This window comes from Streptomyces dangxiongensis (assembly GCF_003675325.1).
Taxonomy (GTDB): domain Bacteria; phylum Actinomycetota; class Actinomycetes; order Streptomycetales; family Streptomycetaceae; genus Streptomyces; species Streptomyces dangxiongensis.
In genome coordinates this window covers 1,604,780-1,661,923 of record NZ_CP033073.1, presented here as the reverse complement: position 1 = coordinate 1,661,923, position 57,144 = coordinate 1,604,780, and the positions used below count along the sequence as shown (strand labels likewise).

The 57,144-nt window shown below is 71.7% G+C and carries 49 protein-coding genes and 5 pseudogenes (1 of these 54 running past the window's edge); 28 read left to right on the top strand and 26 right to left on the bottom strand.

Going from position 1 to position 57,144, the window contains the following annotated elements; translation table 11 throughout:
* Nucleotides 1-50: 50 nt before the first annotated feature.
* A pseudogene (locus D9753_RS07360) lies at nt 51-340 on the top strand (ribosome small subunit-dependent GTPase A); the annotation flags it as partial.
* 17 nt (nt 341-357) lie between these two features.
* Here the strand turns inward: D9753_RS07360 and D9753_RS07355 are convergent.
* On the bottom strand, nt 358-780 hold the full coding sequence (locus D9753_RS07355; RefSeq protein WP_121786269.1) for a hypothetical protein: 423 nt from the start codon (nt 778-780) through the stop codon (nt 358-360).
* A 227-nt stretch (nt 781-1,007) separates the two neighbouring features.
* On the bottom strand, nt 1,008-2,171 hold the full coding sequence (locus tag D9753_RS07350; protein ID WP_121786268.1) for an NAD-dependent formate dehydrogenase: 1,164 nt from the start codon (nt 2,169-2,171) through the stop codon (nt 1,008-1,010).
* Nucleotides 2,172-2,342: 171 nt separating this feature from the next.
* Here D9753_RS07350 and D9753_RS07345 point away from each other — a divergent pair, with 171 nt between their 5' ends.
* The 8 genes from D9753_RS07345 to D9753_RS07305 all read left to right on the top strand — a co-directional run bounded on the left by D9753_RS07345 (nt 2,343) and on the right by D9753_RS07305 (nt 11,135).
* The gene (locus tag D9753_RS07345; RefSeq protein WP_240468072.1) at nt 2,343-2,819 is read left to right on the top strand and encodes a fluoride efflux transporter FluC; all 477 of its coding nucleotides are present in this window, start codon (nt 2,343-2,345) and stop codon (nt 2,817-2,819) included.
* Between the two features lie 5 nt (nt 2,820-2,824).
* Nucleotides 2,825-3,184, top strand: a complete 360-nt coding sequence (gene crcB / locus D9753_RS07340) for a fluoride efflux transporter CrcB (protein ID WP_240468437.1) — start codon at nt 2,825-2,827, stop codon at nt 3,182-3,184.
* Nucleotides 3,185-3,638: 454 nt separating this feature from the next.
* On the top strand, nt 3,639-4,277 hold the full coding sequence (locus D9753_RS07330) for an AmiS/UreI family transporter (protein WP_121786265.1): 639 nt from the start codon (nt 3,639-3,641) through the stop codon (nt 4,275-4,277).
* Between the two features lie 24 nt (nt 4,278-4,301).
* Complete coding sequence (fmdA, locus tag D9753_RS07325) at nt 4,302-5,552, top strand: formamidase (protein ID WP_121786264.1); 1,251 nt, start codon at nt 4,302-4,304, stop codon at nt 5,550-5,552.
* A 398-nt stretch (nt 5,553-5,950) separates the two neighbouring features.
* On the top strand, nt 5,951-7,117 hold the full coding sequence (gene rsgA, locus D9753_RS07320; RefSeq protein ID WP_121786263.1) for a ribosome small subunit-dependent GTPase A: 1,167 nt from the start codon (nt 5,951-5,953) through the stop codon (nt 7,115-7,117).
* 67 nt (nt 7,118-7,184) lie between these two features.
* Nucleotides 7,185-8,013, top strand: a protein-coding gene (locus tag D9753_RS07315) for an IS5 family transposase (protein WP_394346803.1) whose coding sequence is annotated in 2 segments (ribosomal slippage) — nt 7,185-7,525 and nt 7,524-8,013 — 831 coding nt in all. Because the reading frame shifts where the segments join, the coding sequence is not laid out codon by codon here.
* A gap of 204 nt (nt 8,014-8,217) precedes the next feature.
* Nucleotides 8,218-9,612 carry a DNA-3-methyladenine glycosylase 2 family protein gene (locus D9753_RS07310; RefSeq protein WP_205614372.1) on the top strand — a complete coding sequence of 465 codons (1,395 nt, stop codon included), beginning with the start codon at nt 8,218-8,220 and terminating at the stop codon, nt 9,610-9,612.
* Nucleotides 9,613-9,953: 341 nt separating this feature from the next.
* Complete coding sequence (locus D9753_RS07305; protein WP_121786261.1) at nt 9,954-11,135, top strand: GDSL-type esterase/lipase family protein; 1,182 nt, start codon at nt 9,954-9,956, stop codon at nt 11,133-11,135.
* A gap of 16 nt (nt 11,136-11,151) precedes the next feature.
* On the opposite strand, the gene D9753_RS07300 is transcribed toward D9753_RS07305, so the two are convergent.
* A complete protein-coding gene (locus D9753_RS07300; RefSeq protein ID WP_121786260.1) occupies nt 11,152-12,117 on the bottom strand; it encodes a helix-turn-helix transcriptional regulator in 966 nt (321 codons plus the stop codon).
* Between the two features lie 331 nt (nt 12,118-12,448).
* Between D9753_RS07300 and D9753_RS07295 the strand changes: the two are divergent.
* The 3 genes and pseudogenes from D9753_RS07295 (at nt 12,449) to D9753_RS07280 (ending at nt 16,577) form a co-directional block, all read left to right on the top strand.
* Nucleotides 12,449-13,988: pseudogene (locus tag D9753_RS07295) on the top strand (protein phosphatase 2C domain-containing protein).
* A gap of 66 nt (nt 13,989-14,054) precedes the next feature.
* The gene (locus tag D9753_RS07290) at nt 14,055-15,797 is read left to right on the top strand and encodes a pyruvate dehydrogenase (protein ID WP_121786259.1); all 1,743 of its coding nucleotides are present in this window, start codon (nt 14,055-14,057) and stop codon (nt 15,795-15,797) included.
* 324 nt (nt 15,798-16,121) lie between these two features.
* On the top strand, nt 16,122-16,577 hold the full coding sequence (locus D9753_RS07280; RefSeq protein WP_121786258.1) for an ATP-binding protein: 456 nt from the start codon (nt 16,122-16,124) through the stop codon (nt 16,575-16,577).
* 91 nt (nt 16,578-16,668) lie between these two features.
* Here the strand turns inward: D9753_RS07280 and D9753_RS07275 are convergent, their stop codons facing one another.
* Nucleotides 16,669-17,709: a DUF2637 domain-containing protein gene (locus tag D9753_RS07275; protein WP_121786257.1), complete on the bottom strand. Its 1,041-nt coding sequence runs from the start codon at nt 17,707-17,709 to the stop codon at nt 16,669-16,671.
* 316 nt (nt 17,710-18,025) lie between these two features.
* On the bottom strand, nt 18,026-18,868 hold the full coding sequence (locus D9753_RS07270) for a (2Fe-2S)-binding protein (protein ID WP_121786256.1): 843 nt from the start codon (nt 18,866-18,868) through the stop codon (nt 18,026-18,028).
* Nucleotides 18,869-19,044: 176 nt separating this feature from the next.
* On the opposite strand from D9753_RS07270, the gene D9753_RS07265 reads away from it, so the two are divergent.
* Complete coding sequence (locus D9753_RS07265) at nt 19,045-19,824, top strand: GntR family transcriptional regulator (RefSeq protein ID WP_121786255.1); 780 nt, start codon at nt 19,045-19,047, stop codon at nt 19,822-19,824.
* Between the two features lie 162 nt (nt 19,825-19,986).
* On the opposite strand, the gene D9753_RS07260 is transcribed toward D9753_RS07265, so the two are convergent.
* A complete protein-coding gene (locus D9753_RS07260) occupies nt 19,987-20,751 on the bottom strand; it encodes a hypothetical protein (protein ID WP_163010645.1) in 765 nt (254 codons plus the stop codon).
* Nucleotides 20,752-20,918: 167 nt separating this feature from the next.
* Complete coding sequence (locus D9753_RS07255; RefSeq protein WP_121786254.1) at nt 20,919-22,592, bottom strand: PucR family transcriptional regulator; 1,674 nt, start codon at nt 22,590-22,592, stop codon at nt 20,919-20,921.
* Between the two features lie 354 nt (nt 22,593-22,946).
* Between D9753_RS07255 and D9753_RS07245 the strand changes: the two genes are divergently transcribed.
* From D9753_RS07245 to D9753_RS07225, 5 genes are all read left to right on the top strand, one after another.
* Nucleotides 22,947-23,840, top strand: a complete 894-nt coding sequence (locus D9753_RS07245; protein WP_121786252.1) for an FAD binding domain-containing protein — start codon at nt 22,947-22,949, stop codon at nt 23,838-23,840.
* Nucleotides 23,840-24,430: a (2Fe-2S)-binding protein gene (locus D9753_RS07240; protein ID WP_121786251.1), complete on the top strand. Its 591-nt coding sequence runs from the start codon at nt 23,840-23,842 to the stop codon at nt 24,428-24,430. Before D9753_RS07245 ends, D9753_RS07240 begins: the two co-directional genes overlap by 1 nt.
* A gap of 2 nt (nt 24,431-24,432) precedes the next feature.
* Nucleotides 24,433-26,814 carry a xanthine dehydrogenase family protein molybdopterin-binding subunit gene (locus D9753_RS07235; protein WP_121786250.1) on the top strand — a complete coding sequence of 794 codons (2,382 nt, stop codon included), beginning with the start codon at nt 24,433-24,435 and terminating at the stop codon, nt 26,812-26,814.
* Between the two features lie 155 nt (nt 26,815-26,969).
* Entirely contained in the window at nt 26,970-28,427 is a 1,458-nt protein-coding gene (locus D9753_RS07230) for an NCS2 family permease (RefSeq protein WP_121786249.1), read from the top strand.
* A 49-nt stretch (nt 28,428-28,476) separates the two neighbouring features.
* Entirely contained in the window at nt 28,477-29,628 is a 1,152-nt protein-coding gene (locus D9753_RS07225) for an XdhC family protein (protein ID WP_121786248.1), read from the top strand.
* A 120-nt stretch (nt 29,629-29,748) separates the two neighbouring features.
* Here D9753_RS07225 and D9753_RS07220 read toward each other — a convergent pair whose 3' ends face one another.
* Nucleotides 29,749-30,189: an SRPBCC family protein gene (locus D9753_RS07220; RefSeq protein WP_121786247.1), complete on the bottom strand. Its 441-nt coding sequence runs from the start codon at nt 30,187-30,189 to the stop codon at nt 29,749-29,751.
* Nucleotides 30,190-30,298: 109 nt separating this feature from the next.
* Nucleotides 30,299-31,066, bottom strand: coding sequence for a polysaccharide deacetylase family protein (locus D9753_RS07215; protein ID WP_240468436.1), 768 nt, complete (start codon nt 31,064-31,066; stop codon nt 30,299-30,301).
* A gap of 218 nt (nt 31,067-31,284) precedes the next feature.
* Here D9753_RS07215 and D9753_RS07210 point away from each other — a divergent pair, with 218 nt between their 5' ends.
* The 5 genes and pseudogenes from D9753_RS07210 (at nt 31,285) to D9753_RS07195 (ending at nt 38,231) form a co-directional block, all read left to right on the top strand.
* Nucleotides 31,285-32,976, top strand: a complete 1,692-nt coding sequence (locus D9753_RS07210; RefSeq protein ID WP_121786245.1) for a trypsin-like peptidase domain-containing protein — start codon at nt 31,285-31,287, stop codon at nt 32,974-32,976.
* 35 nt (nt 32,977-33,011) lie between these two features.
* Nucleotides 33,012-33,296 (top strand): annotated as a pseudogene (locus D9753_RS37745) (serine/threonine-protein kinase); the annotation flags it as partial.
* Nucleotides 33,242-35,221, top strand: coding sequence for a tetratricopeptide repeat protein (locus D9753_RS07205; RefSeq protein WP_240468435.1), 1,980 nt, complete (start codon nt 33,242-33,244; stop codon nt 35,219-35,221). The pseudogene D9753_RS37745 and the gene D9753_RS07205, both read left to right, overlap by 55 nt.
* Nucleotides 35,222-35,250: 29 nt before the next feature.
* A complete protein-coding gene (locus D9753_RS38650) occupies nt 35,251-37,155 on the top strand; it encodes a VWA domain-containing protein (protein ID WP_276209424.1) in 1,905 nt (634 codons plus the stop codon).
* Nucleotides 37,152-38,231 (top strand): hypothetical protein, encoded by a 1,080-nt coding sequence (locus tag D9753_RS07195; RefSeq protein ID WP_121786244.1) that lies wholly within the window; start codon nt 37,152-37,154, stop codon nt 38,229-38,231. Before D9753_RS38650 ends, D9753_RS07195 begins: the two co-directional genes overlap by 4 nt.
* Here D9753_RS07195 and D9753_RS37735 read toward each other — a convergent pair.
* Complete coding sequence (locus D9753_RS37735) at nt 38,218-38,562, bottom strand: hypothetical protein (protein WP_240468529.1); 345 nt, start codon at nt 38,560-38,562, stop codon at nt 38,218-38,220. The genes D9753_RS07195 and D9753_RS37735 overlap by 14 nt on opposite strands.
* On the opposite strand from D9753_RS37735, the pseudogene D9753_RS37730 reads away from it, so the two are divergent.
* Together D9753_RS37730 and D9753_RS37725 are read left to right on the top strand one after the other, a co-directional pair.
* Nucleotides 38,444-38,881 (top strand): annotated as a pseudogene (locus D9753_RS37730) (extracellular solute-binding protein); the annotation flags it as partial. The gene D9753_RS37735 and the pseudogene D9753_RS37730 overlap by 119 nt on opposite strands.
* 280 nt (nt 38,882-39,161) lie before the next feature.
* On the top strand, nt 39,162-39,542 hold the full coding sequence (locus D9753_RS37725; RefSeq protein ID WP_240468528.1) for a hypothetical protein: 381 nt from the start codon (nt 39,162-39,164) through the stop codon (nt 39,540-39,542).
* Nucleotides 39,543-39,558: 16 nt separating this feature from the next.
* On the opposite strand, the pseudogene D9753_RS07185 reads toward D9753_RS37725, so the two are convergent.
* The 7 genes and pseudogenes from D9753_RS07185 to D9753_RS07160 all read right to left on the bottom strand — a co-directional run.
* A pseudogene (locus tag D9753_RS07185) lies at nt 39,559-39,744 on the bottom strand (CorA family divalent cation transporter); the annotation flags it as partial.
* 313 nt (nt 39,745-40,057) lie between these two features.
* On the bottom strand, nt 40,058-41,665 hold the full coding sequence (locus D9753_RS07180) for a TerD family protein (RefSeq protein ID WP_240468071.1): 1,608 nt from the start codon (nt 41,663-41,665) through the stop codon (nt 40,058-40,060).
* A 443-nt stretch (nt 41,666-42,108) separates the two neighbouring features.
* Nucleotides 42,109-42,291, bottom strand: a complete 183-nt coding sequence (locus D9753_RS36425) for a hypothetical protein (RefSeq protein WP_163010644.1) — start codon at nt 42,289-42,291, stop codon at nt 42,109-42,111.
* A 46-nt stretch (nt 42,292-42,337) separates the two neighbouring features.
* Nucleotides 42,338-42,670 carry a winged helix-turn-helix transcriptional regulator gene (locus tag D9753_RS07175; protein WP_121786242.1) on the bottom strand — a complete coding sequence of 111 codons (333 nt, stop codon included), beginning with the start codon at nt 42,668-42,670 and terminating at the stop codon, nt 42,338-42,340.
* 28 nt (nt 42,671-42,698) lie between these two features.
* Nucleotides 42,699-44,915 carry an ATP-binding protein gene (locus D9753_RS07170; RefSeq protein WP_121786241.1) on the bottom strand — a complete coding sequence of 739 codons (2,217 nt, stop codon included), beginning with the start codon at nt 44,913-44,915 and terminating at the stop codon, nt 42,699-42,701.
* 44 nt (nt 44,916-44,959) lie between these two features.
* A complete protein-coding gene (locus D9753_RS07165; protein ID WP_121786240.1) occupies nt 44,960-46,084 on the bottom strand; it encodes a hypothetical protein in 1,125 nt (374 codons plus the stop codon).
* 123 nt (nt 46,085-46,207) lie between these two features.
* The gene (locus D9753_RS07160) at nt 46,208-47,338 is read right to left on the bottom strand and encodes a DNA methyltransferase (protein WP_205614080.1); all 1,131 of its coding nucleotides are present in this window, start codon (nt 47,336-47,338) and stop codon (nt 46,208-46,210) included.
* A gap of 30 nt (nt 47,339-47,368) precedes the next feature.
* On the opposite strand from D9753_RS07160, the gene D9753_RS07155 reads away from it, so the two are divergent.
* Nucleotides 47,369-47,671, top strand: a complete 303-nt coding sequence (locus D9753_RS07155; RefSeq protein WP_205614079.1) for a helix-turn-helix domain-containing protein — start codon at nt 47,369-47,371, stop codon at nt 47,669-47,671.
* Between the two features lie 190 nt (nt 47,672-47,861).
* On the opposite strand, the gene D9753_RS07150 is transcribed toward D9753_RS07155, so the two are convergent.
* On the bottom strand, nt 47,862-48,092 hold the full coding sequence (locus D9753_RS07150; protein ID WP_121786238.1) for a transposase: 231 nt from the start codon (nt 48,090-48,092) through the stop codon (nt 47,862-47,864).
* Between the two features lie 61 nt (nt 48,093-48,153).
* On the bottom strand, nt 48,154-49,188 hold the full coding sequence (locus D9753_RS07145; protein WP_121786237.1) for a serine hydrolase domain-containing protein: 1,035 nt from the start codon (nt 49,186-49,188) through the stop codon (nt 48,154-48,156).
* A 237-nt stretch (nt 49,189-49,425) separates the two neighbouring features.
* On the opposite strand from D9753_RS07145, the gene D9753_RS07140 reads away from it, so the two are divergent.
* The gene (locus D9753_RS07140) at nt 49,426-50,412 is read left to right on the top strand and encodes a phosphotransferase (RefSeq protein WP_240468070.1); all 987 of its coding nucleotides are present in this window, start codon (nt 49,426-49,428) and stop codon (nt 50,410-50,412) included.
* Here the strand turns inward: D9753_RS07140 and D9753_RS07135 are convergent.
* The 7 genes from D9753_RS07135 to D9753_RS07105 form a co-directional block, all read right to left on the bottom strand.
* Entirely contained in the window at nt 50,409-51,494 is a 1,086-nt protein-coding gene (locus D9753_RS07135; protein WP_121786236.1) for a glycosyltransferase, read from the bottom strand. The genes D9753_RS07140 and D9753_RS07135 overlap by 4 nt on opposite strands.
* On the bottom strand, nt 51,491-52,105 hold the full coding sequence (locus D9753_RS37720) for a hypothetical protein (RefSeq protein WP_240468069.1): 615 nt from the start codon (nt 52,103-52,105) through the stop codon (nt 51,491-51,493). The genes D9753_RS07135 and D9753_RS37720 overlap by 4 nt, the downstream gene beginning before the upstream one ends.
* A complete protein-coding gene (locus tag D9753_RS07125; RefSeq protein WP_205614077.1) occupies nt 52,102-52,998 on the bottom strand; it encodes a PIG-L deacetylase family protein in 897 nt (298 codons plus the stop codon). The genes D9753_RS37720 and D9753_RS07125 overlap by 4 nt, the downstream gene beginning before the upstream one ends.
* Nucleotides 52,995-53,726 (bottom strand): glycosyltransferase, encoded by a 732-nt coding sequence (locus D9753_RS07120; protein WP_121786234.1) that lies wholly within the window; start codon nt 53,724-53,726, stop codon nt 52,995-52,997. Before D9753_RS07120 ends, D9753_RS07125 begins: the two co-directional genes overlap by 4 nt.
* Nucleotides 53,723-54,631, bottom strand: a complete 909-nt coding sequence (locus tag D9753_RS07115; protein WP_163010643.1) for an aminoglycoside phosphotransferase family protein — start codon at nt 54,629-54,631, stop codon at nt 53,723-53,725. Before D9753_RS07115 ends, D9753_RS07120 begins: the two co-directional genes overlap by 4 nt.
* On the bottom strand, nt 54,628-55,485 hold the full coding sequence (locus D9753_RS07110) for a glycosyltransferase family 8 protein (protein ID WP_121786232.1): 858 nt from the start codon (nt 55,483-55,485) through the stop codon (nt 54,628-54,630). Before D9753_RS07110 ends, D9753_RS07115 begins: the two co-directional genes overlap by 4 nt.
* A 194-nt stretch (nt 55,486-55,679) precedes the next feature.
* Complete coding sequence (locus D9753_RS07105; protein ID WP_121786231.1) at nt 55,680-56,072, bottom strand: hypothetical protein; 393 nt, start codon at nt 56,070-56,072, stop codon at nt 55,680-55,682.
* A gap of 505 nt (nt 56,073-56,577) precedes the next feature.
* Between D9753_RS07105 and D9753_RS07100 the strand changes: the two genes are divergently transcribed.
* Nucleotides 56,578-57,144, top strand: partial view of a hypothetical protein gene (locus tag D9753_RS07100; RefSeq protein WP_163010642.1) — the 5' portion only. It continues 429 nt past the right edge of the window; 567 of the gene's 996 nt are visible here — the first part of the coding sequence; its start codon is at nt 56,578-56,580; the stop codon falls past the right edge of the window.

Below are 57,144 nucleotides of genomic sequence, written 5' to 3'. Positions count from 1 at the left end.
GACCGCGCATCCGACGCGCCCGCCCGGGGCCACCCTGTGAAGGGTCTAACTTGACTTCCACCTCCGCCACCCTCGCCCGCTACGGCTGGGACGAGGACCGGGCCGACGCGTTCGCCCCCCACGCGGCCGACGGGCTCCCGCCCGGCCGGGTCGTGTGCACCGGCGACTGGGTTGCCGTCGACCCCTACGGCAATCCCCGCTACGTCCGCGCGTATCCGCCGCGCCGCACCGCCTTCGTCCGCTCCACCCCCTCCAAGCGGTCCGAGGGGCAGCTCCTCGCCGCCAACGTGGACCACGTCGTCGCCGCCGTGTCCCGGCCGTGGAACTCGACCTCGGCCGCGGGAGGCCCGGGGCTCGTCAGAGCCTCCCGCCGATCTCACAGGCCCGGCACGGCGGCCGTCCGCAGGTGCACTGCATGATGGCGTCGAGAACCTCGCGGTCGTGGTAGAGGCACTCGTCCTTGCACGTGTGGCGCGGGATGAATCCTGCCGCGATCTCGCCGGGCCACGGCTCATGGCCGTCCCGGCAGCGGACGAACCGATCGGGGTCGGTGGAGTGCAGGTCGTGCATGCTCGACCGCGCCTCCTCCTCCAACTCCCGCACTCGCTCCACCAGAGCCTTGAGCTCGGCAGCGATGCCGGAGTACCGGTCGGCGCCGGTCCTTACGTGCGCGGCCCGCAGTGCCATCGCTGCGTTGCCCAGAAACCTGCCGGCATCCTGAAGGTCGGTCACGTGGTGCATCTGAATGCCGGTCACGCCCCGGACCCACACTGCATCCATACTCACTGATCCACCTTCCCGGCGTACGCCTGGTCTTCTTGCGAGAGATTACGCGCGGCGCCGGTATCTCCGCGTAATGAGGAACAATCTATTTACGGACGCTAAAGGCCTCGCCTGTGCCCGTCCAGTAAATCGTGCGTGAATCGGCTCACAGCCGGGGTGGTGGATCTTCTATTGAATCTTCGGCTGATTTCTTGTCCGCCGGATGTCACTTCCGCCCGTGGCGGTCATCCGGCGACCGTGTAGGAGCTCGCTCCCGTCCCGGCCAGCCCGCCACCTTCGACGATCAGGTACTCCGGGCGGATGGGGTGCCCGTCGAGCCAGCACTCCAGGATCTCCCGCGTACCGGCCGCGTAGCGTGCCTGCGCCGAGAGGGTCGACCCGGACACGTGCGGCGTCATCGCCTCGTACGGCATGGTGCGCCAGGGATGGTCGGGCGGTGGCGGCTGCGGGTACCAGACGTCACCGGCGTAACCGGCCAGTTGGCCGCTGTTGAGGGCCCGCACCACGGCGTCCCGGCTGACGATGAGCGCCCGTGCGGTGTTGACGATGTACGAACCGCGCTTCATGGCCCCGATCAGCTCGTCGTCGAAGAGGTTCTTCGTCTGTGGATGCAGCGGAGTGTGGATCGACAGCACATCGACGGAGGAGGCCAGCGAACGGGCGTCGGGATGCCAGGTCAGCTCCAGTTCCTCCTCCACCTCCTTGGACAGCCGGTGCACGTCGCAGTAGTGCAGCGTGACGTCGAACGGCTTGAGGCGGCGCAGTACCGCCTGGCCGATACGGCCGGAGCCGAGGACGCCGACGTCCATGCCTTCGAGGTCGTAGGCGCGCGAGACGCTGTCGGCGATGTTCCAGCCCTTCTTGGTGGTCACCCACTCGTGAGCCGGCATGTAGTTGTGCACCAGGGTGAGGATCTGCATCACGGCGTGCTCCGACACACTGATGCTGTTGCTGAAAGTCACCTCGGCCACGGTCATGCCCTGGGAGATGGCGCTCGGCAGATCGACGTGGTCCGACCCGATCCCCGCGGTGATCGCGAGTCTGAGCCGGGGAGCCGCGGCGATGCGCTCGGGGGTCAGATAGGCGGGCCAGAACGGCTGCGAGATGACCACGTCGGTGTCGGGAAGCTCGCGGTCCAGGGTGGAGTCCGCCCCTTCCTTGTCGCTCGTGACGACGAAGGTGTGACCCCGGTCCTCCAGGAACCGGCGCAGTCCCAGTCCTCCGGAGACGCAGCCGAGGAGGTGCCCCGGGGTGAAATCGACGGCCTGCGGGGTCGGCGCGGTCTGACCGCCCGGGTAGCCGGTGATGGTGGGAATCTCGTCGCGGGCGTAGTCGGGAGGATAACCGCCCACGGGATCCGGATAGAGCACCGCAAGGATTTTTGCCATGGCCGTCCTCCATCGGTGGGGCCACTGCTCCGGTGAACGGGTAGAGCACCGGTCAACCGGTCGAACGCCGATGATCTTGAATTCTAGTCGAGTGTGCGTCGGCGCTGCAATCCCCGGGGATAATGGGGAGGTGTTTCGATGGATAGGGATGCGGCTATTGAGATGAGGTCTGTGACGGGAGTTCGGGAGCCGTTCCGCGCGCATCTGCGCGGGGGCGTCCTGGCGGCGGTCGCGCTCGGCGGCCTGCTGGGCGGGACGGCCCGTTACGCGCTGGGGCTGGCCTTCCCCGCGCCTGGGGCGACGTTCCCGTGGACGACGTTCGCCATCAACGTGTCCGGATCGTTCGCGCTGGCGCTGCTGCTCGTCCATGTGATCGAGGCCTGGCCGCCGACCCGGTACGTGCGGCCGTTCGCCGCCGTCGGCTTCCTCGGCGCCTTCACCACCTTCTCGACCTGGATGGTCGACACCGATCGCCTGCTGGGCCACGGCCACTACGCGGCTGCGGCGTCGAACATCGTCGGGAGCCTCTTCGCCGGGGCGGCCGCCACTGTTCTGGGCCTGGCCATCGGTCGGCTGACGTCGGCCCGGCTCACACGGCTCGACGCGCGGCGTGGGCGCGCCCGCCGACACGGGTGGTGGGTGCGGTGATCATCATGCTCGCCGTCGGTGCGGCGGCCGCGGTCGGGGCGGTTGCGCGTTACGTCCTCGGCCAGTACGTGCAGTACCGGAGCCCCGGCGTGTTCCCGCGCGGCACCTGGCTGATCAATGTGAGCGGCTCGTTCGTGCTGGGGCTTCTGGTGGGCCTCGGCGCACGGCACGCACTGCCGGAGCAGGTCGTGACCATCGCCGGCGTCGGTTTCTGCGGCGCCTATACGACGTTCTCCACATTCAGTTACGAGCTGGTCCACCTGTGCGAGAAGGGGCAGGTCGGCAAGTCCCTGCTGTACGCCGCTTCGAGTCTCGCGGTGGGTCTTGCGGCAGCAGCGGCGGCGCTTGCCATCGGGTCGTTCTGAGAAGGTCCAGGCCCGGCCGTCCGGTACTTGACACGGGGATTCACGAGACGTCTCCTTGAAGGTAGGAAACACGTTGTGGCGTGCGCTGATCGGCGCGCACCGCTCGGGTTGGCCAGCGTCCACCGGCATCCGGAGGCTGCTGATGGCAACCTATGAGTATCTATGCAGCCGTTGTGGGCCTTTCGATGTGAAGTTGGCGATCGGGACGGCGCCCGAGGTGTACGGCTGCCTTCTTTGCGCAGGCGCTGCGAGACGTGTGTACTCCTCGCCCGGCCTCACGCTGACCTCGCACGCGGTCGCCGCCCTTCATGACCAGGAGGAGCAGGCCCGTGAGGCCCCGGCAGTAGTCTCCGAAGTGCCGTCACGCGCAAGGGTGCCGCGGCACCCGCACCCCGCGCTCTCGCGGTTGCCGCGTCCCTGAGGGCGTCCACGCGGACTTAGGAGGTGCGTCCTCGTGGGAAACGTGGGACTGCTGTTCGTCGGTGCAGTGCTCTTCATCAACGGAATGCTGTTGCTCGGCAAGGTCGACGCCAAGGCGGCAGCGGTGTTCAACCTGTTCGTGGGCGCACTGCAGGTGCTGACACCGACTTATCTCATCTTCGTCGCCGCCGGCGACCCCAGAGGGATCCTGGCGGTATCCGGCATCTATCTGTTCGGCTTCACCTACCTGTATGTAGGCGTGGGCCTCCTCGCCGGTCTCGACAGTACCGGCGTCGGCTACTACTCGCTGTTCGTCGCGGTTGCGGCCCTGGGGTACTCGTTCGTCAATTTCCGGATCTTCAGGGACTACCCGTTCGGAGTCATCTGGCTCTACTGGGCATTCCTGTGGTTCCTGTTCTTCCTGTTGCTCGGGCTCAAGAAGGACAGCCTCGGAATCTATACAGGCTGGGTCACGGCGATCCAGGGCTGGGTCACCGCCGCGATTCCCGCGGCGCTGCTGCTCTCCGGTTACTGGGTGAACCCCAACGAAACCGCCATCGCGCTGGCGGTGTTCGGCGTGGTGGTGTTCGGGGCGCTGTGGCCGCTCACCCGGAATTCGCGGCAACCGACCCCAGCCGCCCCGGCGGCCGGAAGCGTCGGCGCACAAACGTGACGGGATCAGAAACCAGGAGCTGTCATGCCAGAGATCATCTTCAATGTGGACCACAGTAAGTCGATGCGTGACCAGGACGTTCCCGGACACAACAGGTGGCACCCGGACGTCCCCACCGTCGCCATGGTCAAGCCGGGAGCGGAGTTCCGCATGGAGTGCCGCGACTGGACCGACTGCCAGGTCGGCAACAACGACACCGCCAACGACGTACGCGACATCGACCTGACCATCCCTCACATGCTCAGCGGTCCGGTAGGCGTGGAGGGCGCCGAACCCGGCGACCTGCTCGTCGTCGACATCCTCGATCTCGGCCCCGTGCCGCAGCAGACCGGGGACGCGGCGGGCCAGGGCTGGGGCTACACCGGTATCTTCGCCAAGGCCAACGGCGGCGGCTTCCTGACCGACTATTTCCCGGACGCCTACAAGGCAATATGGGATTTCCACGGACAGCGGGCGGTCTCCCGCCACCTTCCCGGGATCAGCTTCACCGGTATCACCCACCCCGGGCTGTTCGGAACCGCCCCGTCCACCGAGATGCTCGCCCGCTGGAACACCCGCGAGCAGGCGCTGATCGACACCGACCCGAACCGGGTCCCGCCACTCGCCGTACCGCCGGACAGCACCAACGCACTCGCGGGCACGGCCACCGGAGACCTCGCCACGCGCATCGCCGCGGAAGGCGCACGCACGGTGCCGGCCCGCGAGAACGGAGGCAACCACGACATCAAGAACTTCACGCGCGGTTCGCGGGTCTTCTACCCCGTACACGTCAAGGATGCCAAGCTCTCCGGAGGCGACCTGCACTTCAGCCAGGGCGACGGAGAGATCACCTTCTGCGGCGCCATCGAGATGGGCGGCTTCATCGACTTCCACGTCGACCTGATCAAGGGCGGCATGGAGACGTACGGCATCTCCACCAACCCCGTGTTCATTCCGGGCAACGTCGAGCCGAGGTACACGGAGTTCCTCACCTTCATCGGGATCTCCGTCGACCACGACACGGACACGAACTACTACCTCGACGCGACACTGGCCTACCGCCGGGCCTGCCTCAACGCCGTCGAGTACTTCAAGAAGTTCGGCTACAGCGGAGAGCAGGCCTACCTGCTGCTCGGCTCCTCCCCCATAGAGGGACGTATCAGCGGCATCGTCGACATCCCCAACGCCTGCTGCTCGTTGTACGTACCCACCGCCATGTTCGACTTCGAGGTCCGTCCCAGCGCCGCCGGACCGGTGAAGGCCGACCGAGGCCAGTGCGCGTTGGCCACCGCCTGACCGGGCCCCGGCTGCGGCCCCCGCGGTCCCGGCTGCGACTCAGCCCTGCGCATCATCGCCGTTTGCCAGATCCGTGAGGGCGGGCCGTGGCCAGGACCGGGGTCGTCCGCTGGCTGCGGGTGTCGTACGGCTGAGCCCGACCGTTAATCGCTGGCGCCGTGCTCTGGGGTGGGGCTACTGTTTCCCCGTTCCCGGGCACGGTCGTGTTCCGTTCCCGAGGGAACAGCGTCGGTTCGTCGAGGAAGCAGGGGGTGAGGACATTGATGACTGTCACGGTGACGGGCGCTGCCCGCATTCAGGAGTTCATCATCGTTTCCACCCCTGTGGTCTCCGGCTGACATCCACACATCTTCCCCGCGCCGAGCGCGCCGCCGGGGCCACCCTTCGAAGGGTTCCCCTTGTTCCACGCTTCGCTCAACACCTCTCCCACTTCTGATGCCCAGCGCGCCCTCGCCCCCTACGGGTGGGATGAAGGCTGGACCGCTGAGTTCGCTCCGTACGCCGAGCAGGGGCTGGTGCCCGGCCGTGTCGTGCGGGTCGATCGCGGTCTGTGCGACGTCATCACGCCGGACGGCACCGTGCGTGCCGACACCGAGTTCGTCGTCCCCCGTGACCCGATGAAGGTCGTGTGCACGGGGGACTGGGTCGCCGTCGACCCGGAAGGCAGCGACCCGCTGTACGTGCGGACGCTCCTGCCTCGCCGTACCGCTCTCGTGCGCTCGACGTCGTCGAAGCGTTCCGAAGGCCAGGTCCTCGCCACCAACATCGATCACATCGTCATCTGTGTGTCCCTCGCGGCCGAACTCGACCTCGGGCGGATCGAGCGGTTCCTCGCACTTGCGATGTCCAGCTCCACCGGTGAAGCGCTGCTGCGTGAGCCGGTACTCCCCTGGGAGTCCGGTGCGCAGCCCGTCGTCGTCCTGACCAAGGCCGACCTCGTGCCGGACCCGGTCACCCTGGCCCACCTCGTGCAGGACGTGGAGACCAGCGCACCCGGCGTGCCCGTGGTCCCCGTCAGCGCCCTGCACGGCGACGGCCTCGACGTCCTCGTCGCGCTGGTCGGCTCCGGTAGCAGCGTGCTGCTCGGCCAGTCCGGCGCGGGCAAGTCCACGCTCGCCAACGGGCTCGCCGGTGCGGACGTCATGGAGGTGCAGGCCGCCCGTGACGTCGACGGCAAGGGCCGGCACACCACGACCACCCGCAACCTGCTCACCCTGCCCTCCGGCGGCGTCCTCATCGACACGCCCGGGCTGCGGGGCGTCGGCATGTACGACGCCGGGACCGGGGTCGGGCAGGTGTTCGCCGAGATCGAGGAACTGGCCGCGGGGTGCCGGTTCCACGACTGCGCCCACGAGGCGGAGCCGGGCTGCGCGGTGCGTTCCGCCGTGGAGGACGGCGACCTTCCGGACCGGCGGCTGGAGAGCTACCGCAAGCTCGTGCGGGAGAACCAGTGGACCGTGGCCAAGTCGAACGCGCGGCTCCGGTCCGAGCTGAAGAAGGACTGGCACCGGAAGACCGCCGCCGGCAAGGCCGCCGGCGCGGCCAAGCGCAGGCCCTGGAACTAGAGCGTGTCTCTTTGATGGATTGGTCAGTTGATCGGATGTGTCTGTCCGATTAGTGATCACCGATGCGATGTGGGACCGGATCGAGCCGCTGATGCCGGCCGATCCGGTCCGCGGGCGGCGTTGGGCCGATCACCGCCGAACGCTCGAGGCCATCGCGTGGAAGTACCGCACCAACTCGCCCTGGCGAGACCTTCCCGACGAGCTCGGCTCATTCCAGACCGCTCACAAACGGCTGATCAGATGGGCCGTCGACGGCACCTGGGAGATGATCCTCGCCGCTGTCCTGGCGGCAGCGGACGCCGATGACGACCTCGACTGGACGGTGTCGGTGGACTCCACGGTCGTGCGGGCCCACCAGCACGCTGCCGGAGCACGCAAAAGGGGCGACGCGCCCGGGAGAGCCCGCCGATCACGGGCTGGGACGCTCGCGCGGCGGGCTGAGCACCAAGGTCCACCTGGCCGCAGACGGCCACGCACGACCCCTGGCCTTCACCGTCACCGCAGGCCAAGCAGGTGACGCACCCGCCTTCGAGACGGTGATGTCCCGCATCCGCGTACCTCGTCCCGGCCCGGGAAGGCCCAGGACCCGGCCCCTGGCCGTCCTGGCCGACCGCGCGTACTCCTCACGCGCCATCCGCGCCCACCTGCGGCGCCGGGGCATCCGTGCTGTCATCCCGCAGCCGTCCGACCAAGTCGGCCACCGTCTACGGCGAGGCCGACTCGGTGGCCGTCCGCCCGGCTTCGACAGCGAGGCATACAAGCAGCGCAACAGTGTCGAGCGGTGCATCAACCGCCTCAAGCAGTGGCGCGGCCTGGCCACACGAACCGACAAGCTCGCGATCGCCTACCAGGCCGCACTCCACCTCGCGGGCATCCTCATCTGGAGCCGACGCTGACCAAAGAGACAGGCCCTAGCCGGCCCGCACCAGGACGGGACCCGGGAGCGGCAACTTGCGGGTCCTGTCGCTGTCCCGTCGCTCCGGGTACCGCACGCAACGGCCTCCCGGGGGTGCCGCCCCCGGGTCCCGCCGCCGGCATCCCGGTCCTCGTCCGATTTCCGCCAGCCGCGTCCGGTGCCCCGGCGCACACTGGGAGACGTGATGGACGCGGACACCAGGTACGAGGCTGTACGCAGCCGGGACGGACGGTTCGACGGGGCGTTCTTCTTCGCTGTCGAGACCACCGGCATCTACTGCCGGCCCAGTTGCCCGGCGGTGACGCCGAAGCGGCACAACGTGCGGTTCTTCGCGACGGTCGCCGCCGCCCAGGGCTCCGGGTTCCGCGCCTGCCGGCGGTGCCGGCCGGACGCCGTGCCCGGTTCGGCGGAGTGGAACGTCCGCGCGGACGTCGTCGGCCGGGCCATGCGCCTGATCGCCGACGGCGTCGTGGACCGCGAGGGTGTCGCCGGGCTCGCCGCGCGGCTCGGCTACAGCGCCCGGCAGGTCCAGCGGCAGCTCACCGCCGAACTGGGCGCCGGACCCGTCGCGCTCGCCCGGGCACAGCGGGCGCACACCGCGCGGGTGCTGCTCCGGACCACCGACCTGCCCGTCACCCAGATCGCGTTCGCGTCCGGGTTCGCCAGCGTGCGGCAGTTCAACGACACCATCCGCGAGGTGTACGACGCGACACCGACCGAGGTGCGCGCCGCCGCCCCCCGCGACCGGGGCGTCCGCCGCGCCGTGCCCGGCGCCGGCATCCCGCTCCGGCTCGCCCACCGGGGCACGTACCAGGCCGCCGCCGTCTTCGACCAGCTCGCCCGGGAGGCCGTGCCGGGCGTCGAGGAGGTGACCGGCGGACCGGGCGGCCGAACCTACCGGCGCGGTCTGCGGCTGCCGTACGGCACCGCGCTCGTCGCCGTCCACGAACGCACCCGGGCGGCGAGGGCCGGTGCCGGCACCCACCCGGGCGGCTGGCTCGAGGCCCGGCTGAACCTCACCGACCCCCGGGACCTCACCACCGCCGTGCAACGGCTGCGGCGGCTGTTCGACCTGGACGCCGACCCGTACGCCGTCGACGAGCGCCTCGGTGCCGCCCCGCGGCTCGCCCCGCTCGTCGCCGCCCGGCCCGGGCTGCGCTCGCCCGGTGCGGTGGACCCGCTGGAGCCCGCCGTGCGCGCCCTGGCCGGCACCCGGGGCGCCCAGGAACTGGTGCGCAGGTACGGCAAGACCCTCGACGCGCCCTGCGGCAGCCTCACGCATCTCTTCCCCGAGCCCGCCGTCCTCGCCGAGGCCGAACCCGCCGGCCCGCTGGGCGCGCTGGCCGCCGCCCTAGCCGACGGCACCGTACGGCTGGACGCGGGCGCCGACCGGGACGACGCCGAGAAGGCCCTGCTCGCCCTGCCCGGCATGGATCCGGCCGTCGTCGCCGCCCTGCGCGTACGCGCCCTCGGCGACCCCGACGTGGCCCCGCCCGGCGCCGACATCCCCGGCACCTGGCGACCGTGGCGGTCGTACGCGGTGCAACACCTGCGGGTGGCCGGCGAGTTGCCCTGGTGACCACCGCGCACCGCACGTAGGCGGTCTCCGCACGAGCCGTTGTGCGCCACCACCGCCGCCCTCGGCAGGGGCCGCGCCGACCGCAACTCAGCCCACCCCGGCCGTTCGTGTCGTCGGCGCGCCCCCTCCCGGCCGCTCGTCAGTCCTTGCCCCGCGGTCTCAGCGGGGCCGCCCCCTTCCCTCGCACCGCTCCCTTCCCCTTGCACCGGCCGAGAGCCCCCGTGCGGGAAAGCGTGAACTCCGTTGCGCCGACCGGGTGGACCGTCGTCGGCGTTCCCGTGGCGCGGACCGGCCGTGTGGGACGGTCGCCTCCGGCGGGTCACGGGGAAGGGCGGACACACATGCGCACGGTCGTACGGATTCTGGCGGTCGTCCTGACGGCGCTGGTGCCGGGCCTGGCGGCACCGGCCGTCGCCGAGCCCGCCGCGCTGCCGTGGACCGGCGGCTGGGAGGCCGCGCCCTCCGGTACCACCGCCCCGCTGCCCGGCGCCGCCGTCCGCAACGTCGTCCACCTGAGCATCGGCGGCACCGCCGTCCGCCTCCGGCTCAGCAACCGGCTCGGCACCGAGCCCCTGCGCCTGGGCGCGGTCACCGTCGCGCTGCGCCGGGCGGCCGGGCCCGCCGCCGTCCCCGGCACCCTGCACACGGCCACCTTCCACGGCGCCCCGCGGACCACCGTCCCGCCGGGCGCGGACACGGTCACCGACCCGGTGCCGCTGCCGGTGCCGGCCGGCGCCGACCTGCTCGTCACCGTGTACACGCCGGACGACTCCGGGCCCGCCACCTACCACCGCACCGCCCTGCGGACCAGCTACCTGGCCCGCTCCGGCGCCGGCCGGGCGGCCGACGAGGACGGCACCGCATACACCGCGACCACCGCCCACTGGTACTACGTCACCGGCGTCGATGTCCGCGGCGCCGCCCGGGGCAGCATCGTCGCGTTCGGTGACTCGCTCACCGACGGCACCGGCTCCACCCCCGACACCGACCGCCGCTGGCCCGACCGGCTCGCCCAGCGGCTGCGCGGGCACCGGTTCGGCGTCCTCAACGCCGGTATCGCCGGCAACCGGCTGTTGCGCGACGGCACCGGCCCCAGCGCCCTCGCCCGGCTGGACGCCGACGCCCTGGACCGGCCCCGGGTACGGGTCCTGGTCGTCCTGGAGGGCGTCAACGACATCAACGGCGCCCCGGCGGCGAGCGATCCGGCCGCCTACGCCGCCGCCTACCGCACCCTCGTCGCCCGGGCCCACGCCCGCGGCATCCGGGTCGTCGGCGTCACCCTCACCCCGTACGGCGGCCACCCCGCCTGGACCGCCGCCCGTGAGGCCGTACGGCAGCGGGTGAACGCCTTCATCCGTGGCGGCGGCGTCTTCGACGCGGTCGCCGACGCCGACGCCGCCGTACGCGATCCGGCCGCGCCCACCCGGCTGTCGCCCGCCTACGACCCCGGCGACCACCTGCACTTCGACGACGCCGGCATGAGCGTCGTCGCCGACACGGTCCACCGCGCCCTGACCCACTGACCACAGGCAGGGAAGGTCAGCGGGGCTCCTCGCGGGTCACCCAGCCCCGTTCCCAGGCGTGCCAGCCCAGTTGCAGCCGGGTCGTCACCCCGGCCAGCTCCATCAGACGCCGCACGCGGCGCTGCACGGTCCGCAGGCCCAGGCCGAGCTGCTTCGCCACGCTGGCGTCGGTGAGCCCCGCCAACAGCAGCGACAGCACCTCCAGGTCGGTGGCGTCCGGGCCGTCCGGCCGCTCCCGGGTCACCGTGCCGGCGTCCAGGCGCAGGGGCAGCGCGTCCCGCCACACCGACCCGAACAGCGCCGCCAGCAGCTCCAGCAGCCCGCCGGCATGCACCACCAGCGCGGCCGGTTCCGCCGTCTTCGAGGTCAGCGGCACCAGCGCCAGCGAGCGGTCGGCCACCACCAGCTTGGTCGGCACCCGGTCCACCAGCCGCACCCGCTCACCACGGCCGAGCGCCGCCGTCAGCTCGGCCGGCCCGTACGGCAGGTCCAGCACGGCCCGTTCCACCACCACGCGGTAGCGCACCCCACGTCCGGCCGCCCGCTCCTCCGCCTCGTTCTCCGTGCCGGTCACGACCACGGGATCGCCGGTGACGAGCGCGCACACCTCCTCGGTCGCACCCAACTGCAGTTGCAGGAACCGCTGGGCGACCGCGGACGCGCCGGTCACCACCTCCACCAGGTCGTGCACCGCAGGTTCGGCCGACGCCGCCCGGTACTCCTCCGCGAGCAGCGCGGCCGTCAGCTCCGCCTTGTCCAGCTCGTGCCGCTGCTGGGTGAGCAGCGCGCCCAGCGCCACTCCGGGCGGCGCAGCCACCCAGCGGCCCGGCCGCGCCGAGGACCGGGCCGCCAGCCCCTGCCGCTCCAGCCGGCGCAGCGCGCGCTCGGCGTCCTGCTCGGCCAGCGCCAGGCGCCCGGCCAGATCGGCCACGTCGGCCGCGCCCGCGGACACCAGCATCCGGTAGGCCGCCTCGTCCGTCATCGCCGTAGCGGTGTGGTCTCTGTGAAAGTGGCAGTACCGAGGGACGCGTGGCCGAACGCGCATGCGCGGCCGTGCCCCGGGAACCCAGCCGTCAGTCCGGCCCACCGGGCGCGTCAGGGACGCCCGGTCCACCGACCGTGGCCCGGTTCCGGGCCACTCGGGACGTCGCCGGGCGGTCCTCCCGTGGGGGGTGGGGCCGCCCGGTGGCCATCGACCGCTCCTCGTACGGCTGTTCACCCACTCACTCGACAGGCCGTCCGGCGGGGCCGGGTGTGCCGAATTTTCCCGAGCCCCGTTTCCCCGCCGCCCGTGCGGTGGACAATCAGGGGGCATGAGCCAGCAGGGGGGAAGTCCCGCCCGTTCCGAGGACGACTGGTGGGGTCAGCTTTACGACGACTCCGCCCAGGACACGGGCCCCACGGCCGTGCCCGATTCCCTGGACGACCGCTTCACCTCGGCGAGGAACACGGTGGCCCGACGGGACCCACCGGCCCGCCAACCGCCGCCCCCGGCCGCCGCGTCGGTGCCACCCCAACGCGCCGCCCCCACCGACCCGGCCCCGCCCACCGACCCGGCCCCGCCCGCCGGGCCGACCTCACCCGCCGGGCCGACCCCGCCCGTCGGACCCGTCCCACCCACCGGACCACCGCCGCCCGCGCCCCCTGCGCCGCCCGCGGCCCCGGAGGCCCCCGCCTCGCCCCCGTACGTCCCACCCCCGTACGCCGCCGAGTCCCTTGAGGCCGGCGCATCCTCCGTCCCGGAGCCCGCGCCCACCTCCCTCGCACCCGCTGCCGGCCCACCGACAGTCCCCTCCGCACCGTCCGGCCCCTACGGCCCCTCCGCCCCCTCCGTCGACTACGTCGGCTCCGGGCCTCCCACCTACGACCCCGAACCCACCGCGCTCCCGCTCGCGGCCCCCGGACGGGCTGGACGAGCTGGTCGCGGACACCGTGCTGGACGGCGCGCGGTACGGACCGTGCACGCTGCGGGCCGTGTCGCTCCGCGGGGACTCGGCGCGCTACCGCGGCGAGCCCCGCCGGGACGCGCTGCTCACCGCGCGCTTCGGGACCGGCGAGCAGGCGCTCGTCCTCGTCGCGATGGCCACCGGCGCGCGGTCCACGCCCGGCGCGCACCTGGCGGCGGCCGAGGCGTGCCGGTGGATCGGCCGGGCCGTGGGCCGCAGTCACCAGCGGCTCGTGGAGGACATCCGCACGGCCCGGCGCGGTGACCTGAAGGCCGGCCTGCACCGGCTGACCGACCGCGGTCTGGGCAGGCTGCGCGCGAGCGCCGCCGAACGGGGCGTCGACCCCGAGGAGTACGCGGCGAGCCTGCGCTGTCTGCTCCTGCCCGCCGACCCGGACTGCCGTACGCGCGTGTTCTTCGGTGTCGGGGACGGCGGCCTGTTCCGGCTGCGGGACGGCGTGTGGCGGGACATCGAGCCGGTCACGCCGCCCGAGGACCGCAGGGACGCCACCGATACCAGGGACACCACCGACACCGCGGACGCGGGCCGCCCGGTCGCCCTCGCCGGTTCGCCGGCGGAGCGGACCCCCGAGGGTGACCGGCTGACGATGGACCTCGGCGTCCCGGCCCCGCCGAGCCCGTTCGAGCCCGCCCCGGAGACCGTTCCCGAGCCGCCCCGGGAGCCGTTCCGCTTCCGCGCCTCGGTAGCCCGCCCGGGTGACGCGCTGGTGATGTGCACCGCGGGTCTGGCCGAGCCGCTGCGCGGCGAGGCCGCCCTGTGCGCCTACCTGGCCCGCCGCTGGTCCGGACGCACCCCGCCCGGCCTCGCCGCGTTCCTCGCCGACGCCCAGGTGCGGGTGAAGGGCTACGCCGACGACCGTACGGCGGCGGCCGTGTGGGAGGCGTAATCGCGGCCCCTGTGGATTCATGGAACGGGAGGGCTATCCCGGGACAGCGAAGGGGCAACGCGCGCCATGGCCAAACAGAACGTCGCCGAGCAGTTCGTCGACATCCTCGTCCGCGCCGGGGTGCGCCGCCTCTACGGTGTCGTCGGGGACAGCCTCAACCCGGTCGTGGACGCCGTCCGCCGCAACGCGGCCATCGACTGGGTCCACGTACGCCACGAGGAGACCGCCGCGTTCGCGGCCGGCGCCGAGGCCCAGCTCACCGGCGTTCTGGCCGCCTGCGCCGGCTCCAGCGGCCCGGGCAACCTGCACCTCGTCAACGGGCTGTACGACGCCCACCGCTCCATGGCCCCCGTCCTGGCCCTCGCCTCGCACATCCCGTCCAGCGAGATCGGCCTCGGCTACTTCCAGGAGACGCACCCGGACCGGCTGTTCCAGGAGTGCAGCCACTACTGCGAGCTGATCTCCAGCCCGAAGCAGATGCCCCGGCTGCTCCAGAGCGCCATCCAGCACGCGGTCGGACGCAGCGGCGTGAGCGTGGTGTCCCTGCCGGGTGACATCGCCGGCGAACCGGCTCCGGAGAAGGCCCCGCAGAGCGCCCTCGTCACGTCCCGGCCGACCGTCCGGCCCAGCGACACCGAGATCGACCGGCTCGTGGAGATGATCGACGCGGCCGACAAGGTCACCCTGTTCTGCGGCAGCGGAACGGCCGGCGCCCACGCCGAGGTCATGCGGTTCGCGGAGAAGATCAAATCACCGGTGGGACACGCCCTGCGCGGCAAGGAGTTCATCCAGTACGACAACAGGTTCGACGTGGGGATGAGCGGACTCCTCGGCTACGGCGCCGCCTACGAGGCCACCCACGCGTGCGACCTGCTGCTCCTGCTCGGCACCGACTTCCCGTACAACGCCTTCCTGCCGGACGACGTGCGGATCGCCCAGGTCGACGTGCGGCCCGAGGTGCTCGGCCGCCGTTCCCGGCTCGACCTCGCCGTGTGGGGCGACGTCCGCGAGACGCTGCGCTGCCTGATCCCGCGGGTGCGGGAGAAGACCAGCCGGCGCTTCCTCGACAAGATGCTGAAGAAGCACGCCGACGCGCTGGAGGGCGTGGTCAAGGCGTACACCCGGAAGGTCGACAAGCACGTCCCGATCCATCCGGAGTACGTGGCCGCCGTACTGGACGAGGTCGCCGCCGACGACGCGGTGTTCACCGTCGACACGGGCATGTGCAACGTCTGGGCGGCCCGCTACATCACGCCGAACGGCCGCCGCCGGATCATCGGTTCGTTCTCGCACGGGTCGATGGCGAACGCGCTGCCGATGGCGATCGGCGCGCAGTTCACCGACCGCCGCCGGCAGGTCGTGGCCATGTCCGGCGACGGCGGATTCTCCATGCTGATGGGCGACTTCCTGACGCTGGTGCAGTACGACCTGCCGGTCAAGGTGGTGCTGTTCAACAACTCCTCCCTCGGCATGGTCGAGTTGGAGATGCTGGTCGCGGGTCTGCCCTCGTACGGCACCACCAACACCAACCCCGACTTCGCCGCCGTCGCCCGGGCGTGCGGTGCCCACGGGGTGCGGGTGGAGAAGCCCAAGCAGCTCGCCGGCGCCCTCAAGGACGCCTTCCGGCACAAGGGGCCGGCCCTGGTGGACATCGTCACCGACCCCAACGCGCTGTCCATCCCGCCGCGGATCAGCGCGGAGATGGTCACCGGGTTCGCCCTGTCCGCCTCGAAGACCGTGCTCGACGGCGGGGTGGGCCGGATGCTCCAGATGGCCCGCTCCAACCTGCGCAACGTGCCGCGTCCCTGATCTCGTGGGGACGGCTTTCGGCCAGTTTCACGCGGCGTGACGGCGCGCGGACAGTTGGTGCCGGGCGGAGCCGGACCGGTGTCGCGGGGCGTCCGTGGCGCCCAGCGACGTACGAGAAGCCCGGGGCGTGGCCACGACCGAGTCGGGCGGCCGGCCGGGGCGGGGTGCGCAGGTGGCCGAACCACCGGTCATCGGGCATACCGCAGGACTGCCCGGGGGCCTGCTGGGCAAGCATCCCCCCGTGAACGTGTTCGACCAGGAAGGGCAGGGACCGGCGGCGTGCGGGCGGGGGTCATGAAGAGGCAGGCACGAGGAGGCGGTCCCGTGACCATCGGGGCCTCCTCGGTGAAGGCGGGGGAGACGGCGGGGGAAAGGGCCGGCACCATCACGGAACACGCGCAGCGACTGAGGCGCAGGCTGGACCGGGCGGACCTCAAAGCGGTGCCGGAGGCCCGCCGGGAACTGCGTGAACTGCTGCGGCACTGGGGGAAACCGGGCCGCTCGGAGATCGCCGAGCTGCTCACCAGTGAACTCGTCACCAACGCGCTCGTCCACACCGACGACGACGCAGTCCTCACGGCCGTCGTGGAACCGGGCGGACTACGGGTGGAGGTACGGGACTTCGTGGCCCGCAGACCGGCGCCGCACGCCCCGCGACCGGACGACGACACGCACGGCCGGGGCCTGGTGCTCGTGGAGTGCCTCGCCGACGCCTGGGGGGTACGGCCGCACGGGGTGGGCAAGTCGGTGTGGTTCGAACTCGGTGCCGAGGCGGCGTGACGGCACGGCCGGCACGGACGGCAACGGGGCGGGGGCGTGACCCGTGTGGTCACGCCCCCGCCCCGTGCCGCGGTCACCCGCGGGCCGGCTGTCAGCCGAACTGCTGCTCCAGGTCCTTGAGCTTGCGCTCCAGGGAGTCCAGGCGCGGCAGGGCCATCGTGTCATCCTCCGCGGTGAGGTCGACGGCCACCGGCTCAGCTCCGCTGCGGACCGGCTGAAGGGAGGGCCGGGCGCGGACGGGTAGCTGTTCCGCGGTCGATATGGCAGGCTCCGCGGTCGCCGGGGCCGGGCCGCGCTCCACCGCCTGCACCTCGACCTGCCGGCCGGTGCGGCCGACGAATCCGCGGTGACCTCGGCTGATCGCCTTCAACTGGGCACGCTCCACGCGCTGCTGGTCGCGCCGCCGCTGCCGGGTCTCCTCCTTCTGCCGCTTGTCCTCGCGGACCTCCTCGACCGCCTCGTCGAGGCTGCGTACGCCCTCCAGGAGCATCAGCGACCAGGCGCGGTAGGTCTCGCGGGGCGCCCGCATCCAGCGGACCATGCGGATCTGCGGCAGCGGACGCGGTACGAGGCCCTGCTCGCGCAGCGCGGCCCGGCGGGTCTGCTTCAGCGCCCGGTCGAACAGCACGGCCGCCGACAGCGACATGCCGGAGAAGAACTGCGGCGCGCCGTCGTGACCGGCACCCCGGGGTGCGTGCACCCAGTTGAACCAGGCCGCCGCCGCCGCGAACATCCAGACGAGCAGCCGCGAGCCGAGGGCCGCGTCACCGTGGCTGGCCTCGCGCACCGCGAGCACGGAGCAGAACATCGCCGCGCCGTCCAGGCCGAACGGCACCAGGTACTGCCAGCCGTCGGTCAGCCCCAGGTTCTGCTCGCCGAAGCCGACCAGCCCGTGGAAGGACAGGGCGGCCGCGACCGCCGCGCAGCAGAAGAGGAGCACATAGGAGGCCGTGCCGTAGACGGCCTCCTTGCGCCGCCGGCGCTCCTCGCTGCGCTCCCACGAGTCGTCCGCGCTCGCGTTCTCCCCGGAGGTGCGCTTGCCTCGCGCGAGCACCGCCACCGCCGCCAGCATGCCCAGGAGCAGCACGGCGCCCGGAAGCAGCCAGTTCAGCGATATGTCGGTCAATCTCATCAGGGGTCCCTTGCATTGGGATAGGGCGTAACGCCCGCCATAGTGGCCCACTCCCGACGGCCCTCAGGGGGTTTCGGGGCAAGAGGCCGCCAACGAGGTGCAAGGGGATGACCGGGGACGGCTTTCTGCTCGAACTGCCGCGTGAGGGTCGGGAGTTGAGTTCGAATAAGACTACCCGTACGGGTGGTCCCCCGGAAAGTTCCCGCGGCAGGTGAGGAAAGGGTGAAGCGCCTGTCCGGGGCCGCTCCGCGAGCCGGGTGGTCCCGTCGCGGTGATCCTAGTGGACGCGGAGCCCTGCCGGTGACCTGACGGTCACTCAAGCCGCCACGACACGCGACGCCTTGGCGATCCGCTCGCCCTCGCAGGCGCGCGGACAGGTGGCGCACGTGTCCTCGGGGCGGACCGTGTAGAACATGCAGCAGCTCGCCCGGACCCGGGTCGCCACGGGAGCCCCGTCCGGAGCCGTCGACGTCCGGAACGCCGCCGCACCCGCGTACGGCCGGGTCGCGCCGGGCAGCAGCAGCCCCAGCTCCCGTACGGCCCGCCGCTCCTCGTCCCCGCCGAGCAGCCGGGCGACGTACCACAGCCCCTCCACGACCTCGTCGGTCGCCATGCCCCACAGGGCACGCCCGCGGCGCCGGGCCCGGGACCCGAAGGCGTCCAGCACCGGCTCCAGGTGCTCGGCCACGGCCGCCCGCACCCGGGCCCGCAGGGCCTCCTCGTCCGGTACGACGACCGTGCCGGGCAGCGCGGTGGCCGGATCGCCCGGCAGGCAGGCGAGGGAGACGGGCGGGCGTACGGCCATCCGGCCGGCCGTGCGGTGGTACGCGACGTGCGTCACGGGCAGCCGGGGTACTCGGCGGTGCAGGAACCACGGCACGGTGATCAGCAGGCAGGCGGCCCAGGCGTAGCGGTGCAGACCGAAGCTCGCGACGACGTCGGGGCGGGCGGGCCGGCCGTGGTCGCGCAGCACCTGGGCGGCGTCCCAGGCCAGGAACGCGTCCAGGTCCTCCCCGCCGGCGGCGAGCCCGGCGGCACGGGTCCAGCCCTCGCCGGCGGGTACCGGGTCGTCCGGGCCCAGCTCGGTCACGGTCAGCGCCGGCAGGGCCGCGCCCAGGCGGCCGTACGCGGGGGTGAGCGGCGAGGCCGCAGCGGGCATGGCGGGACCACCGACCCTTCGACACGTCCTCGGTCAGGACTGGCGTGCACAGGTAAGCCTTACCTTACTCGTCGCGGTGGAGTTTGCGCTGCCGCCCGGTGCGCCTAAGGTGCTTGACGGACCAGTGACAACCCGTCGTTAATGACCCAAGTGCCGACAAGCCGCCAGGAGGACCCGTGAAGCAGGGCGTGCAGGACTCCGCGGGCACGCCTGCCGCCCGGGTGCCGCCACAGCAGCGCCCGGCCGGAGCCGAGGCCCCCGCCAGGGAGCGGGACGCCACGGCGCCGGGCGCGGCGCGGGGGGAGCACACCCACGGCGAACGGCCGGCCCCGGGAGCGCGGGCCGCGGTGCGGCGCTCCTCCGTCCGCGGGCAGATCCTCGACGCCCTGCGCACCGCGCTGGTCACCGGCGAGCTGCGGCCGGGCGAGGTGTACTCGGCGCCGGCGCTCGGTGAACGCTTCGGGGTCTCCGCCACGCCCGTGCGGGAATCCATGCAGCAGCTCGCCCTGGAAGGCGCCGTCGAGGTCGTCCCCAACCGCGGCTTCCGGGTCGTGCGGCGGGGGGCGCGGGAACTGGCCGAACTGGCCGAGGTCCGCGCGCTGCTCGAGGTGCCGGTGATATTGCGGCTCGCCCGCACGGTGCCGGCCGAACGGTGGGCCGCGCTGCGGCCCCTCGCCGAGGAGAGCGTCCGGGCGGCCGCGTGCGGCTGCCCTGCGACGTACGCGGAGGCCGACCGTGCGTTCCACCGGGCCCTGCTCGGTCTGTCGGGCAACGAACAGCTCGTCCGGATCGCCGAGGACCTGCACCGGCGGGCACAGTGGCCGCCGGTACGGCACGGGCGGGCCGGGCTGGTGGCGGACGCGGCGGAACATCTGGCGCTGCTGGACGCGTTGGGCGCCGGGGACTGTGACGTGGTGCGGGGGCTGGTGGGAGAGCACTTCGCCTGCGCGGGCTGAGCGGTTCCGGGGGCGCGGGGTCCTTCGGGTGCGGGTTCGCTGTGGCTGGTCGCGCAGTTCCCCGCGCCCCTTCGGGGGCCGTTGTGTGTGTGGCACGTAGTTATGCTCGTGGCTTTCGGGGCCCTCGCCGACGGACGGGTGGCGCCCGTGTTTCTTCGGGGTTCATGCCGTCGCCGTGCCCGGGGTGGGTGGGGTCAGGTGGTGGGACAGCCAGGTGGGGACGCCGCCGAGGAGGCGGAACAGGCGGCGGGCCTCCTCGCGCAGGCGGGACGCCTCCGGTTCCTCCTCCGTGTCGGCCAGGGAGGCCAGCGCGGGGGCCGTGCCCACCAGGTAGCCCAACTCCTCGCGCAGGCGCAGGGATTCGGCGAAGCCGTGCCGGGCCTGCGCCACGTCGCCCTCGCGCAGGGCGAGTCCGGCGAGGTGCCGCCAGGTGAACGACAGCAGCAGCGGGTCCCCGTGGGCCGTGGCGCCCGCGTGCGCGCGCCGGTACGCGGCGCGGGCCGCCTGCGGGGAGCGGGTCAGGTTCTCGGCGAGCAGTCCCCGGCGGAAGTCCAGCAGGGCCCGCCCGGCCGCCCCCGGAGGGATCAGCGCCGCCGCCCGGCCGAGCGCGGCCCGCGCCTCGTCGGCCCGGTCGCGGACCCCGTGCAGCGTGGCGGCGTAGGCGAGTTGGCCCCGCTCGCAGGCGGCGGCCCCGCGCTCCTCGTCACCGGGTGCCAGGGCCTCCGCCGTCCGCAGCGCGTCCTCCGCGTCCTGCCAGCCCCGCTCGGTGTACAGGCACCGTTCGACCAGGAGCCCGGCACGCTGCAACGCCGTACCGGGACGGTCGGCCGGCAGCAGGGCCGCGGCATCGGCCCAGCAGGCACGGCTGCGCAACCGCCATACCGCGGTCTGGAGCGGATCGTCACCGGTGGTTCCGTTACCAGACATGGCGGTATGCGCCACGTTGCCCTCCCCGAGCACGCCATCGAGCTGTTGAGTGGTGGCGGCATTCCAGCACCGATCGTGGGGCCGGGCCAAGAGGGTGGGTGAAGGATTTCACAAAGTCGTGGGGCGCGGACGGGGCCATATCCGGCCGTCGTGCGCCCCCGCCGGTCTCAGCTCATGCGCAGGGCCAGGAAGAAGTCGAGCTTGTCCTCGAGGCGGGACAGGTCCCGTCCCGTCAACTGCTCGATCCGGCCCACCCGGTAGCGCAGCGTGTTGACGTGCAGGTGGAGGCGGGTGGCACAGCGGGTCCAGGAGCCGTCGCAGTCGAGGAACGCCTCCAGCGTCGGGATCAGCTCGGCGCGGTGCCGGCGGTCGTAGTCCGTCAGCGGGTCCAGCAGACGGGCCGTGAACGCGCGGCGGACGTCGTCCGGGACGAACGGCAGCAGCAGGACGTGACTGGCCAGTTCATGGTGGCCGGCGGCGCAGACCCGGCCGGGGCGGGCCGCGGCCACCCGGCGGGCGTGCCGGGCCTCCTCCAGGGCGCCGCGCAGGCCCTCCGCCGAGTGCACGGCCGCGCTCACGCCGAGGGTGAGCCGTCCGTCGCCGTCCAGGCCAGCCGACAGCGGTTCCCGTACCGACCGGAGCAGGGCGTCGGCGAGCAGCCCGGTCTCGGAGCCGTCGTGCTCGGTGGAGACGGCGGGGAGGGGGACCAGGGCGATCGCCTCGTCGCCGGTGTGTGCGACGGCGATGCGGTCGGACGGCTCCGGGCCGGTGGTCAGGGGGTCGACCAGCACCTCCTCCAGCAGGGACTGGGCGACCGCGCCGTCCCCGGCCTCCTCGTCCTCCCACTCCACGCGGGCCACCACGACCTGCCAGTGCGGTGCCGCTCCGAGCCCGGGCAGCAGGACCGGCGCGGCCACCCGCAGCCGGGCGGCGATCTCGGCGGGCGCGGCGCCCGTCTGGACCAGCTCCAGCACTTCCTGGGCGAGCCGGCGCCGCACCGTGCGGGCCGCGTCGCGGCGGTCCCGTTCGACGGCGATCAGTTGGGTGACGCCCTGGAGCAGGTCGAGCCGCTCGGCGGGCCAGTCGCCCGCGTCCGCCTCCACGGCCAGCAGCCAGTCCGCCAGGACCGTCTCGCGGACGTCGTGGGAGGCCTGCGGGGAGCGGCCGGCGGAGCGGACCGGGAACAGGGAGTAGGTGGAGCCGTTCAGCAGGACCCGGTGCGGGCCGCGGCGGCCGGTGCGGGTGGCGGCCAGGTGCTCCGCAGCGAGCCGGGCGCAGGTCTCGGCGGGCAGCGCCGGGCCCCCGACCTCGGAGCCGGCGATCAGCCGGCCGGTGGGGGAGAGCACCCAGGCGCGCAGGTCCAGGTCGGAGCCGAGCAGGTCCAGGACGACGTCCGGGCCGCCGCCCGCCGGGCCCGACGTCATCATCCGCCGGTGCCGGTCGACCACCGCGGCCAGGTCGCCGGCGCGCTCGCCGGACACCTGGCGGACGACGTGCTCGGTGATCGTGGCGAACGCCACCGACTCGTGGACCGCGAACAGCGGCAGCCGGTGCCGGGCGCAGGCCAGCACCAGGTCCTGCGGCACATCGCCCAGCTCGGCCTCGCCGGCCGCGAGCGCCGCCACCCCGGCCTGCGCCAGGATCCGCACGAAGGGTTCCGAGTCGTCGGCGTCCCGGCGCCAGGCCAGACCGGTCAGCACCAGCTCGCCGCCGGCGAGGTAGCGGCTCGGGTCGCGCAGGTCGGTGGTCATGACCCCGCGTACCGCGCGGTCCAGTTCGTCCTCGCCGCCGAGCAGCCGCAGCCCCAGCGCGTCGGTGTCCAGCAGTGCGCGCAGCCGCATCTCGTCGCCGCCGTTCTTTGTCTCGAAACCTACGATGGATCTTGGAGGGTGACGCGGGGCGCGCCCGGAGCGGGCGCGCACGGCGCGTACGCCGCGGTCTCCGCGCTGTTTCCTGCGTTTCCCCAGGAAAACGAAGAGGTTACCGATGACCTCTGTTCATACGAATCTACAAGATGCCTGGCCTGGCCAGCCAACTCCTTCATGGTTTCGGTGACTGACCCCGCCGGAGTACGGAGCGGTGTACTGAGTCCACTCCGCGTAAACAGCACATGAACGAGCCGGGACCGCCGCACACGGATTGGCTCAATCTGTACGACTCACGTACGACTCACGAGACGAAGAAGAGAGCCGGTCATGGACTTCCTTCGCCCCGCCAGTTGGGAGGAGGCGCTCGCCGCGAAGGCCGAGCACCCCACCGCTGTGCCGATTGCGGGTGGCACCGATGTGATGGTCGAGATCAACTTCGACCACCGCCGGCCCGAGTACCTCCTCGACCTCAACCGCGTCGGCGACCTCTCCGAGTGGGAGGTGGGGGAGGACACCGTACGACTGGGTGCCTCCGTCCCGTACACCAGGATCATGGAGGACCTCCGTGCCGAGCTGCCGGGCCTGGCGCTCGCCTCGCACACGGTGGCCTCCCCGCAGATCCGCAACCGCGGCGGCGTCGGCGGCAACCTCGGCACGGCCTCGCCCGCCGGCGACGCCCACCCCGCCCTCCTCGCGGCCGGCGCCGAGGTCGAGGTGGAGTCGGCGGCCCGCGGCACCCGGCTCGTCCCGATCGACGCGTTCTACACGGGTGTCAAGCGCAACGCGCTCCAGCCCGACGAGCTGATCCGCGCCGTGCACGTCCAGAAGGCGGACGGACCGCAGCAGTACTCCAAGGTGGGTACCCGTAACGCCATGGTCATCGCCGTGTGCGCCTTCGGTGTGGCCCTGCACCCCCGGACCCGGACGGTGCGCACCGGCATCGGCTCCGCCGCCCCCACCCCGGTGCGGGCGAAGACAGCCGAGGAGTTCCTGAACGCGGCACTGGAGGAGGGCGGCTTCTGGGACAACGGGAAGATCATCACTCCGTCGGTCGCCAAGCGGTTCGCCGAGCTGTGCTCCGGCGCCTGCAACCCGATCGACGACGTCCGGGGCACCGCGAGCTACCGCCGGCACGCGGTCGGCGTCATGGCCCGCCGGACGCTCACCTGGACCTGGGAGTCCTACCGCGGCGCCCGCCGCGCATCCGAAGGAGCTGCGTAATGCGCGTCAACTTCACCGTCAACGGACGCCCGCAGGAGGCCGACGACGTCTGGGAGGGCGAGTCCCTGCTGTACGTGCTGCGGGAGCGCCTCGGCCTGCCGGGGTCGAAGAACGCCTGTGAGCAGGGCGAGTGCGGGTCGTGCACCGTCCGGCTGGACGGCGTGCCGGTCTGCTCCTGCCTGGTCGCGGCCGGCCAGGCCGAGGGCCGCGAGGTCGTGACCGTCGAGGGCCTGGCGGACTACGCCCGCCAGCGCGCCGAGGGCGGCTGCGGCACCGGCGCCTGCGGCACGGCGGCCACCTCGCTCGACGAGGCCCGGCAGTGGCAGGCCGAGGGCACCGGCTCGCACACCGGCGAGGACACCGGGCTCTCCCCGGTCCAGCAGGCGTTCATCGACGCCGGCGCCGTCCAGTGCGGCTTCTGCACCCCCGGTCTGCTCGTCGCCTCCGACGAACTGCTGGAACGCAACCCGAACCCGTCCGACGCCGACATCCGCGAAGCGCTGTCGGGCAACCTGTGCCGCTGCACGGGCTACGAGAAAATCATGGACGCGGTCCGCCTCGCGGCCGCCCGCCAGTCCGAGGGGGTCTGAGCATGCCGGCGAACGGCGCACCCACCAAGGTCACCCAGTCCACCCCGACCAGGGGCGGCATCGGCGAATCCACGCTCCGCCCGGACGGCACCCTGAAGGTCACCGGCGAGTTCGCGTACTCGTCCGACATGTGGCACGAGGACATGCTGTGGGGGCAGATCCTGCGCTCCACCGTCGCGCACGCCGAGATCGTGTCGATCGACACCTCCGAGGCACTCGCGCTGCCCGGCGTGTACGCCGTCCTGACGTACGACGACCTGCCCACCGAGGTGCGGAACTACGGCCTGGAGATCCAGGACACCCCGGTCCTCGCGCACGGCAAGGTACGCCACCACGGCGAGCCGGTCGCGATCGTCGCCGCCGACCACCCGGAGACGGCCCGCCGCGCCGCCGCCAGGATCAGGGTGGAGTACCGGGAGCTGCCCGTCATCACCGACGAGGCCTCCGCCACCGCGCCGGACGCGATCCTCGTCCACGAGAACCGCGACGACCACCACATCGGCCACGTCCCGCATCCCAACATCGTCCACCGTCAGCCGATCGTCCGCGGCGACGCGGCCGGGGCCGCCGCGAGGGCCGACGTCATCGTCCGGGGCGAGTACACGTTCGGCATGCAGGACCAGGCCTTCCTCGGCCCCGAGTCCGGGCTCGCCGTCCCCGAGGAGGACGGCGGCGTCCACCTCTACATCGCCACCCAGTGGCTCCACTCCGACCTGCGCCAGATGGCCCCCGTCCTCGGCCTGCCCGAGGACAAGGTGCGGATGACGCTGGCCGGCGTAGGCGGCGCGTTCGGCGGCCGGGAGGATCTGTCGATGCAGATCCACGCCTGCCTGCTCGCGCTGCGCACCGGCAAGCCGGTCAAGATCGTCTACAACCGGTTCGAATCCTTCTTCGGGCACGTCCACCGCCACCCGGCCAAGCTGTACTACGAGCACGGCGCCACCCGGGACGGCAAGCTCACCCACCTGAAATGCCGGATCGTGCTGGACGGCGGCGCCTACGCCTCCGCCTCCCCGGCGGTCGTCGGCAACGCCTCCTCGCTGAGCGTCGGGCCGTACGTCGTGGACGACGTCGACATCGAGGCCGTCGCCCTCTACACCAACAACCCGCCCTGCGGCGCCATGCGCGGCTTCGGCGCGGTCCAGGCGTGCTTCGCGTACGAGGCGCAGATGGACAAGCTGGCGAAGGAACTCGGCATGGACCCGGTGGAGTTCCGGCGGCTGAACGCCATGGAGCAGGGGACCCTCATGCCGACGGGCCAGCCCGTCGACTCGCCCGCCCCCGTCGCCGAACTGCTGCGCCGCGTCAAGGCGATGCCGCTGCCGCCGGAGCGCCAGTGGGAGTCCAGCGAAGGCGCCGACGTACGGCAGTTGCCCGGCGGCCTGTCCAACACCACGCACGGCGAAGGCGTCGTCCGCGGTGTCGGCTACGCGGTCGGCATCAAGAACGTCGGTTTCTCCGAGGGCTTCGACGACTACTCCACCGCCAAGGTGCGCCTGGAGGTCGTGGGCGGCGAGCCCGTCGCCACCGTGCACACCGCGATGGCGGAGGTCGGCCAGGGCGGTGTCACCGTCCACGCGCAGATCGCCCGCACCGAACTCGGCGTCACCCAGGTGACGATCCACCCGGCGGACACCCAGGTCGGCTCGGCGGGTTCCACCTCGGCCTCCCGGCAGACGTACGTCACCGGCGGCGCCGTGAAGAACGCCTGCGAGATCGTCCGGGAGAAGGTGCTGGAGATCGGGCGCCGCAGATTCGGCTCCTACCACCCGGCCTGGGCCACGGCCGAACTGCTCCTGGAGGGCGGCAAGGTCGTCACCGACGGCGGCGAGGTCCTCGGCGACCTGGCCGACGTCCTGGAGGGCGAGGCCGTGGAGGTCGAGGCGGAGTGGCGGCACCGGCCGACCGAGGCCTTCGACCTGCGTACCGGCCAGGGCAACGGACACGTCCAGTACTCCTTCGCCGCGCACCGCGCGGTCGTGGAGGTCGACACCGAGCTGGGCCTGGTCAAGGTGATCGAACTGGCCTGCGCCCAGGACGTCGGCAAGGCGCTCAACCCGCTCTCCGTCGTCGGCCAGATCCAGGGCGGCACCACCCAGGGCCTGGGCGTCGCGGTGATGGAGGAGATCATCGTCGACCCGAAGACGGCGAAGGTCAGGAACCCCTCCTTCACGGACTACCTCATCCCCACGATCCTCGACACGCCGACCATCCCGGTCGATGTGCTCGAACTCGCCGACGACCACGCCCCCTACGGGCTGCGCGGCATCGGCGAAGCCCCGACCCTGTCGTCCACGCCGGCCGTCCTCGCGGCGATCCGGAACGCGACCGGGCTGGAGCTGAACCGCACTCCGGTACGACCCGAGCACCTGACGGGAACGTGACCCTCCGGGGTCCCCACCGGTGATCTCCTGGAGGGACCCCCGTCCCTCCAGGCCCCCACTGTTCGTCTCGGGCCGTCCCCCGGGCCGTCCAATCCCAAATCCCGTGTCCGGCAAGGCGTCGCACGGGTGCCCCTGTGAACCTTGGGAGTTGGCCCATGACCCAGCAGTCAGTGGAGCCGAGAACCGCAGCCGACGACGCGGGCGATGGCAGCCGCGTACCGGCAGGGCGGTCCTGGCTCGACCGGTACTTCCACATATCCAGAAGAGGATCCACGGTCTCGCGAGAGGTCCGCGGCGGCGTCACCACCTTCATGGCGATGGCGTACATCCTCCTGCTCAACCCCCTCATCCTGTCCGGCAAGGACGCGGCGGGGGACACGCTCGGCCAGAAGGCGCTGATCACCGCGACCGCGTTCGCGGCGGCCTTCACCACGCTCCTGATGGGCTTCGTCGGCAAGGCGCCGCTCGCCCTCGCCGCCGGCCTCTCCGTCTCCGGCGTGCTGTCCTCGCAGGTCGCTCCCCAGATGACCTGGCCGCAGGCCATGGGCATGTGCGTGATGTACGGCGTCGTCATCATGCTGCTCGTCGTCACCGGCCTGCGCGAGATGATCATGAACGCGATCCCGCTCGCGCTCAAGCACGGCATCACGATGGGCATCGGCCTGTTCATCGCCCTCATCGGTTTCTACAAGTCCGGCTTCGTCCACCAGGGCAAGGCCACCCCGCTCGCCCTCGGCCCCGCCGGCGAACTCGCCGGCTGGCCGGTGCTGCTCTTCGCCGGCACCCTGCTGCTGATCTTCATGCTCCAGGCCAGGAACGTCCCCGGCGCCATCCTCATCGGCCTCGTCACCGGCACGGTCGTCGCCGCGGTCCTCAACGGCCTCGACGTCATCGACCCCGGCCAGTGGGCCAACGGCGCCCCCGAACTGCCCGGCAGCGCCGTCTCGATGCCCGACTTCTCGCTCTTCGGGCACGTCGAGTTCGGCGGCTGGGGCAAGGTGGGTGCGATGACGATCGGCCTGATCGTCTTCACCCTGGTGCTCGCCGGCTTCTTCGACGCGATGGCCACCATCATCGGCGTCGGCACCGAGGCCGGTCTGGCCGACGACAGGGGCCGCATGCCGGGCCTGTCCAAGGCGCTGTTCATCGACGGCGCCGGCGGCGCGATCGGCGGTGTCGCGGGCGGCTCCGGCCAGACCGTGTTCATCGAGTCCGCGACCGGCGTCGGCGAGGGCGCCCGTACCGGGCTCGCCTCCGCCGTCACCGGCCTGTTCTTCGCGGCCTGCCTGTTCTTCACGCCGGTCACCGCGATCGTGCCGCAGGAGGTCGCCTCCGCCGCCCTCGTCGTCATCGGCGCCATGATGCTGATGAACGCCCGGCACGTGGACTGGGCGGACCGCGCCACCGCCATCCCGGTCTTCCTGACCGTGGTCCTGATGCCGTTCACCTACACCATCACCACCGGCGTGGCCGCGGGCGTGATCTCGTACGTGGCCATCAAGACCGCCCAGGGCAAGGCCCGGGAGATCGGCGCCTTCATGTGGGGCCTGACCGTCGTCTTCCTGGTCTACTTCGCCCTCCATCCCCTTGAGGGCTGGCTGGGCGTCCACTAGCCGGCCGCCCCCGCCGCACCCGCCCGCAACCCCGTGAGGAGACCGAGACATGCTGGACATCGCCGAGGAGCTGAACCGGTGGGTCGAGCAGGGCCGTGACTTCGCCGTCGCCACCGTCGTGGCCGTGGGAGGCAGTGCCCCGCGCCAGCCCGGCGCCGCCCTCGCGGTGGACGCCGACGGCACGGCCGTCGGATCGGTCTCCGGGGGATGCGTGGAGGGTGCCGTGTACGAACTGTGCCGACAGGCGCTCCAGGACGGCCGGACCGTCCTGGAACGCTTCGGGTACAGCGACGAGGACGCCTTCGCCGTGGGCCTGACCTGCGGCGGCGTCATCGACATCCTCGTCACGCCGGTCCGGGCGGACGGTCCCGCCCGGCCGGTGGTCGCCGCCGGGCTGGCCGCCGCCGCGCGCGGGGAGGCGGCGGCGGTCGCCCGGATCGCCGAGGGACCGGCCGAGCTGCGGGGCCGGGCCCTCCTGGTCCGGCCGGACGGGTCGTACGACGGAGGGTTCGGCGCCCACCCCGAACTGGACCGCACGGTCGCCGCCGAGGCCCGCGCCCACCTGGACGCGGGCCGCACCGGCACCTTCGAGATCGGCGAGCGGGGCTCGCGCTGCGGCTCCCCGCTCACGGTCCTGGTCGAGTCCTCGGTGCCCGCACCCCGGATGATCGTGTTCGGCGCGATCGACTTCGCGTCGGCGCTGGTCCGCGTGGGCAAGTTCCTGGGCTACCACGTCACGGTGTGCGACGCCCGCCCGGTGTTCGCCACCGCATCCCGCTTCCCGGACGCCGACGACATCGTCGTGGAGTGGCCCCACCGGTACCTGGAGCGCACCGAGGTCGACGGCCGTACCGTCCTGTGCGTCCTCACGCACGACGCCAAGTTCGACGTACCCCTGCTGCGGCTGGCGCTGCGGCTGCCGGTCGCCTACGTCGGCGCGATGGGCTCCCGCCGTACCCACCTGGACCGCAACGAGCGGCTGCGCGCGGTCGGCGTCACCGAGCTGGAGCTGGCCCGGCTGCACTCCCCGATCGGACTCGACCTCGGCGCGCGGACGCCGGAGGAGACGGCCCTGTCCATCGCGGCGGAGATCGTCGCCGACCGGCGGGGCGGCAGCGGGGCCCCACTGACCGGGGCACACACCCCGATCCACCACGACCGGGCGGCACGGCGGGCCGGACGCATCGGTTCCGTCGCCTGAGCCATCGCGCGGCAGGGGCGGATGCGTCAGTTCCGGTGCGCGCGAACCATCACGACGGCCGCTGACCACCACCGCCCCCGTGCCGCATGACGGCGACGCACGGGGGCGGCGGTGGCAGGCTCACGGCTGCCGCAGCAGGCGGTTCGCCGCTCGGCCGAACATCCGGCGGGACACCGGGCCTAGGACGCCGTCGAAGGCGCGGGGCAGGAGACGCACCCACAGCTCCTCGCGCCACACCACCCGGCTACGGCCCCCGGGCCCCGGCCGTACCTCGATCTCCGCCCATCCGAGGACCACCCGGCCGCGCTTCTCCAGCCGGCACAGGCCGCCCTCGCCGTCGGCGGGCGGGTGCCAGACCGTCACCTCCATCACGTCGTCGAAGGCGAGCGGGCCGACGCCGGAGCGGGCCACGAAGCGCGTGCCCTCACGGGTCGGCGCGGGCGTGAGCACCCTGATCCGGGTCAGCGGGACCGCGTCGGCGTGGCGGGGCCATTCCGTGAGCCGGCGCCACGTCTCCTCGAGCGGGAGCGGCACGGTGCGTTCGAAAGAGAAGAAGGGCACGGCACGATCGTAGGCAACCGGCGGCGTCCACCTGCGCCTTCGCCCCCGGGTCACCTGTCCGGAGCAACGGGGTCGCCCGGGGCCGTCGTACCGGCGTGCGCCCGTGGACTCAGGGCCGGTAGACCTTGCCCGGCTCGGCCTTGCCGGGCGCCAGTAGCTGGGGGACCGTCACGAAGACGTAGCCGCGCGCCTTCAGGGCGTCGATGATGCCGGGTACGGCCGGCACGGTCCCCTGGTAGATGTCGTGCAGCAGGATGATCCCGTCCCGGGACGCCTGGGCGAGGACACGCTTGGTGATGAGCGCGGAGTCGGTGGTCGTGTAGTCCTTGGCGGTGACGCTCCACAGGACCTCCGCCAGGCCCAGTTCCTTGCTGATCGCGTGCACGTTGGCGTCGGTGCGGCCCTGCGGCGGGCGCATCAGCGTCGGCTTGTGCCCGGTGAGCCGCTCGATGGCGTCGTCGGGCCGCTTCAGCTCCTCGCGTATCTGCGCGTCGGATATGCGGGTCAGGATCTTGTGATCCCAGGTGTGGCTGGCCACCTCGTGGCCCTCGGCCGCCATCCGCCGCACCAGCTCCGGGTACTTCTCGATGTGCCGCTTGCCGAGCAGGAAGAAGGTGGCCGGGACCTTCTTCTCCTTGAGGATGTCCAGCAGCCGGGCGGAGTTCTCGCTGGGTCCCGCGTCGAAGGTGAGCGCGATGCACTTGGCCTCGCGGCAGTCGACGGTGCCGAGCCGGGCGGGCGCCCCGTGCGCCGCCGCGGCGCGGGCGGCGCTGGGCGCGGTCGTGTCGACCTGGGCGCAGCCGGACAGCGTGAGCGCCAGGCAGGCCGCGGCGGACGCGAGGGCGGAGAGACGGAACCTCCGGCCCGCCACGCGCATCTTCCTGGTCGCGTGGTCGGGCGTGGAGGTCGTGTCGGTCGAAAGAGGCATGGGCGGACTATACACTGTGTGTATAGCACACGTGTGCGAATGTCCGGCGGGTGAGAACGCGGGCCCGGACGTCACTCACCCCCACCCCGGGCACCACTCCCACGCCGGTGCGACGACCCCGTGCACACCAGTGGTTTCGGACGGGTACGCGGAGTAGCCTCAAGGGCATGACGCGCACGGGGGAGCGAGTCGTCACATCGCGCTTACGGACACCGTCCTGGATCGCGCGCATCGAGGCACCGGACGGCCGGGTCCTCGGCGCGGGCGTGCTCCTCGCCCGCGACCGCGTGCTCACCGCCGGTCACGTCGTCGGACCCGGCCCCCGCTACACCGTCCGCCTCGTCGGCGTACCCGGCCTCGCCGCCGTCGCCGCCACCGTCCGCGCCGACGAACACGTACCCCAGCGTCAGGACGCCTTCGGCGACCGCAGCGGCGACCTCGCCCTGCTGCGCCTGGCCGCACCGCTGCCCGCCGAGCACACCACCCGGCTCTACCGGCTCGCCGCACCGCACGGCCCCGTCAGCATGTACGGCTTCCCCGACGGCGACGACGGCGGACGCTGGCACGGTGCCACCCTGGTCGCCGCCCGCGGCCGGGACAGCCAGGTGCAACTGCGCCCGCTCACCCCCGGCGAACTCGCCGCCCCCGGCTTCAGCGGCGGCGGAGTCGTCGACCACGCCACCGACCAGGTCATCGGCATCGTCCTCAGCGTGGACGACGGACCGGGCTACGCCTTCAGCTACATGAGCCCCACCGAGACCATCCTCAGCCACCTCCCGCAGGTCGCCGCCTGGACCGACGGCGCCGAGGCCGTCGACCCGCGGCTGCGCAGCGACACCGGCACCACCACCGGCCGGCTCGACCTCCCCTTCGCCACCCAGCTCACCGCCTGGTTCCGCGGCGCGGGGTGGCCGGTGCTCGTCACCGTCGTCCCCGCCGCCGGCGACCGCGCCTGGACCCTGCAACGGGCCGTCACCCTCGCCGACCGGGAACTGCGCACCCACCGCAACACCAGCGCCGTCAGCCACGACCCGCCCGAGACCGTGCCCCCCGCCGGCGCCCACGACCTCGCCCTGGACGTCACGGGACTCACCGCCGCCGAGGTCATGGACCGCATCGCCGAACGCCTCGGCATCCGCGACGACCCCCGGCCCGAACGGCTCGGCACCCTGCGCCTCCCGCTCGCCGCCGTCCTCGTCGCCGTCGACCGGGCCGCCGAACCCGACGCCCTGCTCGGCCTGCTGGACCGGCTCGCCCGCCAAGGAGCCCGGCTGCTCCTGGTGTTCCGCCGCCCCGGCGAACGCGCCGGCGGGGCCGCCGACCTGCTCGTCCACCGCCCGCTGCGCGAACGCTGGACCCGCCTGCACGCCGAACTGCGCCGCATCACCGACGAACTGGGGCCCGCGCTCGACGTACGCCAGGACCGCGTGCTGCCCGCCCCCGGCACCCGGCACCTGCTCGACCGGGCCGAATCCGGCGTACGGCGCACCCGCATGCTGCGCGCCTGGGTCGCCCACACCCCGGAACACGAACGCGAACCCGGCCGCGCCGACCTGCTGTTCACCTTCGAGGACGCCGTCGGACGCCGCCGCCGGCGTCTGGAACAGGCCGTCGCCATGCTCGACGCCCGGCTGCGCCGCCGCGAGGAACTCCTCGGCCGGGTCGGCGCCGAATGGCCGCTGTGCCGGCAGCGGGCCACCGCCCACGGCGACCGGGTCGTGGAGGCCTACCGGCTCTACGAACACGCCCTGTCGCTCCTGCGGCAGACCCCCTGCGACATCGAACGGGCCGAGACCGCCGTCGAGGCGTTCGTCGGCTTCTGCTCCGCCCCCGCACCCGAAGAGGAGGGCGCGTCGTGACCTCGTGCGTCCGGCCCGGCTGCGCGGGCCGCATCATGGTCACCGGCTACTGCGGCACCTGCGGCCACCGGCACGCCGAGCCGCGCACCGCACCGCCGGTGCCGCCACCGGTCACCACCACCGAGGACACGGCCGGCCCCGCCGCCGTCCACGCCGTCGCCGGGATCGGCGGACTCGACCAGCACGGACTCGTCGTCCTGCCCGAGGTGCCCGTCCCCGACGACGTGCTCGTCAAGGACCCCCGCCCGCCCACCGGAGGCCGCCGCTGCGGCGCCGACGGCTGCACCATGATCATCGGTGTCGGCTACGGCGGCCAGCCCGCCCGGGCCAGCGGCCGCTGCCCCCGCTGCGGCACGCCCTACTCCTTCCTGCCCCAGCTCGCCCGCGGCGACGTCGTCGCCGGCCACTACAAGGTCCTCGGCTGCCTCGCCCACGGCGGCCTCGGCTGGGTATACCTCGCCGAGGACACCGACGCCGACGGACACCGCGTCGTCCTCAAGGGCCAGATCAACGTGCGCGACGACCTCGCCCGCCACGCGCCGTCGAGGAACGCCGCTCCCTCACCGACCTCCACCACCCCGACATCGTCCGCCTCATCACCTACACCCAGCACCGGTCCCCCGGCCACCCGTCCACCGGCTACCTGGTCATGGACTACATCGGCGGACGCTCCCTCCAGCAGCTCTTCGACGCCGACGACGCCGAACGGATCTTCCACGGCCGCCCCCGCCTCGACCACGTCCTCACCTACGGCTGCAAGATCCTCGGTGCCCTCCAGTACATGCACGAACGCGGCCTGCTCCACTGCGACATGAAGCCCGCCAACGTCATCCACTTCGGCCGGACGATCAAGGTCGTCGACCTCGGCGCCGTCCGCGCCATCGGCGACCGCACCTCCGCCTACGTCCGCACCGCCGGCTTCGCCCCGCCCCAGGAGGAGATCGACCGCCGCGGCTGGCACGTCGACAGCGACCTCTACACCGTCGGCATGACCCTCCAGGCCCTGGCCCGCGACACCGAACCCGCCCGCGGCCTCGCCCCCGACTCCTTCCGCCGCCTCGTCGACCGCGCCACCCACGCCGAACCCCGCGCCCGGTTCCGCTCGGCGGCCGAGATGTCCCGCCAGCTCTGGGAGGTCCTGCGCGAGTACCGTTCCTTGCAGTTCGGCGAACAACTCCCGGAAAGCTCCACCCGGTTCCGTGCCACCGGCGCCAGCCTCGACGCCGGACTCGGCGCCATCCCCGCCCTCGCCCACTGGACCGCCCGCCCCGGCGAGCGCCCCGCCGGCCTCGACGTCTCCCCGCCCCCCGCCGCCGAGGTCGCCGGCGCCCTGCCCGAACCGGTCCCCGACCCCGACGACGGCGCCGCCCTGCTGCTGGACACCTTCCCGCCCGACGCCCCCGACCGCGTCGCCCGGCAGTGGCCCCGCGAATCCCGCCTCGGCACCCCCGAGACCGCACTGTGGCTGTGCCGCGCCTACCTCAGGAAAGGCGAACAGCACGCGGCGGAGAGCTGGCTCGCCGAGGCCGAGACACAGCTCGGCGAACACGCCGCCGCCCACGACTGGCGCATCGCCTGGCACCGGGGCGTCCTCCACCTCAGCAGGGGCGAGGTGGCCCTGGCCGGCGCCCGCTTCGACGCCGTCTACCGCGCGCTGCCCGGCGAGTACGTGCCCAAACTCGCCCTCGGCCACTGCGCCGAACACACCGGCGGCGGACGCCCGGAACGGGCCATGCGGTTCTACGAGGCCGTCTGGAGACGGGACTTCGCCCACACCGCCGCCGCCTTCGGCCTGGCCCGCGGCCACCTCGCCGGCGGCGACCGGGACGCCGCCGTCCACGTCCTCGACGAGGTCCCCGCCACCTCCCGTCACCACGACGCCGCCCGCATCGCGGCCGTACGCATCCGCGCCGGCGTCCTGCACGGCACCCCACCCACCCCGGCCGGCCTGCGGGACGCCGCCCAGCGGCTGCCCCGGCTCCGCCTCGACGGCGGGGCCGCGGCCGGCGAATCCCGGGCCCGGCTGATCGCCGAGGTCCGCGAGAACACCCTGCACAGCCGCCCGGCACCCGGCTGGGGCCCCGACTTCCCCGCCGGCGACCTCCTGGGCCCCGGCGACGAGAACAGCCTGCGCACCCTGCTGGAACAGTCCTTCCGCCAGCTCGCCGCGCAGGCCCGCACCGCCGGCGAACACGGCCGGCTGCTCGACCTGGCCCACGCCGTCCGGCCGATGACCACCTTCTGACCCACTCACACCCCCGGGAAGAGGCAGCGATGACCGTGGCCGAGGAGACCGAGGTGACGCTCGCGGTCGGCCAGCACAAGGAACTGCCCGTCGTACCGGACGCGTCCGGACGCCACCCCGAACAGGAGATGCACGCCATCCTGGAGATCGGGGTCACAAGCCAGGCCGGCCCGCAGCACACCGGCGCGCCCGCGCCGGGCACCGGGCCCTCGCTCGCCGAGGTGCTGATCCTCGACACCTCCCGCTCGATGCTCCACCCCGCCGCCAAACTCCACGCCGCGAAGGACGCCACCGCGGCGGCCGTCCGGATGCTGCCCGACGGCACCGCCTTCGCCGTGCTCTCCGGGCGGTTCGACGCCACCCTCGTCCACCCCGGGCCCGGCCGTCCCGTGCTCGCCGTCGCCGGGCCCGCCGAACGCGAGGCCGCCGAACGCGCCGTACGCATCCTGGACGCCGACGGCGGCACCGCCCTGGGCACCTGGCTCGACCTCGCCCGGCGGCTGCTCAAGGACCACCCCGCGCCCGTCAAGCACGTCCTGCTCCTCACCGACGGGCGCAACGAACACGACCACCGGGCCGCCATGGCCCTGGACACCGCGCTCGACGCCTGTGAGGGCCGTTTCGTCTGCGACGCGTGGGGCATCGGCGACGACTGGGACGCCGAACTGCTGCTGCGCATCACCCGGCGGCTGCACGGTCGCGCCCGCGCCGTCCGCGCCGAGTCCGAACTGACGGCCGCGTACGAGGAGCTGGTGGCCGGCCTGCTCGGCACGGCGGTACCCGAACTGCGCATCCGGCTCACCCCCACCCCCGGCACGGTGATCCGCCGGGTCAAGCAGGTGGTGCCGGCCGAACAGGACCTGCCGGCCGTCCCGGCCGGGTCCGGCGGGCGCGCCGTGGAGTACGTCACCCGCGCCTGGGGCGACGAGGTACGGCACTTCCAGGTCGTGCTGACCGCCGACCCGACCGGCCGCGAGACCGACGAGGACCTCCAGCTCGCCGCGGTGGAGGTCGTCCTGCCCGGCTTCGTCCGACCGGTACGGCTGCCCGCACCGCAGCCCGTCCTGGTGCGCTGGACCGACAACCCGCGCGACGCCTCCCGGCAGTATCCCGGCGTGCGCCGGCACGAGCGGTACCAGCAGGCCGGCGCCGCCGTCGCCCGCGCCTACCGGGCCTGGCTGCGCGGCCCCGACGGCGGCGCCACGGCCGACGGCGCCCTCACCCAGGCACTCGCCCTGGCCGACGAGCTGGGCGACGCCCAACTCCGCGACGCGCTGCGGCGCATCGAGTCCCCACCGAACACCGGCCGCGTCCGGCCCGGCCTCAAGGACGTCGACTGGCAACACCTGATCCTCTCCAGCGCCCTGACCACCCCGCCGGCCCGGTCCGCCGGGGGCGGGGATGCCTCCGGGGCCTCCGGGGCCTCCGGGGCCTCCGGGGACGGGGGGTCGGGGGCGATGCGTGGTGTGTCCCGGGCGGTAGGGGGTGCGGGGGCTGGTGGGGCTTCCGGGCCCCCCGGCGGAGAAGTGTCCGGTGAGGGCTGTGGGGTGCCTGTCGGCGGAGCTGAGGCCGACGACGCCTCCGTAGCGACCGGAGCCGTCTACGCCCCTCCGCCCGAACCCGGCACCCCCGGCGGTCCTGGCGCCCCCGGCACCCCCGGCGCCCGAGAGGTTCCCGTGCCCGGCGGTCCCGAAGTGCCCGGCACCTCCGGCGGCCCCAGCGGTCCACACGCCCCACATGCCCCAGACGCCCCACGTGCCCCGCACGCCCTCCCTGCCCCCCACTCCTCCCACGCCCCCCATGTTCCCGCCGTCCCCGTCCCCGTGCGTGTCGACGGGCTTGTGGAGTGTCCGGGGTGTGGGTGGCTCGGGCCTGCCGAGTCCGTGTACTGCGGGGGCGACTGCGGACGGCGGCTGAGGGAGGCGTCGGCATGAAGGGTGGCGAAGTGGCGAGGGCGGCCGGCAGCGGCACGGGCACCGGTGTGTCCGGGGGCCCGCGGCCGCCCCGCCGGCGCGCGGACCCGGCCGACCGCCGCGCATCGGCCCGGGCGTCCCGCAACCCGCTAGCCCGGCTCCTCGGTGCCGGCCGGCGCCCGCCGGAGGGCGGCAGCACGACCGCGTACGACCTCGCGGTACGGCACCGTCTCCTGCTGGTCCTGTCGGCCCTGCTCACTCTCTCCCTGTTCCTGTCGTACCAGGGTGTGCACGGCGACGCCGACCCGCTGCGCATGGCGAGCGCCCCGGCCGTGCTGTCCCTCGACACCGCGCAGTACGCCCTCGGCCAGGCCCAGCGGGACGCCGGAGCGGCGGCACCCACCAGCGACTTCCAGAAGCAGATCTCGGTCGCCGCGCACAGCCTCGCGGCGGCCGCCGGTGACGACGTCGGCGGGCCGGCGGGCCGGCAGGCCCTGCAAACGGTCGCCGGGCTGATCACCGTGTACGCCGTCAAGGTGCAGCAGTCCCAGCTCCAGCCGGACGGAGACGTGCTGCGCGAGGCCTACCGCAGCTACGCCACCAGCATCCTGACCGAGGAGCGCTCGGGGATACAGGCCCGGCTGACGGTCCTCCAGCGGCAGCAGCGAGCCACCGTGCACCGGCAGACCTCGTTCGGCCCGCTGCTGTGGCTCGCCTGGAGCGCGACGCTGCTGCTGGTCGCCGCCCTCGCCGCCGCGCTGGTGGAGACCCAGCTCTTCCTCCGCCACCGCTTCCGGCGCCGCTACGACCGGCACCTCGTCGCGGCCGGCGTCCTGCTGCTCGGCGGGGTGGCCGTCACCGTGCTGTTCACCGTATGGACCCACCAGGGCATGGCGGACACCCGCGCCCTGCTCGACCGCCGGCTGTCCGGGCCGGACATCACCGAGGCGGGGCGGGGCACCGCCACGTACCTCGCGCACACCGGCTTCCGCGCGGCAGCGACGGTGTGGATCCTGATAGGAGGCATCCTGCTCATGGCACTCGCCGAGACGGGACTGCGGCGGCACATCGACGACTACCGGTTCAGGCCCCGGTGAGCGCGCGGCACAGCGGTCCCGCGCCGGCCGCCCCCGGGCGCCGGCCCGGCCCCTCCCGCCGCCTCGTCCGCATCGTGACGCTGGTGGCGACCTGCCTGGCCGTACTGGCGGCAGCCGTCGTGGTGGGCGTACGCGCCCTCGGGCGGGAGCCCAGCGTCACCCTGCTGGCCAACTGGACCCGCGACGACGAGCGCAGGTTCCGCGAGGCGGTGATCGAGCCGTTCGAGCGGAAGTACCGCATCCGGGTCGAGTACCAGGGCAGCTCCGCCGAGAGCCAGGTGCTGGGCGCCGACGTGGAGGCGGGGACACCGCCCGACGTGGTGGTGCTCACCGGCCCCGGCGAACTCGCCGAGTACGCCCGGCAGAAGGACCTCGTCGCCCTGGAGGACCTCATCCCGCGCCACGCCTTCGGGGCGTCCTGGGCCACGCCGCTCGCGGACGGGCACGTGTACTGGTTCCCGCTCAAGGCCGACCTGAAGAGCATCGTCTGGTATCCGGCCGGTGTCGGCGAACGGCAGCGCGCCGATGCGGCGAAGCAGCCGGCCGAATGGTGTGTCGGCATGGGCTCCGGCGCCACCAGCGGCTGGCCCGGCACGGACTGGATCGAGGACATACTGCTCCAGCGGTCCGGCCCGCGCCTCTACGCGCAGTGGGCGCGCGGCGACCTGTCCTGGCGGTCGAAGCCGGTCGAACAGGCATGGAAGACCTGGGGCGGGATGATCGGTGCCGGTGAGCGGGATCTCGTCCGGCGGGCCCTGATGACCCCGTACGACCGGGCGTCCGAGCCGGTCACCACGGTCCCGCGCGGCTGCACCCTCGAACACCAGGGGTCGTTCATCCGGCAGAAGACCCGCTGGGATCGCGTCGACGGCCGGTACGAACCCTCCGCCCGCCGTATCCCCGGGGGCCACCGGCAACGGCGCGTGGGAGGTGTCCGGCGACCTGGTCGCCCTGCTGCACGCCACCCCGGAGGCGAAGCGGCTGACCCGCTACGCCTCCGCCGAAGCCCAACGCGCCTGGAGCGCCGCGGAGTCCGGCTTCTCCGTGGACGCCGAGGCGCGGCCCGCCCCGGGCGCCGCCGGTTCCGCCTGGCACCGCTCCCTCGCGGACATCCTCATCGACGAACACGCGGTGCACTGCTTCGACGCCTCCGACGCGATGCCGCCCTCGGTGCGGGACGCGTTCGCCGAGGCGACCATCGAGTTCCTCGCCCACCCCGACCACCTGGAGGCCCTGCTGCGCTCCCTGGACACCCTCAGCGGCACCCCGGGTCTGACGTGGGTGCCCTCGGTGTGCGACCGCGTGCCGTGAACCGCCGCCGTGATCCCTACAGCCAGTCCCGCCGCTTGAACACCAGGTACAGGGTGGTGCACACCACCGCCATCAGCCCGATCGCGAAGGGGTAACCGAACAGCCAGTGCAGCTCCGGCATGTGGTCGAAGTTCATGCCGTAGATCGTGCCGACGAGGGTCGGCGCGAACAGGATCGCCGCCCACGACGAGATCTTCTTGAAGTCGTCACCCTCACGCCGCTGACCTGCGGAGATCCCCCGGAGGGTGCCTTTGATCTGCGGCAATCTGCCTTTCTGGCTCTTTCGCCGCATTGCCCATTTGTGCGGCCGATCCTCCCCAGCCGCTCCCCAACGCGGCTTCATTCTCCCCAAATTCTCCCCAGCAGAGGGGTGTCTCCGAAGGTGGTTCACCGCTGGCCAGCGGGGCGACATGGGCCGCAGGGAGCGCTACGGAGCGTTCACGTACGTCGTCTGCTGCGGTTTGGGGTTGAGGTCGCGGACAGCTTCCACTTTTGGCGCCCATCGAAACGATGGGCTACCCCACGTCAACTCCGTGTGCTCTTGCCAAGCCATCGAGTCCGTCGGCCCAACCCTGTCCGACTGCTCGGAGCTTCCACACCGAGCGGTGCTCGGCGGACCTGTGCCGGTACAGCTCCGCGACGACCATGGCGCGGATGGCCGGGTCGGCGGGTGGCTGGAAGGTCCAGGAAGTAGTGGCGCATCCCATGGACAGTTCTGCGTGGGTGAGGGAGCCGCATGTCAGTCCGGTGTCGACGTCCATGTTGATCGCGATCGTCATGCGCTGGACGTGCTCCGGCAGGGCTGCGAGGTGGATGGCGGCGCGCTCGACGGAGTGGGTGCCATCGTTCTGCTTGCCCAGGAGACGAGCGGCCCCCTGGGCGGCGGACGGCTGGTTGTAGAAGACGAAGTCCTCGTCGGAGGAGACCCGGCTCTGTGCGTCGGTGAGGAAGAGCGTGAGGTCGGCATCTGCGCCGGCGAAGCTGAACGCGACGGTCAGCCCTTCCCATGCCTCGTCGGGCAGTGTGAGGTTCTGCCCCGGTGTGAGCACCGTCGGGGCAGCGAGTACGGGCTGGCCCATGGCGGGCGGCTGGGCCGCCGACGGGGTCTGGGTCCTCCACTCGGCGAACGTGTGGATCCGGTAGTGGTCTGGGGCCGGCGCATCGTGAGTGGACGGGTCGTTGGCGAGGAGGTCGCCATCCAGGCCGGCGAGCGTGGCGTCAACGGAGGCTGCGTCGTCCTGGGCATGGTCGAGCAGGCTTTGCAGGCCGGGCAGTCGACTGGTGTCCAGCGGCTTGATGGTGCTCGCAAGACTTCCGGAGGCGGTCGTGCCGACGGCGCAGGCGACGTCCTGGCCGATGTCGAGGAACCGCAGCGCGTCCTCCGGCTGCCGCCAGGGGACCGACTCGATGGCCTGGCGGGTCCACCGGCCGTACGCCGCGAACCCCAGCCGCTGGGTGTCCGGCATGCGCGTGATCACCGCGAGGTCGATCGCGGTGACCCCCGGCGCTACGGCGAAGCCCTCCTTGAGGGTGGCGACGACGTTGGACCCCATGGCCGTGAGCCACCACAGGACCCGGTCCCGCTTGGTCAGCGTCTTCAGCGTGGGGCGCCCGCTGGAGGTGACGCCAGGCGTCTGGTCGGGCAGTGAGTCGATGTCGTGCTGCCGCATCACCACGGACATCACGGAGCCGTCGACCCCGACAGCACAGCCGGCGGCGGGGTTGTCGGAGAAGGCGTAGTTGACCGTCTCGCACACGGTCGCCTCGTCGTTCGCGACGAGGGCCTGCCACCACTGCTGTGCCTCGGCATTCAGCTCCCCGTGGACGCCGTACAACCGCGCCTGTTCGGCAGCCAGGTACCCCGGAGCGTCGTGCTCGGCCCGAAGCTTCGCCTCCGCGCGCTCGGCACGGGCGAACACGCCGAGCCCCGCCAGGTGGAATGCCTTGGCCTCGGCCAGAGCCCAGGGCAGCCCGAGCTGCGGGGGCCCGGGCACCACCGGCGGGTGCACGGGGGAGAAGGACTGCAGGTGCACGCTGGTCATCTGCTGCCGCAGCTCCCGCAAGTGTGCGATGGCCGCGTCCCGTTCCGCTTCCTGCTGGGCCCGCTCGGCCTGCCGGCGCACCCGTTCGAGCTGTGCGCCCGAAGGCCCGGTCGTCCGCGTACGCGAGCCGGAGCGGGTCGTCCGACTCGTATTGGTCCGGCGGCGCCCGCCGCCCAGTGCGGTAGAGGCATAGAGGGGTCCCATCCCCGACGAGAGCGTCGTCCGCCCGCCGCCCACGCTCACGCGTGCCATCCGCGGCCCGACGGACGTCCGCACGCCCCTGGTCGAGACACGCACACTCAGTCCGGGCACACCGACGCGGAAACCGAATCCCATGGAGCCTCCCCTTGTTGCTGCGAGGAGTCTGACACCACCTGAGCGCCGCTGGGTCAGGATCGTTGTATTTCACCAACTATCGGGAGGGCCGCTCTCCGGAAGAGATCATTTCGTCGGTTCGAGATTCCCCTGCCAACTGTTGCTTGATCGATCCGTCCACCCTGGTCCGCCGCGCTGCACCGAACGGCTCAGCCGGGCACCTCTGCCAGAGCGAGTCCGGTTTCGCGCGCGGTCAGATAGGGGCGAACATCTGGGGTATGCGCACCGTTATTGACTTTCTGGTCCTGGATACGGGTTCCGAATTCAGGTGCGAGCTCTTTGATCAGAGTCACGGCATCTCCGTGATCGGCGATGTTGATCCAACGCTTCACGGGCACCGGCCACCGGGCCGTCCCCCAGCCACGGCTTCCGCTCCCCTCAGGCGTCGAAGCAGCTCTCAGCCACTTCGCGCAGGTGAAACACAGCCGAGGCGACCTCGCGCCCGGGGCTAGTAAATTGGTACGTGATGGTGACCGGCCGGGTCGCGGCCACATGCCGGGACACCAGCCCGCGGCTCTCCAGGTCCGCTAGGCGGCTGGAGAGCACACGGTTGGAGATACCGGCCACGGCTTCTTGAATCTGACTGAATCGTTGTGATCCCTCAGAGGCGTGAAGAGCCAGCAGTATGTGCATCGTCCACCGGGCGGAGAGAGTCTGAATGAGATCACTCTCGGCCGGGGTCAGTGGGGTGCTGCGATTGCCGGCGGTCATGGCCCGCCCTCCTCGTTGGTAAAAGGGCTTAGAAGGGAGGCTCCTCTTCGGTCTGTGCGGTGTCGAACAGCGCGTCACTCAGAGCCTGCTCGATTTTCGACTCTTCCTTCGGAGCATGTTCCCTGAGCATGATGAACTTCGGGAACGTGCCCGGCTTCTTCTCGTCTTCCCGAGGCACCGAGGTCCATTGATCTGGGTACAGCTGGTCAACGGCCTGTTTGACCAGGCTGTTGCCCCATGCGAAGGCCGATCCGTCGCGCTGGGCGTGCGCGGGTGCCTTCTCGGCCAACAGGTGTGCGACTCGACCCCACTTGATGCCACGGGGTGTGTCGATCATCTTATGGAACTCGGGCTTGTTGTCCCGCAGGTGGACAATCGCAATCGCGCTATCGTCCCATGCGATATCTGCCCCAGCCGCCGCGCTGGTGGCGCCCTGGGGGTGGGTCGCGGCAAGGCTGGCCGAGGCGGCCCGCGCTTCAGAACGTCGTCCTTCGACGGCGGTCCGGGACTTGGCGGCGAAACTGTCGGGGGTCGGGAGCGAGTAGTCGGGGTCGGCCATCTTGTACGAGTCCTCGAAGCTGAGGACTCGCACGGATACGGGGTAGGGGCGTGAGTGGCGGTCGGTGCCAGGTGCGCTGGACCAGTAGATACCGTTGCCGACGAGCGGCTCGTTGAGCAAGGTGGCCAGCAGGTCCTCGGAGAAGTGGGCGTTGGCCTTCTTCAGGGAGAGCAGGTCGCCCTGCGAGAGCAGGTGGAAGACGAAGAAGTTGTCGCCCTGGCTGAGGAGTTCCTGCGGGAGGCTGCCCGGTTGCTGCGTGATGAGCAGGGCGCCGAGATCGTACTTGCGGCCTTCCTTCACCCAGGATACGAAGGGGCCGTCCTCGCTTTGGCTGGAGCCGCCGAGGACGGACTGAGCCTCCTCGATGACGGCGATGGTGGGGATGGACTTGGGGTCGGCCTCAGTGAACTGGTTCTGGTTGTGCTCGAAGATGTCCCCGAGGATCACGCCGGCGAGCTGGAGACCCTGAGAGCCCCGCATCTGAGAGATGTCCACCACGCAGAGCTTGCCCTGGGACAGGCAGTCCTTCAGAGCGCTCAGGAGCTGGCTGTCGGGGTCGTGGAGCGCGTTGACGACCCGGGTCATGTTGCCGATCGCGGCGTTGGTCTCGGCCTCCTGGCTGGGGTCGAGGTGCAGGATCTCCCGGACCTGATCGCGGTCGGCTCCGTACTTCTCGCGGTGGATCAGGTCAACCAGACGGCCCCACCTGGGCCCGTCGAGAGACTTGAGCTTGACGACATTCTGTTGGTCCTGTTTCTCCGGCGGCAGCGCGATACCCAGCACGCGCGAGGCCTGCAGTTCCTTGATGTTCAGCTTGACACCGTTGACGACGAACGACTGGTAGAAGTCGCTGGGGCCCTTGCGGTTGGTGAAGACCACGAGCTTGTCGCGCAGGTGGGGTACGTCGCACAGGGCGGGGCGGCCCTTGAAGTCGGGCCAGAAGTACTCACCGTCCGGGTCGAAGATGATCGTGCCGACAGGGGCCTCGCCGGAGCGGCGCGGAACGGTGGGCTGGTGTTCGTATAGAGCGGAGAAGAGGAGCTTGACCAGGTTCGACTTGCCGAAGCCAGCGCGGGCGAAGACGAAGCTGCGGCGAGCGACGAGTTTGTCGATCTGGAACGTCGGCATGATCGCGGGCTGCTGGATCTGCATCCAGGAGGTGTCCCCCACGCGTTTGTCATTGCCGGCGTAGACGAATTCACCGAAGGCGAGGTAGCCGATGGGCACCGCGCCGTCGTCGGTGTCCTTGGCGTTGACGACCTCGGCGAGCAGGTCGTCTCCCAGGAGCGCGACTTGGGCGCCGACATGCGGGAGGCGTCGGTGGCTGGGGACGAAGATGTGCTTGTCGCCCTCCATACGGAGAACGCCGAGGATGCGGATGTCGACCTTGTACTTCAGGTAGCGCTCACGCAGCTCGTCGGGGATTGGACGCTGGTCGCGCACGGCGCGGGTGGCGTAGTCCTCGCCGATGGGGGACACCAGACGACCCTGCGAAGAGATGGTGGTGATCCGTCCGAGGATCGCCTCACGCTCGTGTTCGAGCTGGACAAGGACGAACTGGCCATGCATGGCCATGGTCTGAAAGTCGTCGTGGTGCGGCAGCACGAGATCGGCGTGGAACTCCATGCCACTCTCGGCGAATCCGCGGAATGTGCCGACGACTTTGTCGCGCTCGAACAGGCTCATGTCGGTTCTTGCTCCACAGGAGGCGGGACGGACAGAAGATGGTGCTACTCGTAGCGGCGGGCGGCCACGTCGGAGGCCAGCCGCAAGGCGTCGATGATCGGGGCCTTGTCCTCGCCAACTTGGTCTCGCACGGCATCGACGAGTTGGTCTTCGATGATGTCCATGTCCAGGTCGGCGACACGGGAGAAGCTGTCGGCCTGCTGGATGCAGTTGGGATAGAGCGGGATGGGGAAGCCGGCTACCGCGTCGGCCTGCAGATAGCCGAAGATCGCCTGGGCTTCCTTGTCCTGGCGGGACATGACGTCCACGGTCCAGATGGGATCGCCGGAGTATGGGCCGAAGCGGACGAAGTACATCGATCCGATGTTGAACTTCGGCTTCTCGCCCGTTGAATCGTCCTCGATGTCCCTCGTGTACTCATCCCAGAGGTACACCTCGTCCAGCATCGCTGCGGGAACCTTGGCGAAGCAGGCGGCGCCGTTGTCGAAGACGCCGGACAGCGAGATCGCCAGGCGGTAGTACTCAAGAACCTGAGTCTTCTTCGCCAGTCCCACCAGCCACACCTTGCGCCGGTCGCGGCGGTAGATGCGCTCGATGGCCTCGTACATCAGCTCGCCCATCTTCACGAACAGCTCGCCTTTGAAGATCTTGGCGCGCAGCAGGCCGTCGCGGACGATCAGGGTGTCGACCGCGTAGTCGCGGTGGCAGACGAGGTCGTACAGCGTGGCCCACTCACACAGATCCCGGAAGACCTGTACCCAGCTGGGGGATTTTCCCGACATCATCGGCGACAGGTCTTGGAGCCTTTCGACACCCAGCCCATGCATCATCCTGCCCAGGGCCGTGCTCGGACTGCCGTCCTCATGGAACTGGCGCCTGCTGAGAGCGTCGATATCGGAGATCGGGGCGACCACCTCCATGCACAGCTCTTTGCCGCTGGAGTCAACGACACGGACGACCTGAAGGTAGAAGGGGTTGAAGGCGACCTTGTTGTTACCGCCGTCCGACGCCATCAGTGCGACCGACGTCGCCGCGCGGGGCCTGATCACCCGGACGTCGGAGCGGATTGCACGGGTCTGGTCGACCAGTTTGTCCAGTTCCGCGCGGCCAGCTTCGACCTGATCGCCAATCAGCTGCTTGAGCTGTTTGATCTGGTCCGCGTCGAACATGCCTCTCCCCCACACCACGCTCGTGCTGTCACAGGCGAGTGGTTCACTCGTCTGGCCCCCACAGGATGGCATGGGGCACTGACAGCGCGTCATGTAGTTGTGAAAAGTAACCGAGTTACGGTGTCAGCGAGGCAGGCCGATCAACTCGGCGATGAGGTCGATCTCCTCGATGGCGTTGCCGGCCTTGCCGAACTGCTCAGCCTGCCTCTTCCGTTTGACCGGGGTGCCGGCCTGACGGACCTCCTTGACGGCCCACCCGGCCTTCGACTCCCTCACGGAGGCCAGCAGCATCTGTTCCGGATCAGTACGGGCCGACGGCAGGGCGCCGAAACGGATCGCCAGCCGGGCACCCTGGTTGCATCGGCGAGCGGCAGCGGCCCACACCTCGGCCAGGGCCTGGATGAACGCCTCCTGATTCGGCTGGCGGGCGATCTGCCCGTGCGAGCCGTACGGGACCTCCGGGGGGCCGCCGAGGAACCACGAGCGCAGCCACTGATCGGAAACGTAGGTACGCATGCCGTAGTAGGGGGGCGACGTAACCACGAGATCGAACTTTTGCCGCAGCCCATCCAGAGTCTCGACAGAGTCACCCAGGTAGACCTTCCCGCCTTGGGCGAGTGGGGCCGCATCCAGCAGGCGTTTGGCCCGCCGTTCGATGACCTCAAGGGTCGGGACGCGTACCGGCTGCATGTCTCGCTGGGCCCAGAACTTCACTGCGTAGGCGGGCTTGGAAGCGTAGGTGCGTGGCATCTGGTTCGACAGATACGAAGGTAGGTTCTTGTTACGCGGTCCGTGCAGGATACCCAGCATGACCGCCCGCAGCATGGCCGCCGTCGGCGTAGTCATCTCCAGCAAGGACTCGCGCAATGTCACGAGCTCGCGCAGCGTCTCGCGCTCGAAGCACCACTGCCAGAAGTCGCCTTCGGGTGCCTTGCCCTGCATCGCACCGCCGAGGATCTGCCTGGCGAGCCGAACTACGGCTCCCGGCGTGACCTGGATGAGTTTGGCTTGGGCGATGGAGGCAGCTACCGGGTTTATGTCGATGCCCACGGACGGCAGTCCAACCAGGCGGGCGGCATACAGTGTGGTGCCCCGTCCGCAGAACGGGTCCAGTACGCGCGTGGCTTCGGGGTGCGCGGCAAGCTGCTGGAGCGGAAAGTCCAGCGGAAACATCGTGTAGTACGGGCAGACGGCGTTCAGCCGCAGCACATCTTCAGGCCAGCTGAGGGAAGGAGCCGCTGCGGTCACCGTCATGGGTGTAACTATACAGGTATACTTACACCCATGCCGCGAAGGAGGCTCGATCCCGCAGCCAAGCACCGCGGGTACATGCTTGCCGCCCGCTTGACGCAGGCCCGCCGCGCCTCTGGGCGATCGGCAGAGGCTGTCGCCCGCGGTGCAGGGATTTCAGTTGATACCGTGCGAAGCATCGAAAAGGGCCGTACTTCCACACCGGAGTTCTTCACGGTGGCCGCCTTGGCTGCCGAACTTGGGCTGTCACTTGACGAGTTGTACGCCTTCGCCCAGGCGCCCTCTCCAAGTGAACTCCATGCGCCCGACGACACTAGCGGGCGCGCCTTCACCTGATGCCCCCAAGAAGACATGTCAACTTTGCACCATTGAGCTGAACTTGCCCCATCTTGAGGAAGTCCTTCGTGGTCATGCTCCTTGGCGCGCTGTAACTGACCTTTGGGTAGTGCCGGACAGGCAAGTGATGTCGCCTGGATAGCGGCTGTCCATGCTCTCGATTGAGAAAATAGTGGCGCGAGAAGGCGATCTACTCGGCGTCGAGCTCGACGAGGACGGCGGTGGCCAGACGGTTCACGGCGGTGGCGTTCGAGAAGACCTGGACGACTTCGGAGCGTCGCCTAATCTCCCGATTCCGACGTTCGAGCGGGTTGGTCGACTGGACCTGCTTCCAGTGGTTGGGGACGTCCGCGAACGCGGCAGATTCTCCTTTGCCCCCAGCAACATCTCTTTGACCTTGGGGAACTGGGCAGACGAGCATGTTCGCGCCGGTGTCGAGCTGGGCCCGGACCGCTTTGGCGGTGGCTGGGCGAGGACACCTTCTATGAGAAGGCGGAGGCGCGGTACGCGTTGCGGATCTTGGTGAGGGGTTCGCGGTCTCGGCTGAAGCGGAGCTTGTTGGTGAGGAGGGTGGCCCAGCGCCCCTGGGTGGGGCTGATCCACATGCCGGTGCCGGTGAAGCCGTAGTGGACCCAGATCTCCTGGTCGGGTTCCGTGCCCGGCGCGGGGTGCCAGAAGAGGCCGCGGGTGGGGGTGAGGCCGCCTGTTTGGATGCGGAGGGACTCCTTGACCCAGCTGGGGCCGAAGGTGGCCTGGGTGGGGTTGAGCATGTGGCGGAGGAAGAGGGCAAGGTCGTCGAGGACGGAGAAGGTGCCGGCGATGCCGCAGACGCCGCCGTGGAGGCGAGCGGAGAAGTCGTGGGCGGTGCCCTTGAGGTGGGTGCCGGTGGTCTCGTCGTACTCGGTGGGGGCGCAGCGGGCCGTCTCGGTGGAGGGTAGGGGGCCGAAGCAGGTTCGGGTCATGCCGACGGGGTGCCAGACTCGGTCGGTGGCGAGCCGGTCCAGGGGCTGGCCCGAGAGGTGCTCGGCGAGGTAGCCGAGGACGAGGGCGGCCCGGTCGGTGTACTCGACGGCCTCGCCCGGCGGGCGGTGGAGGACTTCGTGGAGGACGCCATCGCGGATGTCCTGGGGGTCGGTGCCGTAGAGGTTCTTCAGGTTGGCGCGCAGGGGCAGGCCCGCGGTGTGCGTCAGGAGGTGGTGGGCCGTGGCCCGGCCCAGGGGGTGGCCGGCGACCTCGTCCCAGAAGGTGTCCAGAGGCGCGTGGAGGTCGAGTTTGCCCTCGTCGGTGAGCGTGCCGATCGTGGACCAGACGGCGAGGATCTTGGTGAGGCTGGCCACGTCGAAGACGGTGTCCAGCCGCATGGGTTCGTCGGGCCGGTCGGGGTCGAGGAGGCCGACGGCTCCGCTCGCGCGGATGCCATCGGCGTCCCCGACCGCCCAGACCGCGCCGGGGTAGATCTCCTCGCGAACGCCGGTCTGCAGGAGGTCCTCGATCCGGGCGGTGGAGGGCGTCGTCATGGTCTCCCGATCGTCGTGCGGCCGCGGGTGGTCCGTCGGTCAGGGTAGTGAGGCCGCCAGGACTGTTCCGGCTCCGCCACGGGCGGAGTCAGGCGAGCTGGTGGCGGGAGCGATCTCGGCTCGCCTCTCCCTCCGACTCTCAGTGGGGATCTGGGTGACGAATTCGGGTGCGGGATTCGGGGTCGGCGTACCGTGCTGGGGGTGACGGATACGACTCGAGAAGATGCCCTGACGGCAGTGCTGCCTAGCCTGTCCGACGCGTTCGGGCTGGGCGCGGTGAGTGATCGGCGGTTCCTTGCCCACGGCCTGATGAACCGGAACTGGCGCCTTGTGACCGCTGCTGGAGTGTTCGCGCTCAAGGAGATCACAGACGTTCCTCTGCCGAAGGTCCGCAGGAACCTTGCGGTCCTCCTGGACCTGGCTCGCGAGGGCATCCCCGTGCCAGCGCCGCTGAGCGCGGCCAACGGTGACCTCGTGGCGGAAGTCGGTGGTCACGGCTACTGCGTCCTGCCGTGGGTGGACGGCGAGCACCTCCAAGGGACGGATCTCCCGCTCGACCAGGTGCGCGATCTCGGTGCTCTGCTGGGCCGCCACCACGAGGGCTTGCAGCGGCATGGTCCCGGCCCAGTCCCGGAGCAGGCGCCGGTGGCGAAGGTCCGCGATGTGACCGAGGCCGACCGTGCGGCTGCTGCCCTCCTGAGCCGCTTGCCTTCCGCTCCGGTGACGGACTTCGACAAGGCCGCCGCCGAGGCCCTGCATGAGCGACGCTGCCTCCTCGCGCGGCATGCCGATGCCCGGCCTGAGGGCGAGGTGTCGGCTGGGCCATACGGGTGGACGCACGGCGATTTCCAGTACCGCAACCTGCTGCGCCGCGACGGCCGGGTGGTGGCGGTCCTGGACTGGGACCGGCTCGGGGTCCGTCCGTACGGGGAGGAGGTCGCGCGGACCGCGCAGGTGCAGTTCGGGGTCGGTGGTGCCTTCGACCTCGACCGTGTCGCTGCGTTCTGCTCCGGATACCGGTCCGTGATCGATCTGTCCGAGGGCGACCTCGCCGACGCGGTGACGCGGCTGTGGTGGAAGCGGCTGACCGACTTCTGGCAGCTGGAGTTCTACCTCGACCGCCAGGACCCCACCTTCGGTGAGATGTTCCTGACGGACGAGGCACTGCTGAACTGGTGGACCGACCGCGCCGACGAGGTGCAGGCCGCCTACGCGGCCCGCTAGCCGGCGGCTGCTGCCGCCGGGATGAGCCCGGCGGCAGCCAGCTCGGGCAGGCACGGCCGGACCAGTGGCGCTGCCCCGGCGTGGGCCTTCGCGCCGAGGCTGGTCCGGTCGGCCGACTCGATCGCCTGCACCCAGCCATCCACCTCGTCGGGGTGGAGGATCACTCCGCCGTCCCCGACCGCCTCGGGAATGCCGCCGCGGGACGAGCCGATCGTGGGGACGCCGTGGAGCCCGGCTTCCACGATCACCCGGGGGAAGGCGTCCTCGACCTGGGAGGGCACGAGCAGCAGGTCGTTCGCGGCGTAGATCGGTCCCATGGCGTAGGTGCGGGGGACCCAGTGCACGTTCGGGTACGCGGTGAACTCGCCAGCCGTGTCCCACCAGCCCTCGACGAGAGTGAACCGGAAGGTGGGCAACCGGCGGATCAGCTGGTGCAGGAGGGCCGCGCCCTTGGCAGGGATGGGGTTGACCATCAGCACGCCACCGCGGACGCGGGCGGCTGTGCCGCGCCCCGCGGCGAGGAGGGGCCCGGCGCCTTCGGCCGATGCGAACGGCGGGTAGAAGACGACCGCCTTCGTATCGGCGTGGGCCTGGGCCCGTCCGGCGACGAACTTCGACGTGGCGAGGGCGACGTGCGGTCGGCCGTGGAGGACGCCCATGCTGTTGGCCGAGACCGAGTGCAGCCATCCGGCGACCCGCGAGGACCGGCGGGCAAGGGCGGCGAGGTCGGCCGCCCGTTCCTGAGAGGTCACCACCAGCTCCGGCCGAGCCTCGGCCAGGAGGCCCTTCAGCGTCGCTTCCACCCTGTCTTGCGGCACGGCCCGGCACGAGACGCCGTTCCACCGGTAGCGGACCTCCCCATCGGCCTCCTCCCACACGGTTCCGTGGGCCCGGAGGTGGGCGCGCAGGTGGCCGATCTGGGCGGACCCGTTCCAGGGGGCCTCGTGGCTACCGAGGTAGACGACCCGCCAGCCGGCCCGGACGAACTCTTCCGCCAGGAGTTGCTGGGAGACCTCCGCGCCCCCGATCAGCAGCGGCGGCGGGGTCCGCCGCCATGCGAACAGCACCGTCGGCCCGGTCACCGGACACCCGCCCAGTACGTGAAGAGGGCCTGCACGACGGCGGCCGTCTCCTGCCGGTCGCCGTCCCCGGAAGCGACGGCCAACTCCGCAGTCGCCGGGCAGCGGACAGGGCGGCAGAAGTAGTCGCGGAAGTGCGTGAGGAAGGCCGGGTCGTGGAGGAAGTAGTCGGGCTCGACCTCGTGGTGTCCGGCCGCCTTGCGCCGCAGGTGCAAGAGCTCGGGCGTCACGTCCAGGTACAGGGTGTGGTCCGGCCTCAGATGCGGCATCTCCTCGACCCGCCGGCACAGTTCCGGCAGGATGCCGAAGCCGTGGATCTCGTCCATGGCGTGGGCGTGGGCGAGGAGGGTGTCGACGGTCCGGTCCAGGACGACCAGCCCACCATGTCGGCGGGCGGCGCGCACGCGCTCGCCCTCGATCTCCATGAACGTCACGAACGCCTCCACCTGCTCGGCGCCGGACCGGGTGGCGGGGGTGGGGACGTCCTCGCGGCGCGCGAACGACTTCACGTAGCAGGGGAAGAACATCGCGTCCCGCATCGCCGGCACCCGGCGCAGCAGCCCCAGGGCGGAGGTCTTGCCCCCGTACGAGGGGCCTTCCAAGCCGAGGATCACCACGACCTCCCGAGCCGGTAGAAGCGTTCCGCGAACTGGCCCCGCGGGCGGCCGTCCGGGGCGGGCAGCAGGTTGGCGGCGACGGTGTGGGCGTGCCGGATCGGCCGGTACATCTTCCTCGTGGGGTGCATCTGCGAGCCGTGCATGTGCAGCAGGGTCACCTTGTCCAGGACGGTGCCTGTGATGTCCTCCACCTCTGGGTCAAGGGTGTGGCGTACCCGCTGCCTGAACAGCTGCCGGTCGCATCCGGACAAGCCGTAGGTGGACCAGAAGGCGACGTCCTCCCAGAACCACCGGCAGCCCAGGCGGCGCGCCGCCTCGTGGACGGCGAGGTGGTCCGGGTGGCGGGTGACGGCGGCCGGGGCGAGCAGTTCCGCGTCGTCCATCCCGTCCAGCACCTCGGCGAGCTCGGAGGTGATCCGGTCCACCTGCACGGGCTCGGGTGCCCGGTACGGCTTCTCGGCGTCCTTGTGCCCCAGACCTACCCGGGCCGCTCCCAGGGGCGACAGAGACTGGGCGGCTTCGCGGTCGCGGAGTCCGGAGACCGCCTCCACGCTGTTGCAGGTGCTTTCGAGGGAGGGGTGGACGCTGCGCGAGCGGGTGAAGACGGTGACCACGGTCAGCGGTCGGGGACGGGCGAGGAAGGTCCCGGAGGCGGACAGGACGAAGTCGTCGTGGTGGGGTTCGATGACGACGACCGGCCGCCCGGATGGCTTGCGCGGCTCGATCCAGTACGGCGCGAGGGTCAGCGGCGCTGTCAGCGTCATGATCTCTTTGGCGCCGGTCAGCGAGTCCATCCAGGACCGGTGCGCGGTCAGGAGGTCGGCGGGGAAGGTGTAGATGCCGTCGGCGTCCGGCAGGGGAAGGCGGGTCACCTGGGGTTCTCCGATCATCGGACGGTTGTGGCGTACCAGTTGCGCCAGAAGCGGGGCGAGGTCAGGCCGAGGCGGACGATCACGGGGTTCTGCCACCAGAGCATCCGGGCCGTGGACCAGGCGTCGTAGCGGCGGGTGGAGGGCCGCACGCGGAGGTCTTCGAGGACTGCGACGGGCCCGCCCGTGCGGCGGCCGTAGGCGGTCAGGCGGGCGAAGAACTCCATGTCCTCGCTCATGAAGTAGTCCGGCCGGTAGCCGTGTACGGCCTTGAAGGCGTCTCGGGTGCAGAACTGGTTGACGCCCTGGGCGCCGCCGTGGCGGGAGCGGTGGTGGTCCCAGTAGGCGCTGAGCAGACGGGCCCCGAATCGGGCGGGGGTGTAGAGCGGTGGGATCGCCCCGCCGACGGCTCCGGCGTCCATCGCGGCCACGGCGGCGGTGATCCCCTCCAGCGGCAGGGCGACGTCGGCGTCGACGAAGAACAGCATCCGGCCGTCGGCCTCGCGGGCTCCGGTGTTCCGGGCCAGGCCGATGCTGCGGACCGGCTCCCTCACGACCTTGGCCCCCAGCTCCTTCGCGATGGTTCCGGTGTCGTCGGTGGACGCGTTGTCCACCACGATCACCTCCCCCGCGAGGCCGGAGAGGGCTTCCCAGGCCCGGAGGGAAGCGAAGACGGTGGGTAAGTAGCGGGGCAGGTACTCGGCCTCGTTGTACGCGGGGATGATCACCGACAGATCGGGATCGGTCACGGCGCGGTCCTTCCTGGTTGCGGGGACAGGGCAAGGTGCATGCGGGCCGCCCAGGCGTCGCGGTCGCGGCCCTCCTGGTGGGCGGCGTAGGTCCAGCCGCGTACGGCCTGGAAGGCCACGTAGGCGTCCAGGAGCCGGGCGTCGACGGGCCGTCCGTAGGCGGCGGCCACGAACACCCGGTCGGACGGCTCCAGGGCATCGCAGGTCACGAGGGTCTGGGCGAGGTCGTACTCGGGGACCTCGACGGTCGCGGCCTCGAAGTCCACGAGGTAGTCGGGGAGGCGAAGCCGGCCGTGTTCGCCGGCGGTGAGGCGTCGGTCGCCTCCGCAGATCACGTTCTCCAGGTGGAGGTCTCCGTGGCACCAAACGAGCCGCTCCACGCAGGCCCCGGCTGCGATGACCTCCAGGGCGGGCGTGAGCCGGACGAAGACCTGTTTGGGGCAGTGCGCGGCCAGGGCACTGACCTGCTGGCCGATGCCCGGCGCCAGGGGGAGGCCGGTCGGGGCCTTGGTGCTGTGGAAGGCCGCCATCAGCAGGGCGAGCCGCAGCAGGGCAGCCGGACGCGGGAGCTGCCCGGCCCGAACGGCGTCGCCCAAGGTGCTCGTTCCGGCATCGGCGGTGACCAGGGCGGAGAAGTTTAGACCGGGAATGGGGCCGTGCCCGATCACGGCCGGTACCCGCACCCGCCCGGCGGCGGTGACGGCGGCCAGCAGGCGGGCCTCGTCGGCTGCTCCGTGGGAGCCGTCGGCCGCGAACAGCTTGACCACCACGGGACGGCCGTCGACGAGCCGGATCCGGTAGACGGCCGTCTTGGATCCGCTGCGGATGCGGACCGTCTCGGCCGGGGCTGCCCCGGCCAGTTCCGTGCAGGCCCTCTCTACTGCCAGGGCCGTGCCGCTGGTCACCGTGCACCTGCCCCGGCCAGGTGCCGCAGTGTGCGGTGCATCTGCTGCCGGTAGGCACGCACGTCTTCCGTGCCGGGGCACGAGCGCATCCACGGTTTCTGGCCCCCGACGAAGTGCACCACGTGCCCGTCCCGGCGGGTCACCGGGCGGAGGACCCGGCGGACCCAGTCCCCCCGCTGGAGGAACCGGTCCACCTCGAACCGGTTGAACACCGGCCCGACCGGGTGCGCGGCCCCGGAGGACAGCAGCCAAAGGTTCAGGGCGCACTGGTCGTTGTGCTTGATGTACTGCCGCCCGCGGACCAGGGCCCGATGGACCCCGGCCCGCATGGGCGCGAGCATCGGCGTAGGGACCCACAGCATCCCGGCGTTGAAGTAGGTGCGCCCGACCAGATGGGGCCAGCACTCGGCGACCCCGGGGAGTGCCGGGCACTGCCCGACGGCTGGGTTGAACTCGTCCTGCACGGCGCCGATCCGGTCCGCCGGTAGTCCGTCCAGGGGCGTGGAGACGTCGCCGCGCACGTGTACGTCCGCGTCCACGTAGATCAGGAACGGCCTGTCGAGGAAGCCCGGGGTGAACCCGAACCTCAGGTAGGTGGCGACGGAGATGTAGGCGGTGTCCGCCATGACGCTCTCGGCCGGCGGGGTCTGCCAGCGCAGGTCGAAGGAGCCGAAACCGCAGCGGCGGGCGAAGGACTCCATCACAGCGGCCTGCCCGGGGGACAGGCCGTTGGTCAGTACCCGTACCGCGCTCTCGCGGCGGTCGGCCACCGGCAGGTGGTCGGCGACCGAGCCGAGCGTGACCAGGGCGGGCAACAGGTAGCGGCCATCGACGCACATGCCGATCGCGTACACGAGGGTGCCTCCAAGGTGAGGTTCGACGGGGCCCGGCGCCGGGCCGGGGCACGATGAGCCGCCTCCTCGCCCGTATGCGGAGGAGACGACCGGCCTCACCGGTGTCGGTGGGGCGCTGTTGTCACCTGCCGCGGCCGGGCAGGTGGGGGGCTTCCGGTACCGCCGCCTCCGGGCAGGCCGGCGCCGGAAGCGGTTCAGGCCTGACGCAGGAGGTCCGTGTACCGGGCGAGGTGGGCCACTGACTTGGCCAGCAGCCGCAGCGCTATCGCCGGATCGCTCCCGCAGTCCCGGGCGACCTTGCGGGCGAACCGCACGGTGCTGGCCGCGATGTCCTTCTCCCGGCTTTCCGGCAGCAGGTCTGCGTACCGTTCGGCGGGCACTGCGAGGGTGTGGACGTGCTCGCGCAGCCGCTCCCGCAGCCGCACGGCAACTTCCCCGGCCGGGTGGTGGTCGGCGAGGGTGAGGGCGGCCTCGACGTCCCCGGCGACGGCGGCAGCCGCAGAGGCGATCAGGGTCTTCTGGTTGGCGGAGGTGACCGTGGGCACCTCGACCGGGGCTGCCGCCACTTCGTGCGCGAGTACGGTCACGATTCCGCTCCCATCCGCCTGGTGCTGGTTCGGCTGTGCGGACAAGTAACCCGTGTCAGAGCCGTGTTGCACATGACGAATCCGCTCGCAGCTACTCGCGTGACCACTGACGAAAAGTCCCGACCTCCGCTACCTCGGACGTCGGCCCCACCCCTACCGTGACTGCATGGTGCGGAAGCGGAACGCAGAATTAGAGACCTGGATGAAGGAACACGGGCTCAGTGCGGGCGCTCTTGCCGAGCAGGTCAACGACGCCATGGCAGACCTCAACGGCCACCGAGGCGCCGTCACCGAACGGACGGTCTACCGGTGGCTGTCGGGAGAGAATCGCTCGCCGCAGGATCGCCAGTGGCAGGCTCTGGAGGTCGTCTCCGGGCTTCCCGCGACCGACCTGGGGTTCGTGCCCCGTGCCCGCCCCCGCCCCGCAACGCCCTCAGCACGACTGGAGGACCCTGTGCTTGGCCGTCGAAGCTTCATCTCCGTAGCCACCGGCGCGGCGGTCGCCGTGTCCACCGGCACTGCGACCGCAGCCACCCGACCCACCGTCGGGCACTCCGACGTCGACCGCCTGCGCGTCCTCCTGGCCGAACTGTGGCTCCTGGACGACCAGAACGGCGGCGGGCCCGTTCTGGAGAGGCGCGCAGCCGACCTCGCCGCCCGTACACTCAGCCTCCAGCAGCACGGTTCCGCCAGCCAACGCGTCCGCTCCCGCCTCTACGCCGTCGCCGCGTCCTTCACGGCCTTCGCCATGTTCTCCGCCATTGACGCCCGCCGGCTGGGGGAGGCCCAGCGCTACCTGGAGCAGTCCGTCACCCTCGCAGGGCTTTCCGGAGACGGACAGGTCCAGCACCAGACCTGGCGGTACGCCGCCATGCTCGCCGGACAGCGGGGCCGGTACGCCGACGCCCTTGCCGCGGCCGAAGCCTGCACCGGCACCCGGGCGCACCGCACCGACCCGTTCTACGCCTCGCTGACCCACTCCCGCATCGCCCTGACCGCCGCCAGCCTCGGCGACAAGACCAGGGCCCTCCGAGCCCTGGACCGGGCCCACGGTGCCTACGACCGGGCCGAT

Bases quoted from the DNA above. Each gene is read 5' to 3' on its own strand.
- D9753_RS07355 (WP_121786269.1), bottom strand. From the start codon at position 780: ATGGATGCAGTGTGGGTCCGGGGCGTGACCGGCATTCAGATGCACCAC.
- D9753_RS07350 (WP_121786268.1), bottom strand. From the start codon at position 2,171: ATGGCAAAAATCCTTGCGGTGCTCTATCCGGATCCCGTGGGCGGTTAT.
- crcB (WP_240468437.1), top strand. From the start codon at position 2,825: ATGCTCGCCGTCGGTGCGGCGGCCGCGGTCGGGGCGGTTGCGCGTTAC.
- fmdA (WP_121786264.1), top strand. From the start codon at position 4,302: ATGCCAGAGATCATCTTCAATGTGGACCACAGTAAGTCGATGCGTGAC.
- D9753_RS07310 (WP_205614372.1), top strand. From the start codon at position 8,218: ATGGACGCGGACACCAGGTACGAGGCTGTACGCAGCCGGGACGGACGG.
- D9753_RS07305 (WP_121786261.1), top strand. From the start codon at position 9,954: ATGCGCACGGTCGTACGGATTCTGGCGGTCGTCCTGACGGCGCTGGTG.
- D9753_RS07300 (WP_121786260.1), bottom strand. From the start codon at position 12,117: ATGACGGACGAGGCGGCCTACCGGATGCTGGTGTCCGCGGGCGCGGCC.
- D9753_RS07290 (WP_121786259.1), top strand. From the start codon at position 14,055: ATGGCCAAACAGAACGTCGCCGAGCAGTTCGTCGACATCCTCGTCCGC.
- D9753_RS07275 (WP_121786257.1), bottom strand. From the start codon at position 17,709: ATGAGATTGACCGACATATCGCTGAACTGGCTGCTTCCGGGCGCCGTG.
- D9753_RS07270 (WP_121786256.1), bottom strand. From the start codon at position 18,868: ATGCCCGCTGCGGCCTCGCCGCTCACCCCCGCGTACGGCCGCCTGGGC.
- D9753_RS07260 (WP_163010645.1), bottom strand. From the start codon at position 20,751: ATGTCTGGTAACGGAACCACCGGTGACGATCCGCTCCAGACCGCGGTA.
- D9753_RS07255 (WP_121786254.1), bottom strand. From the start codon at position 22,592: ATGCGGCTGCGCGCACTGCTGGACACCGACGCGCTGGGGCTGCGGCTG.
- D9753_RS07245 (WP_121786252.1), top strand. From the start codon at position 22,947: ATGGACTTCCTTCGCCCCGCCAGTTGGGAGGAGGCGCTCGCCGCGAAG.
- D9753_RS07240 (WP_121786251.1), top strand. From the start codon at position 23,840: ATGCGCGTCAACTTCACCGTCAACGGACGCCCGCAGGAGGCCGACGAC.
- D9753_RS07235 (WP_121786250.1), top strand. From the start codon at position 24,433: ATGCCGGCGAACGGCGCACCCACCAAGGTCACCCAGTCCACCCCGACC.
- D9753_RS07230 (WP_121786249.1), top strand. From the start codon at position 26,970: ATGACCCAGCAGTCAGTGGAGCCGAGAACCGCAGCCGACGACGCGGGC.
- D9753_RS07225 (WP_121786248.1), top strand. From the start codon at position 28,477: ATGCTGGACATCGCCGAGGAGCTGAACCGGTGGGTCGAGCAGGGCCGT.
- D9753_RS07215 (WP_240468436.1), bottom strand. From the start codon at position 31,066: ATGCGCGTGGCGGGCCGGAGGTTCCGTCTCTCCGCCCTCGCGTCCGCC.
- D9753_RS07210 (WP_121786245.1), top strand. From the start codon at position 31,285: ATGACGCGCACGGGGGAGCGAGTCGTCACATCGCGCTTACGGACACCG.
- D9753_RS38650 (WP_276209424.1), top strand. From the start codon at position 35,251: ATGACCGTGGCCGAGGAGACCGAGGTGACGCTCGCGGTCGGCCAGCAC.
- D9753_RS07195 (WP_121786244.1), top strand. From the start codon at position 37,152: ATGAAGGGTGGCGAAGTGGCGAGGGCGGCCGGCAGCGGCACGGGCACC.
- D9753_RS07175 (WP_121786242.1), bottom strand. From the start codon at position 42,670: ATGACCGCCGGCAATCGCAGCACCCCACTGACCCCGGCCGAGAGTGAT.
- D9753_RS07170 (WP_121786241.1), bottom strand. From the start codon at position 44,915: ATGAGCCTGTTCGAGCGCGACAAAGTCGTCGGCACATTCCGCGGATTC.
- D9753_RS07165 (WP_121786240.1), bottom strand. From the start codon at position 46,084: ATGTTCGACGCGGACCAGATCAAACAGCTCAAGCAGCTGATTGGCGAT.
- D9753_RS07160 (WP_205614080.1), bottom strand. From the start codon at position 47,338: ATGACGGTGACCGCAGCGGCTCCTTCCCTCAGCTGGCCTGAAGATGTG.
- D9753_RS07155 (WP_205614079.1), top strand. From the start codon at position 47,369: ATGCCGCGAAGGAGGCTCGATCCCGCAGCCAAGCACCGCGGGTACATG.
- D9753_RS07150 (WP_121786238.1), bottom strand. From the start codon at position 48,092: ATGCTCGTCTGCCCAGTTCCCCAAGGTCAAAGAGATGTTGCTGGGGGC.
- D9753_RS07145 (WP_121786237.1), bottom strand. From the start codon at position 49,188: ATGACGACGCCCTCCACCGCCCGGATCGAGGACCTCCTGCAGACCGGC.
- D9753_RS07125 (WP_205614077.1), bottom strand. From the start codon at position 52,998: ATGATCGGAGAACCCCAGGTGACCCGCCTTCCCCTGCCGGACGCCGAC.